At 71.7% G+C, this 57,671-nt stretch carries 42 protein-coding genes, 1 tRNA gene and 1 pseudogene (1 of these 44 running past the window's edge); 29 read left to right on the plus strand and 15 right to left on the minus strand.

The annotated features are described in order from the left end of the window. Positions 1–136: 136 nt before the first annotated feature. A complete protein-coding gene (locus ACFXG1_RS10575) occupies positions 137–2,500 on the minus strand; it encodes a transglycosylase domain-containing protein (protein WP_384742054.1) in 2,364 nt (787 codons plus the stop codon). 493 nt (positions 2,501–2,993) lie between these two features. Here ACFXG1_RS10575 and ACFXG1_RS10580 point away from each other — a divergent pair, with 493 nt between their 5' ends. Next, entirely contained in the window at positions 2,994–3,338 is a 345-nt protein-coding gene (locus ACFXG1_RS10580) for a WhiB family transcriptional regulator (RefSeq protein ID WP_384708284.1), read from the plus strand. Between the two features lie 302 nt (positions 3,339–3,640). Here the strand turns inward: ACFXG1_RS10580 and ACFXG1_RS10585 are convergent, their stop codons facing one another. Beyond that, positions 3,641–5,083, minus strand: a complete 1,443-nt coding sequence (locus ACFXG1_RS10585; protein WP_384708287.1) for an ArsA family ATPase — start codon at positions 5,081–5,083, stop codon at positions 3,641–3,643. Continuing rightward, positions 5,080–6,087, minus strand: a complete 1,008-nt coding sequence (locus tag ACFXG1_RS10590; RefSeq protein WP_384708290.1) for an ArsA family ATPase — start codon at positions 6,085–6,087, stop codon at positions 5,080–5,082. Before ACFXG1_RS10590 ends, ACFXG1_RS10585 begins: the two co-directional genes overlap by 4 nt. Positions 6,088–6,249: 162 nt before the next feature. On the opposite strand from ACFXG1_RS10590, the gene ACFXG1_RS10595 reads away from it, so the two are divergent. The 4 genes from ACFXG1_RS10595 to ACFXG1_RS10610 all read left to right on the plus strand — a co-directional run bounded on the left by ACFXG1_RS10595 (position 6,250) and on the right by ACFXG1_RS10610 (position 8,879). Next, a complete protein-coding gene (locus ACFXG1_RS10595) occupies positions 6,250–6,411 on the plus strand; it encodes a DUF4177 domain-containing protein (RefSeq protein WP_384708293.1) in 162 nt (53 codons plus the stop codon). Next, positions 6,408–6,890, plus strand: a complete 483-nt coding sequence (locus tag ACFXG1_RS10600) for a RidA family protein (protein WP_384708296.1) — start codon at positions 6,408–6,410, stop codon at positions 6,888–6,890. Before ACFXG1_RS10595 ends, ACFXG1_RS10600 begins: the two co-directional genes overlap by 4 nt. A gap of 214 nt (positions 6,891–7,104) precedes the next feature. After that, the gene (locus ACFXG1_RS10605; RefSeq protein ID WP_384708299.1) at positions 7,105–8,052 is read left to right on the plus strand and encodes an NUDIX hydrolase; all 948 of its coding nucleotides are present in this window, start codon (positions 7,105–7,107) and stop codon (positions 8,050–8,052) included. Further along, positions 8,049–8,879 (plus strand): MBL fold metallo-hydrolase, encoded by an 831-nt coding sequence (locus ACFXG1_RS10610; protein ID WP_384708302.1) that lies wholly within the window; start codon positions 8,049–8,051, stop codon positions 8,877–8,879. The genes ACFXG1_RS10605 and ACFXG1_RS10610 overlap by 4 nt, the downstream gene beginning before the upstream one ends. Positions 8,880–9,000: 121 nt before the next feature. Here the strand turns inward: ACFXG1_RS10610 and ACFXG1_RS10615 are convergent, their stop codons facing one another. Further along, on the minus strand, positions 9,001–9,675 hold the full coding sequence (locus ACFXG1_RS10615; protein WP_006347667.1) for a Crp/Fnr family transcriptional regulator: 675 nt from the start codon (positions 9,673–9,675) through the stop codon (positions 9,001–9,003). Positions 9,676–9,998: 323 nt separating this feature from the next. Here ACFXG1_RS10615 and nth point away from each other — a divergent pair, with 323 nt between their 5' ends. The 3 genes from nth to ACFXG1_RS10630 all read left to right on the plus strand — a co-directional run bounded on the left by nth (position 9,999) and on the right by ACFXG1_RS10630 (position 13,421). Next, positions 9,999–10,907: an endonuclease III gene (gene nth, locus ACFXG1_RS10620; protein ID WP_384708306.1), complete on the plus strand. Its 909-nt coding sequence runs from the start codon at positions 9,999–10,001 to the stop codon at positions 10,905–10,907. A gap of 159 nt (positions 10,908–11,066) precedes the next feature. After that, positions 11,067–11,936, plus strand: coding sequence for an NUDIX hydrolase (locus ACFXG1_RS10625; RefSeq protein WP_384708309.1), 870 nt, complete (start codon positions 11,067–11,069; stop codon positions 11,934–11,936). 285 nt (positions 11,937–12,221) lie between these two features. After that, a complete protein-coding gene (locus ACFXG1_RS10630) occupies positions 12,222–13,421 on the plus strand; it encodes a MarP family serine protease (protein WP_384708343.1) in 1,200 nt (399 codons plus the stop codon). A 122-nt stretch (positions 13,422–13,543) separates the two neighbouring features. Here the strand turns inward: ACFXG1_RS10630 and ACFXG1_RS10635 are convergent, their stop codons facing one another. The 5 genes from ACFXG1_RS10635 to acs form a co-directional block, all read right to left on the minus strand. Continuing rightward, positions 13,544–13,735 carry a hypothetical protein gene (locus ACFXG1_RS10635; protein WP_384708312.1) on the minus strand — a complete coding sequence of 64 codons (192 nt, stop codon included), beginning with the start codon at positions 13,733–13,735 and terminating at the stop codon, positions 13,544–13,546. 134 nt (positions 13,736–13,869) lie between these two features. Further along, positions 13,870–14,799, minus strand: coding sequence for an alpha/beta fold hydrolase (locus ACFXG1_RS10640; protein WP_384708315.1), 930 nt, complete (start codon positions 14,797–14,799; stop codon positions 13,870–13,872). A gap of 182 nt (positions 14,800–14,981) precedes the next feature. Continuing rightward, positions 14,982–15,449, minus strand: a complete 468-nt coding sequence (locus ACFXG1_RS10645) for a phage holin family protein (protein ID WP_384742060.1) — start codon at positions 15,447–15,449, stop codon at positions 14,982–14,984. A gap of 228 nt (positions 15,450–15,677) precedes the next feature. Then, positions 15,678–17,159, minus strand: coding sequence for a Na+/H+ antiporter NhaA (nhaA, locus tag ACFXG1_RS10650; protein WP_384708321.1), 1,482 nt, complete (start codon positions 17,157–17,159; stop codon positions 15,678–15,680). Between the two features lie 425 nt (positions 17,160–17,584). Beyond that, the gene (acs, locus tag ACFXG1_RS10655) at positions 17,585–19,540 is read right to left on the minus strand and encodes an acetate--CoA ligase (RefSeq protein ID WP_384720013.1); all 1,956 of its coding nucleotides are present in this window, start codon (positions 19,538–19,540) and stop codon (positions 17,585–17,587) included. Between the two features lie 734 nt (positions 19,541–20,274). Here acs and ACFXG1_RS10660 point away from each other — a divergent pair. Continuing rightward, entirely contained in the window at positions 20,275–21,714 is a 1,440-nt protein-coding gene (locus ACFXG1_RS10660) for a hypothetical protein (protein WP_384742062.1), read from the plus strand. Here ACFXG1_RS10660 and ACFXG1_RS10665 read toward each other — a convergent pair whose 3' ends face one another. Beyond that, positions 21,715–22,710, minus strand: coding sequence for an ATP-binding protein (locus tag ACFXG1_RS10665; RefSeq protein ID WP_384742064.1), 996 nt, complete (start codon positions 22,708–22,710; stop codon positions 21,715–21,717). 101 nt (positions 22,711–22,811) lie between these two features. Between ACFXG1_RS10665 and ACFXG1_RS10670 the strand changes: the two genes are divergently transcribed. Next, entirely contained in the window at positions 22,812–23,651 is an 840-nt protein-coding gene (locus tag ACFXG1_RS10670; RefSeq protein ID WP_384710408.1) for an oxidoreductase, read from the plus strand. 377 nt (positions 23,652–24,028) lie between these two features. On the opposite strand, the gene ACFXG1_RS10675 is transcribed toward ACFXG1_RS10670, so the two are convergent. Beyond that, positions 24,029–25,003, minus strand: a complete 975-nt coding sequence (locus tag ACFXG1_RS10675; RefSeq protein WP_384742066.1) for an HAD family hydrolase — start codon at positions 25,001–25,003, stop codon at positions 24,029–24,031. 467 nt (positions 25,004–25,470) lie between these two features. Between ACFXG1_RS10675 and ssd the strand changes: the two genes are divergently transcribed. The 7 genes and pseudogenes from ssd (at position 25,471) to ACFXG1_RS10710 (ending at position 30,427) form a co-directional block, all read left to right on the plus strand. After that, a complete protein-coding gene (gene ssd / locus ACFXG1_RS10680) occupies positions 25,471–26,589 on the plus strand; it encodes a septum site-determining protein Ssd (protein ID WP_384710401.1) in 1,119 nt (372 codons plus the stop codon). Continuing rightward, a pseudogene (locus tag ACFXG1_RS10685) lies at positions 26,586–27,734 on the plus strand (TadA family conjugal transfer-associated ATPase); the annotation flags it as partial. The gene ssd and the pseudogene ACFXG1_RS10685, both read left to right, overlap by 4 nt. A gap of 47 nt (positions 27,735–27,781) precedes the next feature. Continuing rightward, positions 27,782–28,585, plus strand: coding sequence for a type II secretion system F family protein (locus tag ACFXG1_RS10690; protein WP_384742110.1), 804 nt, complete (start codon positions 27,782–27,784; stop codon positions 28,583–28,585). Further along, positions 28,582–29,352: a type II secretion system F family protein gene (locus ACFXG1_RS10695; protein WP_384710391.1), complete on the plus strand. Its 771-nt coding sequence runs from the start codon at positions 28,582–28,584 to the stop codon at positions 29,350–29,352. Before ACFXG1_RS10690 ends, ACFXG1_RS10695 begins: the two co-directional genes overlap by 4 nt. 190 nt (positions 29,353–29,542) lie before the next feature. After that, entirely contained in the window at positions 29,543–29,698 is a 156-nt protein-coding gene (locus ACFXG1_RS10700) for a DUF4244 domain-containing protein (protein ID WP_384710388.1), read from the plus strand. Next, entirely contained in the window at positions 29,685–30,077 is a 393-nt protein-coding gene (locus ACFXG1_RS10705) for a TadE family type IV pilus minor pilin (protein WP_384742069.1), read from the plus strand. The genes ACFXG1_RS10700 and ACFXG1_RS10705 overlap by 14 nt, the downstream gene beginning before the upstream one ends. Next, positions 30,074–30,427 (plus strand): Rv3654c family TadE-like protein, encoded by a 354-nt coding sequence (locus tag ACFXG1_RS10710; RefSeq protein WP_384710382.1) that lies wholly within the window; start codon positions 30,074–30,076, stop codon positions 30,425–30,427. The genes ACFXG1_RS10705 and ACFXG1_RS10710 overlap by 4 nt, the downstream gene beginning before the upstream one ends. Before the next feature lie 57 nt (positions 30,428–30,484). Here ACFXG1_RS10710 and ACFXG1_RS10715 read toward each other — a convergent pair whose 3' ends face one another. Then, entirely contained in the window at positions 30,485–32,935 is a 2,451-nt protein-coding gene (locus ACFXG1_RS10715; RefSeq protein ID WP_384710379.1) for a DEAD/DEAH box helicase, read from the minus strand. A gap of 82 nt (positions 32,936–33,017) precedes the next feature. On the opposite strand from ACFXG1_RS10715, the gene ACFXG1_RS10720 reads away from it, so the two are divergent. The 11 genes from ACFXG1_RS10720 (at position 33,018) to ACFXG1_RS10770 (ending at position 51,353) form a co-directional block, all read left to right on the plus strand. Continuing rightward, the gene (locus ACFXG1_RS10720) at positions 33,018–33,371 is read left to right on the plus strand and encodes an STAS domain-containing protein (RefSeq protein ID WP_006347640.1); all 354 of its coding nucleotides are present in this window, start codon (positions 33,018–33,020) and stop codon (positions 33,369–33,371) included. Positions 33,372–33,705: 334 nt separating this feature from the next. Continuing rightward, positions 33,706–34,152 carry an ATP-binding protein gene (locus tag ACFXG1_RS10725; protein WP_384710374.1) on the plus strand — a complete coding sequence of 149 codons (447 nt, stop codon included), beginning with the start codon at positions 33,706–33,708 and terminating at the stop codon, positions 34,150–34,152. Between the two features lie 861 nt (positions 34,153–35,013). After that, positions 35,014–37,437, plus strand: a complete 2,424-nt coding sequence (locus ACFXG1_RS10730; protein ID WP_384742072.1) for a sodium-translocating pyrophosphatase — start codon at positions 35,014–35,016, stop codon at positions 37,435–37,437. Positions 37,438–37,603: 166 nt separating this feature from the next. Further along, entirely contained in the window at positions 37,604–38,194 is a 591-nt protein-coding gene (locus tag ACFXG1_RS10735; protein ID WP_384742074.1) for a small secreted protein, read from the plus strand. Positions 38,195–38,395: 201 nt separating this feature from the next. Beyond that, positions 38,396–40,000: a methyltransferase gene (locus ACFXG1_RS10740; RefSeq protein ID WP_384742076.1), complete on the plus strand. Its 1,605-nt coding sequence runs from the start codon at positions 38,396–38,398 to the stop codon at positions 39,998–40,000. 447 nt (positions 40,001–40,447) lie between these two features. Then, the gene (locus tag ACFXG1_RS10745) at positions 40,448–40,645 is read left to right on the plus strand and encodes a hypothetical protein (protein ID WP_384722347.1); all 198 of its coding nucleotides are present in this window, start codon (positions 40,448–40,450) and stop codon (positions 40,643–40,645) included. Positions 40,646–41,437: 792 nt separating this feature from the next. After that, entirely contained in the window at positions 41,438–44,326 is a 2,889-nt protein-coding gene (gene topA, locus ACFXG1_RS10750; protein ID WP_384742078.1) for a type I DNA topoisomerase, read from the plus strand. A gap of 344 nt (positions 44,327–44,670) precedes the next feature. Beyond that, on the plus strand, positions 44,671–48,027 hold the full coding sequence (gene tmk, locus ACFXG1_RS10755) for a dTMP kinase (protein ID WP_384742079.1): 3,357 nt from the start codon (positions 44,671–44,673) through the stop codon (positions 48,025–48,027). Positions 48,028–48,204: 177 nt separating this feature from the next. Next, on the plus strand, positions 48,205–49,410 hold the full coding sequence (locus ACFXG1_RS10760) for a DNA polymerase III subunit delta' (RefSeq protein ID WP_384712601.1): 1,206 nt from the start codon (positions 48,205–48,207) through the stop codon (positions 49,408–49,410). Between the two features lie 176 nt (positions 49,411–49,586). Then, positions 49,587–51,149 (plus strand): alpha/beta hydrolase, encoded by a 1,563-nt coding sequence (locus ACFXG1_RS10765; RefSeq protein WP_384712598.1) that lies wholly within the window; start codon positions 49,587–49,589, stop codon positions 51,147–51,149. Positions 51,150–51,279: 130 nt separating this feature from the next. After that, positions 51,280–51,353, plus strand: a tRNA-Thr gene (locus ACFXG1_RS10770). Positions 51,354–51,577: 224 nt separating this feature from the next. On the opposite strand, the gene ACFXG1_RS10775 is transcribed toward ACFXG1_RS10770, so the two are convergent. After that, complete coding sequence (locus ACFXG1_RS10775) at positions 51,578–52,150, minus strand: dihydrofolate reductase family protein (protein WP_384712595.1); 573 nt, start codon at positions 52,148–52,150, stop codon at positions 51,578–51,580. Positions 52,151–52,428: 278 nt separating this feature from the next. Between ACFXG1_RS10775 and ACFXG1_RS10780 the strand changes: the two genes are divergently transcribed. After that, positions 52,429–55,749 (plus strand): S8 family serine peptidase, encoded by a 3,321-nt coding sequence (locus ACFXG1_RS10780; RefSeq protein WP_384742082.1) that lies wholly within the window; start codon positions 52,429–52,431, stop codon positions 55,747–55,749. A gap of 108 nt (positions 55,750–55,857) precedes the next feature. On the opposite strand, the gene ACFXG1_RS10785 is transcribed toward ACFXG1_RS10780, so the two are convergent. Together ACFXG1_RS10785 and ACFXG1_RS10790 are read right to left on the minus strand one after the other, a co-directional pair. Further along, complete coding sequence (locus ACFXG1_RS10785) at positions 55,858–56,460, minus strand: TetR/AcrR family transcriptional regulator (RefSeq protein WP_384708565.1); 603 nt, start codon at positions 56,458–56,460, stop codon at positions 55,858–55,860. Positions 56,461–56,534: 74 nt separating this feature from the next. Then, on the minus strand, positions 56,535–57,671 hold the 3' portion of the coding sequence (locus ACFXG1_RS10790; RefSeq protein ID WP_384708567.1) for a SpoIIE family protein phosphatase. 1,644 nt of this gene lie beyond the right edge of the window; the window shows 1,137 of its 2,781 coding nt (coding positions 1,645–2,781); the start codon falls outside the window, past its right edge; it ends in the stop codon at positions 56,535–56,537.

The following is a 57,671-nucleotide window of genomic DNA, read 5'->3' on the forward strand; positions in this document are numbered from 1 at the left end:
GGGGGGGGGGGGGGGGCGGGGGGGGGCCGGCGCTCTGCCGGGCGTGGCGCGGGGTAACCGGGCTGCACCAAAAACCAATTGGGGGGTGCGCCCGGGTACACCCCTGCCCCGCCCCCCCCACCCCGTACCCCTTCTTCTACCGCTGGAAGCCGCCGCTCACCTGGCCGCGGCTCTGTCCTCCGCCGACCACACCGGGCGCGATCGAGACACCGGGGATCGGGCCGCCGCCGGCATCGCCCTCCCCGTCTCCTTCGCCGCCTTCCGAGCCGCCGTCCATTCCACTGCTGGTGCCGCCGTCCCAGCCGCCGATGTCGCCCCAGTTGCCGCCGTTGGCTCCGTTGTCTCCGTTGTTGCCGTCGGAGTCACCGCCGCCGTCGCCCTCTTCCTCGCGGTCACGATCGCCGTCTCCGGGGCGGTCGCCGGGCTCCTTCTTCCCGTCCGGGATGGGGACCCGGTTGAAGGCGGGCGCCTCCTTGCCCGTCAGCGCTCCCGTCATCGCCATTCGCCAGATGGAGCCGGGCACCTCGCCGCCGAAGACCTTCGGCTTGTACCGGCCGCCGACGGTGATGTTGAACATCTTGACCTGCTGGGTGGGGCTGCCGACCCAGACCGCTCCGGCCAGGTTCGGGGTGTAGCCGACGAACCAGGCGTTGCGCCGGCCGTCCGTCGTACCCGTCTTGCCCGCGTTGTCCCGGCCCGAAAGGCCCGCCTTCGAACCCGTACCCGAGTCGGAGACCACCCCGCTGAGCAGGGAACTGATCGTGTCGGCCGTCTTCACGCCCATCGCCCGGCGGCAAGTGCTCTCCGGGACGTCGAGCTTCCGTCCGTCGGCCGTCCGGATCGACTCGATCGCGATCGGGGTGCAGTACGTACCGCGGTTGGCGAAGCCCGCGTACGCGGACGCCATGGTCAGCGGCGACATCCCCTCCGAGCCCAGCGTCATGCCCGACGGGGTGAAGGCGAGGTTCTTGCCGTTGCCGACCATCAGACCCAGCTTGTCGGTCATCTCCTTCACCGGGCAGAGCCCGATGTCCGCCACCATCTGGACAAAGTAGGTGTTGACCGACTTCTCCATCGCCTCCTTGAGGCTGTACGGGCCGACCTCGGACTCCATCTCGTTCTCGACCGTGGCGTTCTCGTTGTTCACCCACGGTTTGCTGTCGCAGGTCTGGATCGGGCTCGGGTACGGCATCTCGTACGGCGCCGGATACGACTGCGACAGCGACGTCCCCTGCTCTATGGCCGCCGCCGCGACGAACGGCTTGAAGGTCGAACCGACCGGGAAGCCGTAGTTCGACCCCTCCATCCGCTTGTCGACGGAGTAGTTGATCTGGGTCTCGTTCTTGCCGAAGCCGTACGGCCTGGACTGGCCCATCGCGAGGATCTTGCCGGTACCGGGCTCGACCATGGTCACCGCGGTGGCGACCTTGTCCCCCTGGTAGACGTACTCCTTGATCGAGTCCTGGGCCGACTCCTGCGACTGCGGGTCGAGGGTCGTCCGGACCGTGAGCCCGCCGCGGTTCCACAGCTTGGCCCGGTCCTCGCGGGTCTTGCCGAAGACGGGGTCGCCCAGGAAGACGTTCCGTACGTAGTCGCAGAAGAAGCCCGCGCCCCGGACCGCGGTGATGCAGCCGTTCTTCGGCGTGCTCACCTTGAGCGTCACCGGGGTCGCCTTCGCCCGGTCCGCGTCGGCCTGGGTGACGTCCCGGACGTCCGCCATCCGCTGGAGGACGATGTTCCGGCGCTTCTTCGCCTCCTCCGTGTCATTGACGGGGTCGTAGCGGCTGGGGGACTGGACGAGTCCGGCGAGCAGGGCCGACTCCTCCAGATTGAGGTCCTCGGCCGACTTGGAGAAGTAGCGCTTCGACGCGGCCTCGACGCCGTACGCCTGCTGCCCGAAGAACGTGATGTTGAGGTAGTTCTCCAGGATCTTCTTCTTGCCCAGCTCCTCCTCGACCTGGATCGCGTACTTCAGCTCCTGGATCTTGCGGCCGAGCGTCTGCTGGGTGGCCTGGGCGACCTTGTCGGGGTCGTCGCCCGCCTCCTCCACGAACACGTTCTTGACGTACTGCTGGGTCAGCGTCGACGCGCCCTCGGCGACGCCGCCGGACTGCGCGTTGCGGTTGAGTGCCCGCAGGACGCCCTTGAGGTCGACGGCGCCGTGCTCGTAGAAGCGCGAGTCCTCGATGGCGATGATCGCCTTCTGCATATACGGGGAGATATCCGCCAGCGGGACCACCGTACGGTCGCGCGAGTAGACCGTGGCGATCGTGCCGCCCCCGGAGTCGAGGATCGAGGTCCGCTGGCTCAGCGGGGGAGTCTTCAGATTCGCCGGGATCTCGTCGAATCCCTTGACCGTGCCTTTCGCGGCCAGTCCCAGTGCTCCCGCGGCCGGCAGGGCGATACCCGCCAGCACGGCTCCGGCGAGCACGCTGACCCCGAGGAACTTGGCGGCTTGCTGGGTCCCTGACAGACCGCCGCCGGAGCGCGTCTTTGGCATGAAGTCAGCCTACGTTCTCATTCGCCGGACAAGGGTGCAGCCATTGGCCTAAGCTGCTCCCAACTGTCACAGCAGTGCGGTTTTGCATCAAGGCAATCACGGATCATTCCCGGAATTCACCGGAAGTCCGGATGTCGCCTCCTGGCGTGTCCCGTAGTCATCGTGGGTCGGTGGAAGGGAAAGTGGAGTCCGCCGTTCCATCCCTGACGGCTCGGCCTGATGCCGGAAATCGCCATGAATCTGGCTTGTGTGCCGCGGATCGGCCTGGTCGAGCTGGCTGATCTGTCCCGATTTGATGGGTTGGTTTGCTATGTCCTCGACTCACTCCCCTGGGTGACCTGCCGCATACGCATAGTCCGTTCGGGCCATTCGAGATTGGGCCCGCAGGGGGTGTTGCGTCGCGCCAGCCTTCCGTAACGTCCTCAACTGGCAGCGGTGAATATGCCGCTGCCGCCGTGGGGGAGCCTCGATTCGGGAGAGGACGGCAGCCGGGATGGGCTGGGTAACCGACTGGAGTGCGCAGGCAGCCTGCCGCACTACCGATCCGGATGAACTGTTCGTACAAGGGGCAGCGCAGAACAGGGCCAAGGCGGTGTGCACCGGATGTCCGGTGCGGACCGAATGTCTGGCCGATGCCCTCGACAATCGCGTGGAGTTCGGCGTCTGGGGAGGAATGACCGAAAGGGAGCGGCGCGCACTGTTGCGCAGGCGCCCCACGGTCACCTCGTGGCGCAGACTCCTGGAGACGGCGCGTACGGAGTACGAGCGCGATACCGGCTTGCTGCCGGTCGGGCTCGACGACGACGAGACCTATGCCGCGTATGCGGCGGTGGGCTAGGCCGTAGCAGCGCCGACACGGCCCCGGGGCCGGATCCGATCGAGCCGATCAGGGCCGATCGAATCGATTCCCGTGGTGTGTGGGCCGGGTGGGAAGCCCGGTACGAAGGCGTGTGACAGTACGGCGCGAAGGCTGTCGCCATGAGGCGGCGGTTGAATATGGCGCCGAAGGTCGGAGGGGCGTACTCGCGTGCGCCAAAATCGGCCTTTGGGGGCACCCTGGGCGCCGTTTTGATCTTTTATCAGTATTGATTTATCAGTTGTGACGACTTTTCCCGCTGATCCCCATACTTCGCTTGCCCGCTACGACTTGCCGCGCCGCGTTTCGCCGCCACCCGCGCCGCCGCCGGTCGCCAACTGCTCGCCGATGGCCCGCAGGCCCGACAGATCGTGTACGTCACCGGGCAGTGCGGCCACCTGCGCCACCGCCACCTCGGGATGGAGGGTGGTGAATCGGTCCCGCATGCGCTGTTCACGCGCAAGCACCTGCATCCGTTCGGCATGCAGGCGCAGCAGACCAGCCGTCAGTGCTTCCGTGGTGTGTTCGTGGTGGGCCTCACGAGGGGGGGAGTGCTCGGGGGAGTGGTCCACGGGCGGGGGTTCGGGAGAGGCGCCCGTGGCCTCACGAACACCAGTCTTCCCTGCCTCATGATCCACAATGCCGGTCGCGGCAAGATTTTCTGAGGATTCCACCAAAGGCTCTTCCGACTCATCCGACCCGTCCGGATCACCGGAGTCGGGGAAGGACGGGAAGTCGGGGATGTCGGGGATGTCGTCGAAGGCATCGAGCGCGTCGGGTTCCAGCACCTCGGCCGCCGCCAGCGCGCGCTGGGCCGACAGCCGGGCCGCGCCGCTGCCGTGCACCCGGTTGAGCACCAGTCCGGCCAGCGGCATCTTCTCCGCCGCCAGCCGCTCCACGAAGTACGCGGCCTCCCGCAGGGCGTCCTGCTCCGGCGCCGCCACCACCAGGAACGCCGTACCCGGGGCCTGCAGCAGCCGGTAGGTGGCGTCGGCCCGGGTGCGGAAGCCGCCGAACATGGTGTCCATCGCCGTGACGAACGTCTGTACGTCCCGCAGCAGCTGACCGCCCAACAGTTTGCCGAGGGTGCCCGTCATCATCGACATCCCGACGTTCAGGAACTTCATCCCCGCCCGGCCGCCGACCTTCGCCGGAGTCACCAGCAGCTTGATCAGTTTTCCGTCCAGGAACGACCCCAGCCGCTTCGGCGCGTCCAGGAAGTCCAGGGCGCTGCGCGACGGCGGGGTGTCGACGACGATCAGGTCCCACTCCTCCCGCGCCCGCAGCTGCCCCAGCTTCTCCATCGCCATGTACTCCTGCGTGCCCGCGAAGCCGGCCGACAGGGACTGGTAGAAGGGGTTGTCCAGGATGGCGCGAGCCCGCTCGGGGTCCGCATGGGCCTCGACGATCTCGTCGAAGGTCCGCTTCATATCGAGCATCATGGCGTGCAGTTCGCCCGCCTGACCGGTGCCGTCCGGTTCTATCCCCTTCACCCGCCGCGGGGTGTTGTCGAGCGAGTCGATGCCCAGGGACTGGGCCAGCCGCTTGGCCGGGTCGATGGTGAGGACCACCACCCGGCGGCCCCGTTCGGCCGCGCGGACACCGAGGGCGGCCGCGGTGGTCGTCTTGCCGACCCCGCCCGCGCCGCAGCAGACGATGATCCGGGTGGCCGGATCGTCGATCAGCGAGTCGACATGGAGGGCGGTGGCCGCTGCGTCCAGGGTCATGAACCGGTCCCTTGCTCGGCGCTGTGCCGGTCGTCGTTCCCCCCGTGCGCGCCGTTCTGGGCACGCAGCTCCTTCGACAGCCGGTAGAGCCCGGCGAGATCGATGCCTTCGCTCAGCAGGGGCAGTTCGTACGAGGGCAGCCCGAGCCGCCCCAGCGCCGCCCGCTGCTCCCGCTCCAGGGCGACCCGGCGGGCATGGTCGGACGCCTGGTCCAGCAGCGGGCCGACGAGGGTGCGCGCGCCGCTGATCCCGGCAGCCGTCAGCGCCGCGGCGATCTCCGTACGGCGGCCGCGTCCCGCGCTTCGTACCGCCGACTCGTCCAGGACGTGCGGCCTGACCATGTTCACGATCACCCGGCCCACCGGAAGGTCGGCGGCGCGCAGTTCGGCCACTCCGTCTGCGGTCTCCTGGACCGGCATCTCCTCCAGCAGCGTCACCAGATGGACCGCGGTCCCGGGTGACTTCAGTACCCGCATCACGGCCTGCGCCTGGTTGTATATCGGGCCGAACTTGGCCAGCCCCGCCACCTCGTCGTTGACGTTCAGGAAGCGGGTGATCCGGCCGGTGGGCGGGGCATCCATGATCACGTAGTCGTAGACGTACGCGCCCTGCTTCGTCCGGCGCCGTACGGCCTCGCACGCCTTGCCCGTGAGCAGGACGTCGCGTACCCCGGGGGCGATCGTGGTCGCGAAGTCGATCGCGCCGATCTTCTTCAGGGCGCGCCCCGCGCTGCCGAGTTTGTAGAACATCTGGAGGTAGTCGAGCAGGGCGCGCTCGGCGTCGATCGCCAGGGCGTAGACCTCGCCGCCGCCGGACGCGACGGCGATCTTCCGCTCCTCGTAGGGCAGCGCCTCGGTCTCGAAGAGCTGGGCGATGCCTTGCCTCCCCTCGACCTCCACGAGGAGTGTCCGCTTGCCCTCGGTCGCGAGGGCGAGCGCGAGGGCGGCGGCGACCGTCGTCTTACCGGTACCGCCTTTGCCACTGACGACCTGGAGCCTGCTCACATATTCGAGCCTAACCAGTCGGACCGCGCCCTACGCACGAGGCCGTGTGCGGGCTGCGTCACGTGTCCCGTGGACAGGTGCCCCCGTGGACGTCTGTACGGGTCCGGGCTCCGGGGACGGGCGGATCCGGGACGGGGTCCGGGGGCGGATACAGTCGGGCCCATGACCAAGAAGTGGGAATACTCCACCGTGCCGCTCCTCGTGCACGCGACCAAGCAGATCCTCGACACCTGGGGCGAGGACGGGTGGGAACTCGTCCAGGTCGTGCCCGGCCCGAACCCGGAGCAGCTCGTGGCCTATCTGAAGCGGGAGAAGACGGCGTGACCACCACCGGTGGCGGGGTCGTCGAGGCTCGGCTCGCCGAGCTGGGGCTGACCCTGCCGGAGGTCGTACCGCCGATCGCCGCGTACCAGCCCGCCGTCGTCTCGGGCGACTACGTCTACACCGCGGGCCAGCTGCCCATGGTGGAGGGCAAGCTGCCGGTCACCGGCAAGGTGGGGGCCGAGGTCACCGCCGACGAGGCCAAGGAGCTGGCGCGGACCTGCGCGCTCAACGGTCTGGCCGCCGTGAAGTCGGTCGTCGGTGATCTGGACCGGATCGCCCGGGTGGTGAAGGTCGTCGGCTTCGTCGCGTCGGCGAGCGACTTCACCGGACAGCCCGCCGTCATCAACGGCGCGAGCGAGTTGCTGGGCGAGGTCCTCGGCGAAAAGGGCGTCCACGCCCGGAGCGCGGTGGGCGTCGCGGTGCTGCCGCTGGACGCGCCGGTCGAGGTCGAGTTCCAGATCGAGCTGGTACGGGAGTAACCGGCCGGTGGGGAGGGAGCCGTACGGGACGGTACGCGTACGGCTCGGACCCCGCCCCCTCATGCCCCGCGTAGTGTTTCGGAGCCCTCGGAGCCCTTATGGGCCGCGGGGCGGGCCCGGCCCGGTGTAGGGGCCATCTTCGTTCCACGTGAAACGGGACCGGCCCGTACGGGCACCTCTCGAACATCTCGGTGGATCCGCATAGCATCCGGCCATGCCCGATGGTCAGTGGTACCCCCCGGAGTGGCCCGACCGGATTCGCGCACTCGCGGCCGGTGAGATCGTCCCCGTCGAGCCGAAGCGCGCGGCGACGGTGATGCTGCTGCGCGACACCCCGGACGGCCCGGCCGTCCATATGCTGCGCCGCCGTACCTCCATGGCCTTCGCCGGTGGTGCCTATGCCTACCCCGGTGGCGGAGTCGACGCCCGGGACTCCCGGCCCGTCGGCTGGGCGGGGCCCTCGGTCGAGGAATGGGCTGTACGACTGGGTACGGACGCCGCGACCGCCCAGGCCGTGGTCTGTGCCGCGGTCCGGGAGACCTTCGAGGAATCGGGGGTGCTGCTCGCGGGCCGTACCGCCGATACGGTCCTGGGTGCCGTGGGTGCCGTGGGCGTCGAATTGCCGGAAGCGGGCGAAGGTTCGGCCGGTGCGGTGGAAGCGGGCGAGGGTACGGCCGGCGGGGCGGACGACGGCGGCTGGGAGGCCGACCGGCAGGCCCTGGTCGACCGTGAACTCGCCTTCGCCGACTTCCTCGACCGACGCGGGCTGGTCCTGCGGTCGGACCTGCTGGGCGCCTGGGCCCGCTGGATCACCCCGGAGTTCGAGGCCCGCCGCTACGACACCTGGTTCTTCGTCGCAGCCCTGCCGCCGGGGCAGCAGACCCGGAACGCCTCCACCGAGGCGGACCGTACGGTGTGGATCACACCGGCCGACGCCGCCGCCGGATACGACCGGGGCGAGCTGACGATGATGCCGCCGACCATCTCCACCCTGCGCGACCTCGTGCCCTACGCCACCTCCGCCGACGCCGTCGCCGGCGCGGCCGGGCGGGATCTCGCCCCCGTCCTCGCGAAGGCCGGTCTGGAGAACGGTGTGCTGGTCCTGAGCTGGCCGGGACACGAGGAGTTCACCCGGCGCGTTCCCGCAGGAGGTCCGCGATGACCGACGCGGCGGCGCTGCCAGGACAGCCCCGGGGCGGTGTGCTCTCCGGAGCCGCCACAGCCCGGGCCGTGAACGTCCTCGCGCCCAACCCGTCCGCGATGACGCTCGACGGGACCAATACCTGGATCGTCTCCGAGCCCGGCTCGGGGCTCGCCGTCGTGATCGACCCCGGTCCGCTCGACGAGAGCCATCTGCGGCGGGTGATCGACACCGCCGAGCGGGCGGGGCAGCGGATCGCCCTCACCCTGCTCACCCACGGCCATCCCGACCACGCCGAAGGCGCCGCGCGTTTCGCGGAGCTGACGCGGACGAACGTCCGGGCACTGGACCCGGCGCTGCGCCTGGGCGACGAGGGTCTCGGCGCGGGCGATGTGATCGACGTCGGGGGCCTGGAGCTGCGGGTCGTCCCCACGCCCGGCCATACCTCCGACTCGCTCTGCTTCCATCTGCCCGCGGACGCCGCGGTGCTGACCGGCGATACCGTCCTGGGCCGCGGCACCACGATGGTGGCCCATCCGGACGGCCGCCTGGGCGACTATCTGGACTCCCTGCGACGGTTGCGGTCCCTCACCGTCGACGACGGCGTACGGACCGTTCTGCCCGGTCATGGGCCCGTGCTGGACGACGCCCAGGGCGCGGTCGAGTTCTATCTGGCCCATCGCGCCCACCGGCTCGCCCAGGTCGAGACGGCCGTCGAGAACGGTCACCGGACGGCGCCGGAGGTGGTGGCGGCGGTCTACGCGGACGTGGACCGGTCCCTGTGGCCCGCCGCGGAGCTCTCCGTACGGGCGCAGCTGGAGTATCTGCGCGACCACGGTCTGATCTGACCGTCCGGGCACGGGCACAGGCACAGGCACGGACGCCGTATGCGTGAAGGGGCGCCCCCGGAACCGGGGGCGCCCCTTCACGGCGTACGTACGGCCGTGACGTTCGGTACGGCCGGTGGGCTCAGCGGGAGCGCTTCGCCAGCCGCTCGACGTCGAGCAGGATGACCGCCCGCGCCTCCAGGCGCAGCCAGCCGCGCTGCGCGAAGTCCGCCAGCGCCTTGTTCACGGTCTCGCGGGAGGCGCCGACCAGCTGGGCCAGCTCCTCCTGCGTCAGGTCGTGGACGACGTGGATGCCCTCGTCGGACTGGACGCCGAAGCGGCGCGACAGGTCGAGGAGCGCTCGGGCCACCCGGCCCGGTACATCGGAGAAGACCAGGTCGGACATCTGGTCATTGGTCTTGCGCAGCCGGCGGGCGACGGCCCGCAGCAGCGCGGACGCCACCTCGGGCCGGGCGTTCAGCCAGGGCTGGAGGTCGCCGTGGCCCAGGCCGAGCAGCTTCACCTCGGTCAGGGCGGTCGCCGTGGCGGTCCGCGGGCCCGGGTCGAACAGGGACAGCTCGCCGATCAGCTCGCCGGGGCCGAGGACGGCGAGCATGTTCTCGCGTCCGTCGGGCGAGGTGCGGTGGAGTTTGACCTTGCCCTCGGTGACCACATAGAGGCGGTCACCCGGGTCGCCCTCGTGGAAGAGCGCGTCGCCGCGGGCCAGCGTCACCTCACTCATCGAGCCGCGCAGCTCCGCCGCCTGCTCGTCATCGAGCGCCGCGAAGAGCGGGGCGCGCCGCAGAACGTCGTCCACGAGTTCTCTCCTTGTCGACCTGCTCAGGGACCGTGGCCCCCATGATGCCGGACCGCACCGTGCCCGTCCGGGGGACACCTCGGACGGGACGCTGGGGACAGCTTCCCCGTGGCGGACCTGGCAAGTAAATATTCGTGCGATCAATCACAACAAGTTTGACTCACTGGAGCACGTGTTCGTGCTCCAGGGGCCCGATTGGGTCCGGATCGGCGGTGGCCGGGGCGGAGACGAGCGGTGGCCCGTAGGCTGGCCGGGTGTCCAATTCGCCGGTGAGAGCGCAGGCCAAGGGGGCCGGAAGAGTGTCCGGAAAGCAAAATTCCGCTATGGGCGAACAAGCTCACATCGGTACCCGAAATGCCGCAAAGTCGGGCGGATCGCAGGGCTCGCGGAAGGCGCCGCGGGGTGCGGCGAAGCCCGAGTCGCGGCTCGCCATGGTCCGCCGGGCCCGCCGCATCAATCGCGAGCTGGCCGAGGTGTACCCGTACGCCCATCCGGAACTGGACTTCCGTAATCCGTTCGAGCTGCTGGTCGCCACGGTGCTGTCGGCCCAGACCACCGACCTCCGGGTCAACCAGACCACCCCCGCCCTCTTCGCGGCCTATCCGACACCGGACGAGATGGCCGCGGCCGAGCCCGAGAAGCTGGAGGCGATCATCCGCCCCACCGGCTTCTTCCGGGCCAAGGCCCGCTCCCTCCTCGGGCTCTCCACCGCCCTCCGCGACGACTTCGGCGGTGAGGTCCCGGGACGCCTCGACGACCTGGTGAAACTGCCGGGCGTCGGCAGGAAGACCGCCTTCGTCGTCCTCGGCAACGCCTTCGGCGTCCCCGGGATCACCGTCGACACCCACTTCGGACGGCTCGTTCGCCGCTGGAAGTGGACCGAGCAGCAGGATCCGGAGAAGGTCGAGGCGGAGATCGCCGAGATCTTCCCGAAGTCCGAGTGGACCATGCTCTCCCACCGGGTGATCTTCCACGGCCGACGGATCTGCCACGCCCGCAAGCCCGCGTGCGGCGCCTGCCCGATCGCCCATCTCTGCCCCTCGTACGGTGAGGGCGAGACCGATCCGGAGAAGGCGCGGAAGCTGCTGAAGTACGAGATGGGCGGCCAGCCGGGGCAGCGCCTCAACCCGCCCGCGGACTATCCCGGCGTGCCCGCCCCGCCCTCGGCGCCCGCCGGACGTCCCGGAGACGGAGAGGGCGACCCGGCGGGGGAGACCCGGGCGGCCGGGTGAGCCGACGCGGAGGGGGCGGGGGCGGGGGTGACGGCGCGGGCAGGTGCGTGTGCCGTCGCGACGCCGACGGGGACAGGCGCGTGTGCCGTCGCGACGCCGACGCGGGTGCGGGCGGAACGATCGGTACGCCCGGGCGCGTTGTGACACGAGGGGGTGCCCATGCGCGCACGAGACACGACGACCAGCGGTGGCGGTGAGGCCGAGGTGCACGAAGAGACCGGGGGTGCGTACGGCCCCGGGCGCGCCGGACATGGGCACGGGCACGGGCACGCGGGAAACGGATCCGCCGGCGGGCATCCCCAGGGTGCCCTGGCGGGTGGCGGTGGCGCCGGGAACGCACGGCGCGCCTTCGAAGGCAGTGGCGGGGTCACCGTCTCCACCACGGGGCTGCCCGACTGGCTCGCCCCCGTCGCCCGGCTGCTCGACACCGTCCAGGGACGGCAGCTCAGCACCTTCCTGCCCCCCGCGGGCGGCCACGGCCGCCCCGCCTCCGTCCTCGTCCTCTTCGGCGAGGGCGCCGAGGGACCCGAGCTGCTGCTGATGGAGCGCGCGGGCGGACTGCGCACCCATGCGGGACAGCCCTCCTTCCCCGGCGGTTCCCTCGATCCCGAGGACGGTGATCCGGAGACCACGGGACCGCTGCGCGCCGCGCTGCGCGAGGCCGAGGAGGAGACCGGACTCGACCCCTCCGGCGTCCAGCTCTTCGGTGCGCTGCCCAAGCTCTACATCCCGGTGAGCGGCTTCGTCGTCACCCCCGTCCTCGGCTGGTGGCGGGAGCCGAGCCCCGTCGACGCGGTCGATCTCGCCGAGACGGCCCGGGTCTTCACCGTCCCGGTGGCGGATCTCACGGACCCGGCCAACCGGGCCACCGCGGTCCACCCCAGCGGTCACCAGGGCCCGGCGTTCCTCGTCGAATCCGCCCTGGTCTGGGGCTTCACCGCCGGTGTGATCGACCGGATCCTGCACTTCGCGGGGTGGGAACGGCCGTGGGACCGGACCCGCCGGGTCCCCCTGGACCGGCGGGCATGACAGGCTGATCCTTCGCGTTCCGGCGCGCCACCCCACCGAACCGCCGACGACCCGTTCCCCGTACACCCATTCCATCGATCCCCCGGGACCGCGCGGCGCTCCGCCGGACGGCCGTCCGAGGCCACCCGGCGAGTCGAAGCCGAAGAAGCCCGAAGCTCGAAGCCGAGACCAATACCAAGACGACGACCAAACGACCAAGACGAAGACCAAGACGACGACCAAACGACCAAGACGAAGACCAAGACGACGACCGAGACCGCGACCGCGACTGCGAGGCAAATGACGGTGAACGTGCTGGACATCCTGCTGCTGATCGCTGCTGTTTGGTTCGCGATCGTCGGCTATCGGCAAGGTTTCGTCGTCGGCATCCTCTCCGTGATCGGCTTCCTGGGCGGCGGTCTGGCCGCCGTCTACGCCCTGCCCGTGCTCTGGAACTGGCTGACCGACGATTCCGAGGTGTCCACCCCCGCCGTCGTCGTCTTCGTCATCGTCGTGATCGTCTGCGCCTCCGTGGGCCAGGCCTTCACCACCCATCTCGGCGGCAAACTGCGCCGCCACATCACCTGGACACCCGTGCGCGCCCTGGACGCCACCGGCGGCGCGCTGGTCAACGTGGTCGCCATGCTGCTGGTCGCCTGGCTGATCGGCTCGGCGCTCGCGGGCACCACCCTGCCGACCCTCGGCAAGCAGGTCCGTACATCGAAGGTGCTGCACGGGGTCTCCACGGTGATGCCGGAGGAGGCGTCCGGCCTCTTCGACGACTTCTCCGGGGCCCTCGCCCAGAACGGTTTCCCCCAGGTCTTCAGCCCGTTCTCGAACGAGCCCATCAAGGAAGTCCGCCCGCCCGACCCGGCGCTCGCCGGCAGCCCTGTCGTCGCCCGCGCGAAGAAGTCCATCGTCAAGGTCGTCGGCACGGCGAACAGCTGCAGCAAGGTCCTCGAAGGCACCGGCTTCGTCTTCGGCGAACGGCGCGTCATGACGAACGCCCACGTCGTCGGAGGGGTCGACGAGCCGACCGTGCAGATAGGCGGCGAGGGCAAGCTGTACGACGCCAAGGTCGTCCTCTACGACTGGCGCCGCGACATCGCCGTTCTGGACGTGCCGGGACTCCGCGCCGAGCCGCTGCGGTTCGCCGACGCCGACGCCCGCAGCGGGGACAGCGCGATCGTCGCGGGCTTCCCGGAGAACGGCGCGTACGACGTCCGCTCGGCGCGGGTCCGGGGCCGTATCGACGCGGATGGACCCGACATCTACCGCCGGGGCACCGTCCACCGCGATGTGTACTCGCTCTTCGCGACCGTCCGCCAGGGGAACTCGGGCGGACCGCTGCTCACCCCCGAAGGCGAGGTGTACGGCGTCATCTTCGCCCGCTCCCTCGACGACAAGAACACCGGATACGCGCTGACCGTGGACGAGATCGCCGAGGACATCAAGGTCGGTCTGGCGGCCCACAGCCAAGTCGACACGGACGGCTGCGCGCTCTAGCTACGGGCTCCAGAGGTGCTCCCGCGCGGGCCGGCGCGGAAGCACCGGGATCCGGCCGGACGCCCGACAGGTGACCCGACAGGTGCCCGGACGGGTGTGCAGGACGGGTGTCCGACGGGGTGTCAGCCGCGGGTGTGCCGCAGCCGGGCCGACACCCAGCGCGCCCGCCGCCGCAGGATCCGCGGGATGCCGATGCCCTGTGGGGAGCGGCCATGATGACCCCGGCCCCGTGGACCATCGGTGTCAGGGGAGCCCGGCCCACCGGCCGGGCGACGGTCGCGCGTCACGTCGCCATAGTCGTACGTCCAGCCCATACCGGGACGTCTGCCCGGGGCCCAAGGTCGGTAACCGTGCCCGAGGCCGCCAATTGGCCTATGCGTGGGGCACATGGTTCTCCGTACGCCCCCCAACCGGCGCGACACCCCCCGTCGGGGCGGCCGGGACCGTCCTAACGGTCCGGTTCCGGGTCCTTCAACCAGCCGATCAGCTCGGTGGAGAAGGCCACCGGGTCCTCCTCGTGGGGAAAGTGACCGAGCCCCTCGAAGAGCCGCCAGCGGTACGGAGCCTCCACATACTGGCCGGAACCCGCCGCGCTGCGGGTCCGCATCGCCGGATCCAGCGACCCGTGCAGATGGAGCGTCGGCACCCGGACGGGCCGCTTCATCCGCCGGTTGAACTGGATGCCGTCCGGCCGCGCCATCGACCGCACCATCCAGCGGTACGGCTCGATCGAGCAGTGCGCGGTCGACGGGATCGCCATCGCCCTGCGGTAGGTGTCCAGCACGATCTCGTCCGGCGGCTTCGGCCCCGACCAGTCGGTGATCAGCTCGCCCACCAGCGCCGCGTCGTCCGCGACCAGCCTGCGCTCCGGGATCCAGGGGCGCTGGAAGCCCCAGACGTACGAACCGGCGCGGGTCTGCGCGAAGTCGGAGAGCATCGCCGAACGCCACCGCCGGGGATGCGGCATCGAACAGACCGCGAGCCTGCGCACCAGCTTCGGCCGCATCACCGCGGCCGTCCACGCCAGATAGCCACCCAGGTCATGGCCGACCAGGGCCGCGTCAGGCTCGCCCAGCGACCGCACCACACCCGTGATGTCGAGCGCGAGGTTGGCGGGGTCGTATCCGCGGGGCGTACGGTCGCTGCCGCCGACGCCCCGCAGATCCATCGCCACCGCCCGGAAACCGGCGTCGGCGAGCGCCGGGAGCTGATGCCGCCAGGACCACCAGAACTGCGGGAACCCGTGCAGCAGCAGTACCAGCGGCCCGTCACCCATCTCGGCGATGTGGAAGCGGGCACCGTTGGCCGCCACATCGCGATGGGTCCAGGGACCGTCGATGCGTACGGGGCTGCCGGAACCGGAGTCAGGGGCCGTCATGCTCATGAGCGTGCCACACCGGCGGGCGCGATGCCGCCCGCGCCCTTCACCCGAACGGCGGACAAGGGAGTGAGGGCAGGGGCTACAGGGGCACAGGGCGACAGGAGTGGGCGCGGCGGGGCAGTGCTCGGGCGGGGTGGTGTCGCCCGGGTCGCGCCGGCGCTCGGGGGCGGTGCGCCAGGTCAGCGCTCGGCCAGCGCCCGCTCGACCCCGGCCGGAAGCTCCGGCACCCGCTCCTTCTCCAGCCGCGGATGCGGCTTGACGTTCTGCAGGACGGCGGCCGTCTGCTTCGCCGACGCGATGGACTTCTCCGGCGGCTTGACCTTCTTGAACTTGGCGATCGCCAGCAGCGACAGCAGGGCGGCGAGGACGACGTACGCCCCGCCCACGATCAGGAACGACCAGGCCAGGCCGAGCCCCAGATTGTGGATGCCGTACGCCGCCGCGAAGCTGAACACGGGCAGTGAGAACAGCAGGAACACACCGGCGACGACGAAGGCGATCGCCCCCGTGGCGCCGCGCTTCACGTCCTGCCGGAGTTCCGCCTTCGCCAGCGCGATCTCATCGTGCACCAGCGCCGACATCTCCGCGGTCGCCGATGCGACCAGCTGACCGATACTGCGCTCGGCACCGCTGCCGGGGTCGCTCATCGCTGCTCCCTCTTGTGCTTCCCGTGTCTTCCGGAGCCCGGTGGGTCCGGAGTCCGCCATCAGATCATGCCGGACCACCGCCGTCGGCGCGCGACGCCCCCGGCCCCGGAGCCGTGCCGTCGCCCGCCGCGCCCGCCTCCGGGGCCGTACCGGTATCGGTACGGATGCCGGTACGGGTACCCGCGGCGGGGCCGGCGACACCCGGGCGCGTAACGGACCCGATCGGGTTCAGGACCCGTGCTCGGGCCCGGACGTGGACGATGACCCGGGCTCGGACGCGGACGTCGCCCCGGACTCGGGCCGGGGCGAGGACCCGTGCTCGGGCGCGTGTTCGTCCGCGGATCCGGCCGCGACCCGGGCCAGCCGCCGGTGCTCGGCTGCCTTCCGTTCGTGGATCTCCGCCATCCGCAGGTGGTACGCGGGGTTCTCCAGTTCATAGACGTCCGGAATGCCGTCCTCGTCCTCGTCGCGCTCCTCGGCCTCGTACAGCTCCCGGTACTTGCGGACCCGCAGCTTCAGCAGGACGGCCGCGAATACGGCCGCGATCAGCGACCCGACCAGCACCGCCGCCTTGACCGAGTCGGTGAGGGCCGGGTCGCCGGCGAAGGCGAGTTCGCCGATGAGGAGGGAGACCGTGAACCCTATGCCCGCGAGGGTGGCGACCGCGAAGACGTCCGGCCAGGCCAGGTCCTCGTTCAGCTCGGCCCGGGTGAAGCGGGCCGCGAGCCAGGTGCCGCCGAAGACGCCGAGGGCCTTGCCGAGTACCAGACCGAGGACCACGCCCAGGGCCTCCGGTTCGGTGAAGACCTTTCCGATCGCACCACCGGAGAGCAGGACACCGGCCGAGAACAGGGCGAAGAGGGGTACGGCGAAACCCGCGGAAACCGGGCGTACCAGATGTTCGATGTGCTCGCCGGGGGAGTGCTTCTCGCCCTCGCGGCGGCTGCAGCGGAGCATCAGGCCCATCGCGACGCCGGCGATGGTGGCGTGGACGCCGCTGTTGTACATCAGACCCCAGATCACCAGGGCCAGCGGTACGTAGACGTACCAGCCGCGGACGCCCTTGCGGAGCAGTAGCCAGAAGACGGCGAGGCCGATCGCCGAACCGCCGAGGGCGGCGAAGTTCAGATCGCTGGTGAAGAAGATCGCGATAATCATGATCGCGAAGAGGTCGTCGACGACGGCGAGCGTGAGCAGGAAGGCGCGCAGGGCCGACGGCAACGAGGTGCCGATGACGGCGAGTACGGCGAGGGCGAAGGCGATGTCCGTGGCGGTGGGGACCGCCCAGCCCTTGGTGGAGCCGCCGCCCGCGGTGACGGTGACGAAGTAGACGAGGGCCGGGACGGCCATACCGCAGATCGCGGCGATGACGGGGAGCGCGGCGGCCTTGGGGTCGCTCAGCTCACCGGCGACGAGTTCGCGTTTCAGCTCGATCCCGGCGACGAAGAAGAAGATCGCGAGGAGTCCGTCGGCGGCCCAGTGCTGGAGCGACAGGTCGAGGCCGAGGGACCCCGGGCCTATGTGGAAGTCGCGTACGGCCTCATAGCTGTCGCCCAGGGGGGAATTCGCCCAGATCAACGCGGCGACGGCGGCCACCAGGAGCAGAACGCCGCCGACGGTCTCGGTCCGCAGGGCGTCCACCACGAAGGTGCGCTCGGGCAGGGAGAGACGTCCGAGGAACTTACGGGGGCTGGGCGTCGGCGCGGGCATGTCGGAGAACCTCCGGTGGTCGGTCGGGCAGGGCGAAGCACATGCCGACCAGACTTCCCGGCGCACCTAGGTTTTCTTGTCGCGTCGTTGACGCGGCCCCTACCTTACCCAAGCGCGCAATGGGAGGATCCGGCGTCCTCCCACTCTAGGACTTTATGGACTTTCCGCACGTCGGAGGCGGTGGAGCGGGACGTGCGGAGCTGTCTGCGGAGCGCTGTGTGCCGGGCCGTATGCGGAGTTTTGCGGACGAGCTGTCCGGGCGAGTTATCCGTACGAGTTGTGCGTGCGAGTTGTGCGGACGGAGTCATGAGTACGGCGCTGTTGAAGGCGCAACAACCGTATGGGCGGTGGCCCGCACCCCGTGAGAGTGCGGGCCACCGCCCATGACGCGGTGACGACCCCGGCGGTACGACGCCGGGGCCTGCTCAGTCCTCGGAGGCCGCGCTCGGCAGCTTCGTCTGGATCAGATCCATCACCGAGGAGTCGGTGAGCGTCGTGACATCGCCGAGCTGACGGTTCTCGGCGACATCGCGGAGCAGCCGGCGCATGATCTTGCCGGAGCGGGTCTTCGGCAGCTCGGCGACCGGCAGGACCCGCTTGGGCTTGGCGATCGGGCCGAGGGTCGTACCGACGTGGTTGCGCAGTTCGGCGACGAGGTTCTCGTCCTCGGACGCCGAACCCCGCAGGATCACGAAGGCGACGATGGCCTGGCCGGTCGTCTCGTCCGCCGCGCCCACGACCGCCGCCTCGGCGACCTTGGGGTGGGAGACGAGGGCGGACTCGACCTCGGTGGTGGAGATGTTGTGGCCGGAGACGAGCATGACGTCGTCGACCCGGCCGAGCAGCCAGATATCGCCGTCGTCGTCCTTCTTCGCGCCGTCACCCGCGAAGTACTTGCCCTCGAAACGGGACCAGTAGGTGTCGATGAAGCGCTGGTCGTCGCCCCAGATGGTGCGGAGCATCGACGGCCACGGCTCGGTGAGCACCAGATAGCCGCCACCGCCGTTCGGTACCTCGTTCGCCTCGTCGTCGACGACGGTCGCGGAGATACCGGGCAGCGCGCGCTGCGCGGAACCGGGCTTGGTCTCGGTGACCCCCGGCAGCGGGGAGATCATCATCGCGCCGGTCTCGGTCTGCCACCAGGTGTCCACGATGGGCGCCCGGCCGCCGCCGATGTGCTCCCGGTACCAGACCCATGCCTCGGGGTTGATCGGCTCACCGACCGAGCCGAGGACGCGCAGGCTGGACAGGTCGAACTTGGCGGGGATGTCGTCGCCCCACTTCATGAACGTCCGGATCGCGGTCGGCGCGGTGTAGAGGATGGTGACGCCGTACTTCTGGACGATCTCCCAGAAGCGCCCCTGGTGGGGGGTGTCGGGGGTGCCCTCGTAGATCACCTGCGTCGCGCCGTTGGCCAGCGGCCCGTACACGATGTACGAGTGGCCGGTGACCCAGCCGATGTCGGCCGTACACCAGTAGACGTCGGTCTCCGGCTTGAGGTCGAAGACGGCGTGATGGGTGTAGGCCGTCTGGGTGAGATAGCCGCCGGAGGTGTGCAGGATGCCCTTCGGCTTCCCGGTGGTGCCGGAGGTGTAGAGGATGAACAGGGGGTTCTCGGCCTCGAACGCCTCGGGGGTGTGCTCGGCGGACTGGCGGTCCACGATGTCGTGCCACCACACGTCGCGGCCCTCGGTGACGGCGGTGTCCTCGCCGGTCCGCCGGACCACCAGGACGTGCTCGACCTGCGGGCACTTGGTCAGCGCCTCGTCGATGGCGGGCTTGAGCGCGCTCGGCTTGCCGCGACGGTAGCCGCCGTCGGCGGTGATCACGAGCTTCGCGTCGGCGTCCTGGATCCGGGAGGCGACCGCGTCGGCCGAGAAGCCGCCGAAGACCACGGAGTGCGCGGCGCCGATCCGGGCACAGGCCAGCATCGCGACCACGGCCTCGGGGATCATCGGCAGATAGACGGCGACCCGGTCGCCCTTGCCGACGCCCAGTTCGGTCAGGGCGTTGGCCGCCCGGGAGACCTCGTCCTTGAGCTGGGCGTAGGTGACCGTACGGCCGTCGCCGGGCTCGCCCTCGAAGTGGATCGCGACCCGGTCGCCGTGACCGGCCTCGACATGGCGGTCGACGCAGTTGTAGGCGACATTCAGCTTGCCGTCCGCGAACCACTTGGCGAAGGGCGGATTGCTCCAGTCCAGTGTCTCCGTCGGCTCGGTGGCCCAGGTGAGCCTGCGAGCCTGCTCGGCCCAGAAGCCGAGCCGGTCGGCGTCGGCCTGCGCATAGGCCTCGGCCGTGACATTGGCGTCCTTGCTCAGCGCGGCGGGCGGCGCGAACCGCCGCTCCTCACGCAGCAGGTTGGCCAGGCTCTCGTTGCTCACGACATCTCCCTTTCCCAGGGCGTCCTCAATACCTGTGTGTCCCGGGCCATAGCTCATCAGCCACGGGCCCGGGTGACAAGAGCCTTCGGGTAAATGGTTTAGACCTGTTGGGGTGCGGGGCCGGATTTCGCCCGGCTCTGCGGGGGTGTTGTCCATCGCGGCGGGAAAACGCCAGGTGAGGATGGGCGTGTCGGTGTGAATCGGACGAACCCTCCTCCCCGGGCGGCGGGAAGGAGGGGCCGTTACACCTCTGCACGGCCCCGGGACGGCTCCGGTTCAACGCCTTGGCGCTGTTCCGGTGGGGGCGGGAATCGGCGCAGGTGAGAAAGGGCTGGGAGGCCCGCTGTCCTTCCGGGCGAGCCGGGCCGGTGCCCTTCTCGGGCGAGCCGGGCCGGTTCGTCCCGTGCCACCCGTACCGGCGGGCATGGGTTCCCGTCTCCTCCGGGGCGGCGCGGTCGCGGATGGGGGGCGCGGCCGTGAGCCACGGCGTGCGGTGGCGGGATGCGGCAAGGAGGATCCGGAAGGGCCCTCAACTCTCAGTGGATTGATCGTAATGGAGAGTGAAGATCAAGGTCGGGCAATCCTGGCATATGGATCAAGCTTTCACTCGTTCCAGTGATTAATGCGCTTAATGCGGCCCGTCATTGAAGGCCATCCGTCATCGCGGTGCGACTTTGTCGAATCGGTAGAAACCGATAGTAAAAACACAAAGTCATATGAAAGTGGGTGGGCGGATGAAGGCCGCCACACAGAGGGTCGCCGTCGGTGCGGTGGCCACGGCGCTGATCGCGGGGCTGGCGGGCTGCTCCCTCTCCGGCGACCCGTCCGCGAAGGAGGGCGCGCCCGGCGCGAAGAAGGCGCCCGCGCCCAAGGCCGCGCCCCAGCTGATCGGCGACGGTTCGACCGCGTACACCGGAGCCCAGCCGAAGCAGCTCAAGGCCAAGCGGCTGAAGCCCGGTCAGAAGCCGCCCCAGTTCGTGGTCTTCTCCTGGGACGGGGCGGGCGAGGACAGCCAGAAGCTCTTCTCCCACTTCCGGTCCGTCGGCCGGAAATACGGCATGACGATGACGTACTTCCTCAGCGGGGTCTATCTGCTGCCCGAGGAGAAAGCTTCCCTCTATCTGCCGCCGAAGCATGCCGCGGGCCGCTCGGACATCGGCTTCAACGACCTCCAGGGCATCAAGGACACCGTGCGCGAGCTGCGGGGCGCCTGGCAGGAGGGCAACGAGGTCGGTACCCACTTCAACGGTCACTTCTGCGGGCCGGAGGGCGGCGACAGCTGGTCGGTCGAGGACTGGAAGAGCGAGATCAACCAGGCCAAGTCCTTTGTGAAGAACTGGCGTACGAACTCCGGTCTGAAGGACCAGGCATCGCTCCCCTTCGACTACGACAAGGAGCTGGTCGGCGCCCGTACGCCCTGTCTCGAAGGCCGCAAGAACTTTGTGAAGGCGGCCAGTGAGCTGGGCTTCCGCTACGACACCAGCGGGATCAACGACCAGATCTGGCCCGAGAAGGAGCTGGGCGTGTGGGATCTGGGGCTTCAGATGGTCCCGTTCCCGGGCCGCGGCTTCGAGACGCTCTCCATGGACTACAACTTCATGGTCAATCAGTCCGGCACGGTCAAGGGCGACCCCGCGCAGCACGAGTACTGGGGCAACCAGATGCGCGACGGGCTCGTGCAGGCGTTCGACCGGGCCTACAACGGCAACCGGGCGCCGCTGATCATCGGCAACCACTTCGAGTCGTGGAACGGTGGCACGTACATGCGAGCCATCGAGGACACCATCGCGACCGTCTGTGTGAAGAAGGACGTCGAGTGCGTGTCCTTCAAGCAGCTCGCGGACTGGCTGGACGCCCAGGACCCGAAGGTGATCGCCAAGCTGCGGTCGCTTCCGGTCGGTGAGGCGCCCAAGGCGGGGTGGCCCGCCTTCCTTACGGCGCGGAAGGCGGGTCCGGCGGGCAGGCCCGCCGGACCCGGTACCGAGGAGGATTCCGGTGTCGAGCCCGGCACCGAGGCCGGTGCCTCCGGTGCGGGCTCGGGAACCGGGCAGGACGCCGAGTCGGAGTCCGAGTCGGAGTCGAAGTCGGAGTCGGCGTCGGGTGGCCGGGCCGGGGCCGGAACGCGGGAGTCCGAGTCCTCCGGCGCACTCGCGGCAGCGGCCCGGCAGCGGTGATCAGGCCGGCAGCGGCGCGCTGACGTCCGCGGGGTTCTCCCCCAGTACGAAGGCGGGGTCGACCTGGGCCGCCAGGTCGGCGCCCGTCTTCGCGTTGCCCCAGCTCTCCGCGTTCCTCAGATGGAAGTGGACCATCTGGCGGGTGTACCGCTCCCAGTCGCGTCGCTCGTAGGTCTCCGCCACGGCCGTCGACAGCGTCTCCAGCGCGGCACGGTTCTCCGCCTCCAGCTGGTCGAACGGCCGGGGGCGGCCCTTCTCCATCGCCCGGACCCAGTCCGAGTGGCCGATGGTGACCAGCAGGTCGTCGCCCACCTCGGCGCGGAGGAAGTCGAGGTCGTCCTCGCCCTGCACCTTGTTGCCGACGACCTTGAGCGCGACGCCGAAGTCGCGCGCGTACTCCTTGTACTGGCGGTAGACCGATACGCCCTTCCGGGTCGGCTCGGCGACCAGGAAGGTCATATCGAACCGGGTGAACATGCCCGAGGCGAACGAGTCCGAACCCGCGGTCATATCGACCACGACGTACTCGTCACGGCCGTCGACGAGATGGTTGAGGCACAACTCGACCGCGCCGACTTTGGAGTGGTAGCAGGCCACGCCCAGGTCGGATTCGGTGAAGGGGCCGGTCACCATCAGCCGGATCCCGGCGTCGTCGAGCCGCACCGGGCGGGCGCAGGCGTCGTAGACGGGGTTCTCCTCACGGACGCGCAGCAGCCGCGAGCCCTCGCCGGGAGGAGTGGTCTTGATCATGGTGGCGGCGGAGGCGATCCGGGGGTTCGAACCCCGGAGGTAGTCCTTGATCAACGGCAGTCGGGCGCCCATGGCGGGCAGTGCCGCGGCCTCCTCCTCGTCGAGCCCGAGGGCCGTCCCCAGGTGCTGGTTGATATCGGCGTCCACCGCGACGACGGGTGCCCCGCCCGCGGCCAGTTGCCGGATGAAGAGGGAGGACAGCGTGGTCTTGCCGCTGCCGCCCTTCCCTACGAAAGCGATCTTCATGTTCACCTAGGGTAGTGCTGAGGTCGCCCCCTGTTGTCAAGCCAGGTGAAGAAGACCACTCCAAGGAGGGACGTACGCCGGGGGCGCGTAGCCTCCCCTCTATGAGGACGAACGCCACGCCCGCCCCCTCGACCGATCCGCTCGCGGCCCTCGGCGCACTGCCGGGCGTTCCGGAGGCCGTGGCCTCCATGCGCAAGGCGGTCGACCGGGGGTACGGACACCGGATCATGCGGCGGCGCAGTGCCGAGGTGACGTCGGAGGCCGCGCTGCGCGGGGCCCGGGGCTCGGCGGCGCTCTCCGGCGCCGACTGGGCGCTTGAGGAGGTCCGCAGGCGGACGGACTTCGGCGCGGACCCCGAGGCCAGGACGGTCGGCGCGGCGCTGCGGCTGACTGCGGAGGCGGGCCAACTGCTGTCGGTCTGGCGGCAGTCGCCGCTGCGGGTGCTGGCCCGGCTGCACCTGGTCGCGGCCGGTGGTGTGACGGACGACGGCACCGTGGGCAGGCCGCGACTGGCGGGGGAGCGGGCGGACGAGCCGCTGGTGACGGCGGTGCTGCCGGACGCCGCCGAGGTGAACGGCCGTCTGGAAGGGCTGGCCGGGCTGATCGTGGCGGGTGGATCCGCCCCGGCGCTGGTGAACGCGGCCGTGGTGCACGGCGAGCTGCTGGCGCTGCGTCCCTTCGGTTCGCACAACGGTCTGGTGGCCCGGACGGCGGAGCGGATCGTCCTGATCGGCAGCGGTCTCGACCCGAAGGCGATCTGCCCGGCGGAGGTCGGACACGCCGAGCTGGGCCGCGAGGCCTACGCGCGGGCGCTGGAGGGCTATCTGTCCGGGACCCCGGAGGGGATGGCCGCCTGGATCGTCCACTGCGGACGGGCGGTGGAGCTGGGAGTGCGCGAGTCCACGGCGGTCTGCGAGGCGCTCCAGCGCGGAGCGGCCTGACGGCGAGAGGGCCGGGCGGCCTTAGGGTCGGCCGGACGACTGTAGGGCTCGCGGGGCCCGCAGGAATCGCGGGGCCGGAAAAGGGTTGCGGCGGTACCGGTTCCGGTACCGCCGCTGGCATGTCCGCCGGGTTACCAAGCGTCCTCGATGATGCGCCCATCAGGCCGGGAACTTCTGCCCTCACCTGGTGCGGCTGGCCCGTATTCGACGGGTCGACGTCGCGTGGGTGCCCGGTTTTCATACGCGGTCCGTGGGGCCTTTTCTGCGTTCTCTTAGGTGATCCTTTCGGATGTCCTTGGTCTCGCGGGCCGTTGAATCCTTTGTACTCCAGGGTGATGGGAAGCGGAACCCCTGGCTGCACTTCTTTACTTTTACCTTCAAATAGGGAGAAAGCGGTCGGTGCTGCTGGTGTCGCCGATGCCACCGGTACTGCCGATGCCACCGGTACTGCCGGTGGTCTGGGCGATGACACGGGCGGCGGCCGTAAGGGTGCCGGCGGACAGGGCCGTGCGAGTGGCGCTCCGGCGGCGGCTGGCGTACCAGACGAGCCCGGCGGTCGCCGCGGCCGCGCCCACGGCCGCCGCCGCCACCAGCGCGGGGCGCGGTGGCATCGACAGGGCGGGCAGTCGCTGCTTCAGCCGGACCGGCCGGTTGAAGACCAGAACCGGCCAGTCCCGGGCGGTGGCCTCGCGGCGGAGCGACCGGCCGGGATTGACCGCGTACGGATGGCCGACGGACTCCAGCATCGGAAGGTCGGTGACGGAATCGCTGTAGGCGTAACACCGGGAGAGGTCGTATCCCTCGGACTCCGCCAGTTCCCGGATGGCTTCCGCCTTTGTCGGGCCGTAGGCGTAGTACTCGACTTCGCCGGTGAAGCAGCCGTCGTCGCCGACCGCCATCCGGGTGGCGACCACCCGGTCGGCGCCGAGCAGCTCTCCGATGGGCTCGACGACCTCGGCGCCGGAGGTCGAGACGATGACCACGTCGCGGCCCGCGTTGTGGTGCTCTTCGATGAGGGAGGCGGCTTCGTCGTAGATGATCGGGTCGATCAGCTCATGAAGGGTCTCGGCGACGAGCTCCTTCACCTGCTGGACGTTCCAGCCCTTGCAGAGGGCGGAGAGATACTCGCGCATCCGCTCCATCTGGTCGTGGTCGGCGCCGCCCGCGAGAAAGACGAACTGGGCATACGCGGTCCGCAGTACGGCCCGGCGGTTGATCAGACCGCCGTGGTAGAAGGACTTGCTGAAGGTCAGCGTCGAAGACTTCGCAATGACCGTCTTGTCCAGGTCAAAGAACGCGGCTGTGCGGGGCAAGGAGTGGTTTTCCACGCCCCGAGCATAGGTGGCCTCCATTCGGCGTACGCCCCGGCGTGTGGGTTTGCCTGAGAAGGCTCTCGGGTACACCATGGAAGTCACGGATCGTTCGCGACCGTGCTAACCCGGTCCGGCTCCTCCCCCCCCCCGAGTCGGCCGGAGAGGCGACCCCCGCTCTCCCCCCCGGCGGGGGTCGTCGCATGTCCGGACGGGTTTTCTCGCTACGGCAAGATCCATCGCGCCGATCCTCCCCTCTCGCCCGCCTCGGCGGTGCGCGTCTCCGACCACTCTGCATCGTCACTGTGCGTGATGGAAGAGGTGCGGAGGGGGAGTCACCGGTATGGGCGACCGAGTTATTCACAAGTGGTGAGTTGTCCACAGTTTTTGAGCAAGATCCACACGTTTTTCCGGTGTGCCGGACCGTGATTCCACCCGCGTAGTTCGCGGGTTCAGGAATCGCCGATCCCGTATCGCTGCGGGGTCGCGGCAATCAAGGGGTGAAGAGCGTGGCCGGATCTCATACACCGCATCGGCGGCCGGGCGCCGAAGGGCGCGGGGCGGGCCCTCTGATCGTCACCGAGGACGTGGAACTGCTCGACGATCTGCTGCGGCTGTGCGCCGCGGCCGGGGCCGAGCCGGAAGTCCACCACCGGGTGCCCGAGCGCGGAGGGGGCTGGGAGGACGCCCCGCTGGTGCTAGTCGGGGACGACGCGGCGGCGCGCTGCCGGGGCGCCACGCGCCGCGGCGGGGTGCTGCTCGTGCTCAGGGGCCGCGGGGACCACGCCGAATTCGTCGGTTCCGAGGTCTGGCGGCACGCGGTGGAGATCGGCGCCGACTCCGTCCTGCGGCTGCCGGAGGCGGAGGGCTGGCTGGTCGGACGGATCGCCGATGTCGTGGAGGGTGTCGGGCGGCAGGCGCTGACGGTCGGCGTCGTCGGCGGCCGGGGCGGCGCCGGGGCCTCCACCCTCGCCTGCGCGCTGGCGGTCCGCGCGGCACGGACCGGGGTGCGCGCCGTGCTGGTCGACGGCGATCCGCTCGGCGGCGGGATCGACATCCTCCTCGGCGGCGAGCGGGCCGAGGGCCTGCGATGGCCGGATTTCGTCGGCTCCAAGGGCCGGGTCGCGGGCGGCGCGCTGGAGGAGTCCCTGCCCGAACTGCACCGGCTGCGGGTCCTCAGCTGGGACCGGGGCGAGTCCGTCGCCGTACCGCCGGAGGCGATGAGGACGGTGCTCGCCGCGGCCCGGCGGCGCGGCGGTGCCGTCGTCGTCGATCTCCCGCGCCGTTTCGACGAGGGCACGGCCGAGGCACTCGCCCAGCTGGACATCGGCCTGCTGGTCGTCCCCGGTGAGCTGAGGGCCGTCGCCGCCGCCGGACGGGTGGCGGCGGCCGTCGGCCCGGCCCTGAAGGACCTGCGGATCGTCACCCGCGGGCCGTACGCCACCGGACTCGACGAGGAGTGGATCACCGCCGCGCTCGGGCTGCCCCTCGCCGGTGAGCTGCCGTGGCGGCCCGACCCGTACCCGGACCGGGACGCGTCCGTGCCACCCGGCGCCGCGGACGGGCCCCTGGCCCGGTTCTGTACGGCCTTCTGGGACCGGGCCTTCGCCGGGGACGTGGTCGTATGAGCCCGGGACTGCTGGACGCGGTGCGGCAGCGCCTCGCCGAGAGCGGAGCCGAACCCACCCCGGCGCGGGTGGCCGCCGCCCTGCGGGCCCAGGGCGCCCTGCTCGGCGACGCGGAGATCCTCGGCGGGACGGAGTCCCTGCGGTGCGAGCTGGTGGGCACCGGGCCGCTGGAGCCGCTGCTGGCCGACCCGGCCGTGACCGATGTACTGGTGTCGGCGCCCGACCGGGTCTGGATCGACCGGGGCCGCGGACTGGAACGGACGGGCGTCACCTTCTCGGACGCGGCATCCGTCCGGCGGCTGGCCCAGCGCCTCGCCGCCGTCGCGGGCCGCCGGCTGGACGACGCCCGGCCCTGGGTGGACGCCCGGCTGCCCGACGGGACGCGGATGCACGCCGTGATCCCGCCGGTCGCCGTCGGCTCGACCTGTCTGTCGCTGCGGGTGGCGCGGCCCCGGGCCTTCTCGGTGGCCGAGCTGACGGCCGCGGGCACGGTGCCGCCCGGCGGCGACCGGATCCTGGCGGCGCTGATCACGGCCCGGCTCTCGTTCCTGATCAGCGGCGGGACGGGTACGGGCAAGACCACCTTGCTGTCGACCCTGCTCGGGCTGGTCGGGGAGCGCGAACGCATCGTCCTCGCCGAGGACTCGTCGGAGCTGCGGCCCGACCACCCCCATGTGGTGCGCCTCGAATCCCGCCCCGCCAACCAGGAGGGCGCCGGTCGCGTCACCCTGCGGGACCTGGTCCGGCAGGCGCTGCGGATGCGGCCCGACCGGCTCGTCGTGGGGGAGGTACGTGGCGCCGAGGTCACCGAATTGCTCGCCGCCCTGAACACCGGTCACGAAGGGGGCTGCGGAACGGTCCACGCGAACGCCGCGGCCGATGTGCCCGCGCGTCTCGAAGCGCTCGGTACTGCGGCGGGGCTCGACCGGGCCGCTCTCCACAGCCAGTTGGCGGCCGCCTTGGATGTGGTGATCCATCTGGAACGCGGCCCCGCCGGGCACCGGCGGATCGCCGAGATCCACGTCCTGGCGCGCGACGAGGCCGGTCTGGTGACCACGGTTCCGGCCCTGCGCCGGGGCGAGGACGCCTTCGCCCGAGGACGGGGCTGGCCGCGGCTGCGGGCGCTGGTCGGGGGTGCGCTGTGAGCCTGTTCGAACCGGTGCACGCGGCGGTGCTGTGCGCGGTGGCCGCGATGCTGCTGCCGGCCGGCGGGCGGGCCCGCGGGGCACGGCGGGCCCGGCTGATGCTCGCGGGCGGCGGCGCGCTGCCGGGGCCGCCCGCGCCGTGGGATTGGCGGCCGTGGCTCTCCCGGGCGCGCGGGCGTCCCGAGTGGCTGTGCCTGCCGGTGGGGCTCGCGCTCGCCGCCCTGGGGGATTCGGCGCTGCCGCTGATCGCGGGGGCGCTGGCGGTCCCCCTGGTCCGGCGGGGCGTGCGGGCCCGGGCGCGGCGTCGGGCGAAGGCCCGGCGGGCGGAGGAGGTCATCGCCCTGTGCGGCTCCGTCGCGGCCGAGCTGAGGGCGGGGCTCCAGCCCGGTCCCGCGCTGCTCGCCGCCGGGGCCGGGCGGGCGCTGGGAGCCGCGGAACCCGCGGTGGTCGCCGCGGCCAGGTTCGGCGGGGACATGCCCCGCGCCCTGCGGGAGGCGGCCGGGGAGCCCGGGGCCCAGGGGCTGTCGGGGATGGCGGCCTGCTGGAGCGTGGCCGTCGGCAGCGGCGCGGGCCTCGCGGCCGGTCTCGACCGGCTGGAGGCCGCTCTGCGGGCCGAACACGATCAGCGCGAGGACCTGGACGCCCAACTGGCGGGCGCGCGCTCCACGGTCGCCCTGCTGGCCTTGCTGCCCGTCGTGGTCCTCGTCCTGGGGACCGCCTTGGGCGCCGAGCCGCTGCGAGTGCTGCTGCACACCCCCGCGGGACTGTTGTGCCTGCTGGTCGGCGGGGCGCTGGAAGCGGCCGGGCTGTGGTGGGCCGCGCGGATCGTGCGCCGGGGGCGGTCCCGGTGAGCGCGGCGGCGTCCCCGGCGCCACTGGTCGCCCTGCTGCTGGTCGCGGCAGGGGCCGTCGCCCCGGTCGTGCTCGCCGCCCGCCGGGAACGCCGGGGGCGGTTGCGCGCCGAGCGTCTGCTCGGCCGGGAGCGGCCCCGCACCGGCAGGCGGCTCGCGGGCCGGATCCCGCCCGGCTGCCGGGGCCCGGCACTCGGCGCCCTCGGCGCGATTGCCGGGGGATACGTCCTCGTCGGAGGGGTGGCAGGACTGCTTGCCGGAGCGGTCGCCGCCGGTGCCCTCTATTTGTGGCGGCGCCACCGGGGGCCCGGCGGTCGGGACCTCGCGGCGGTACGGCAGCTACCGCTGGCGGCGGATCTCCTCGCGGCCTGTGTCGCCGCTGGGGCCGGGCCGCGGGAGGCGGCGGAGGCCGTCGGGGAGTCCCTGGGCGGCCCGGTCGGCGGGCAACTGACCCGTACCGCGGCCGAACTGCGGCTCGGCGGCGAACCGGCCGGGGCATGGGGCGGGCTCGCCCGGATACCGGGAGCCCGGGAGCTGGCCCGCTGTCTGGAGCGGGCCGACGCCACCGGGGCGCCGGCGGCGGAGCCCGTCGCCCGGCAGGCCCACCGGCTGCGCGCCGCACGGGGCCGGGCGGCCGCGGCCCGCGCCCGCCGGGCCCAGGTCCTGGTGACGGCGCCCGTGGGCCTGTGCTTTCTGCCCGCGTTCCTCGCGATCGGGGTGGCGCCGATCGTCATCGGCCTCGCCGCCGGCCTCCTCGACCGCCCGTGATCCATGAACACCCTAGAATCCCAGGAGTTTTCCGATGGCCTGCGCAGCACTTCTCACCCGCGCCCTGTCCCGTCTCCCGTTCCGTCCCCGGTTCCGCGTTCCGGCCCGTCCTGCGGTTCTTCTCCCGACCCGTCCGGCCGCCCCGGCCCGTCCGGCCTTCTTTCAGCTCAGGGTTCCGCGGTTCGCGGCCGTGAGCGGGGACCGGGGGATGACCACGGCGGAGTACGCCGTGGGGACCGTCGCGGCCTGCGCGCTCGCGGCGGTGCTCCACCGGATCGTCACCGGCGGCAGCGTCACCCGCGGTCTGGAGTCACTGATCGCCGAGGCACTCCGTGCGCCGTTCTGAACCGGCCCCCGGCGGGCGCGACCGGGGCGCCGTGACGGCGGAGACGGCGGTCGTGATCCCGGCGCTGGTCGCCCTGGTGGCGGCCCTGCTGTGGGCCCTGATGACCGCGGTGGCCCAGATCCGGTGCGTGGACGCGGCGTACGCGGGCGCGCGGGCCGCCGCCCGCTCCGAATCCCGGGCGGAGGTCCTCGCCACGGCCCGGCGGTCGGCCCCCGAAGGCGCGCGGATCCGGGTGTACCGCTCGGGCGACTTCTGGCGCGTCCGCGTGGAGTCGCCGTCGCCGGGCCCCGGGAGGCTGACTTTCACCGTGCGCGCGGAGGCGGTGGCCCGGTCCGAGGACCCGGGGCTCGGCGGGCCGGGGGAGGTGGCCGGGCCGTGAGACGGCGGATACGACGGATATGGCGCGACGACGGCTCGGCGACGGTCTGGGCGGCGCTCACGGCGACCACGCTCTGTGCCCTGTTCGCCGTGGTGCTGACCCTGGGGCAGGTGGTGATCGCCCGTCATCGGGCCGCCGCCGCGGCCGATCTCGCGGCGCTCGCCGCGGCGGACCACGCCCTCCTGGGGGAGGCGGTGGCGTGCGACCGGGCCGCGGAGACCGCCCGGGCCCAGGGCGCGAGGCTGCTGCGGTGCGCGCTGCGGGGCGAGATCGCCGACGTCCGCACCTCGGCCCGCGCGGGCCCCCTCACCGCGACGGCCCTCGCCCGCGCGGGCCCGGCGACACCGTGACCGGGGCCGGGCAGGGGGCAGCCGAGGTCGGCAGGGGACAGTCGGGGACGGCCGGGGTCAGTCGGGGGCGGAGGAGAGGAGTTGGGTCAGGAGGCGGATAGCGGCGCGTTTGTCGAGGGGGTCGTTGCCGTTGCCGCACTTGGGGGACTGGATGCAGGACGGGCAGCCGGAATCGCACTCGCAGGACGCGATCGCCTCGCGGGTCGCCGTCAGCCAGGCGCGGGCCGTGTGGAAGGCGCGTTCCGCGAAGCCGGCCCCGCCGGGGTGGCCGTCGTAGACGAAGACCGTCGGAAGGAGGGTGTCGGGGTGGAGTGGTACGGAGACCCCGCCGATGTCCCAGCGGTCGCAGGTGGCGAAGAGCGGCAGCATGCCGATGGAGGCGTGCTCCGCCGCGTGGAGGGCGCCGCCGAGCTGCTCCGGGATGATCCGGGCGGCGTCCAGCTGGTCGTCGGTGACGGTCCACCAGACCGCCCGGGTCCGCAGGGTGCGCGGCGGCAGGTCGAGTTTGGTCTCGCCGAGCACCTCGCCCGTGATCAGTTTGCGGCGCAGGAAGGAGACGACCTGGTTGGTGACCTCGACGGAGCCGAAGCACAGCCGGCCGTCGCCCCAGGGGACCTCGGTCTCGGTGGACAGGACGGAGACGGAGGTGGTGTCGCGCGCGGTGGTGGAGTACGGCGGTAGGGCTTCCTCGACGAGGGCGACCGAGTCCTCCAGGTCGAGCCGCCGGACGAGATACGTACGGCCCTGGTGGAGGTGGACGGCGCCCTCGTGGACGGAGGTGTGCGCGGCGGACTCGTCGACGGTGCCCAGGAGACGGCCCGTGCCCTCCTCGACGATCTGCACCGGGCTGCCGCCCCCGCCCCGGATGTCGGTCAGGTCGGCGGCCCGCTCGCGCCGGGTCCAGTGCCAGCCCGACGCCCGGCGGCGCAGCAGCTTCGCCGCCTCGAGACGGGGCATCAGACCGGCCGCCGCCGGGCCGAAGAGCGGGAGATCGGCCTCGGTGAGGGGAAGCTCGGCGGCGGCGGCGCACAGATGGGGCGTGAGGACGTACGGATTGTCGGGGTCGAGGACGGTGGACTCCACGGGCTGCTCGAACAGTGCCTCGGGGTGGTGGACGAGGAAGGTGTCCAGCGGGTCGTCGCGGGCGATCAGGACCGCCAGCGCGCCCTGTCCGCCGCGCCCGGCCCGGCCCGCCTGCTGCCACAGGGACGCCCGGGTGCCGGGATACCCGGCGATGAGGACCGCGTCGAGTCCGGAGACGTCGACACCGAGTTCCAGGGCGGTGGTGGCGGCGAGGCCGAGGAGTTCGCCGGAGTGCAGGGCGCGTTCGAGCGCCCGGCGCTCCTCGGGGAGATAGCCGCCCCGGTAGGCGGCGACGCGCCGGGGCAGCGCGGGGTCGACCTCGGCCAGCCGCTCCTTGGCGATCACCGAGATCAGCTCGGCGCCCCGCCGGGAGCGGACGAAGGCGACCGTGCGGACGCCCTGCACGGTCAGATCGGTGAGCAGGTCCGCGGTCTCCGCCGTCGCGGTACGCCGTACGGGCGCGCCCTTCTCGCCGTGCAGTTCGGTCAGCGGCGGCTCCCAGAGGGCGAAGACCAGCTCGCCGCGGGGAGATCCGTCGTCGGCGACCTCGCGGACGGGCAGCCCGGTGAGCCGTCCGGCCGCGACCGCCGGGTCCGCGGCGGTCGCCGAGGCGAGGAGGAAGACCGGATCGGCGCCGTACCGGGCGCATATCCGCCGCAGCCGCCGCAGTACCTGGGCGACATGCGACCCGAAGACGCCCCGGTAGGTGTGGCACTCGTCGATCACGACATAGCGCAGGGCGCGCAGGAAGGAGGCCCAGCGGGGGTGGGACGGCAGCACGCTCCGGTGCAGCATGTCGGGGTTGGTGAGGACGTAGGTGGCGTACTGGCGCACCCACTCGCGTTCCTCGACGGGGGTGTCGCCGTCGTACACGGCGGGCCTCACCCGGTTGCCCAGCGGAGAGGTGATCTCTTTCACGGCCCGGCACTGGTCGGCGGCGAGCGCCTTCGTCGGCGCCAGGTAGAGCGCCGTCGCGCCCCGCCCGTTGGGGGCCTCGGAGCCGTCGAGGAGCGTACTGAGTACGGGGGCGAGATAGGCCAGCGACTTGCCGGACGCGGTACCGGTCGCGATCACCACCGACTCGCCGTCCAGCGCGTACTCGGCCGCCTCGGCCTGGTGGGTCCACGGATGTTCGATCCCGGCCCGCCGGATCGCGTCGATCACTTCCGGCCGGATGCGATCGGGCCAGACGGCATGGCGGCCGGGTCGCGGGGGCAAGTGCTCCGTATGAGTGATGCGTGCGACCCGGTTCGCCCCCGACGCGAGCCGGTCGAGGACCGCTCGGGGGGAGGGGCGGGTGTCCCCGCTCTCGGGTGGTCGTCTGGGACGGAGATTCTTGGCCATCGGCACCGAGTGTGTCACCGGCGTGACGGACAATGGTCCCAAGGCGTCGTGCATGGTTGCAGGTAAGTGATTGAATGCCATCGCGGCTGGCGACCGTCCCCCGGCTCCGCCGGGGAGACCTGAAATGGGGGCGGACGCTCGATAGCAAGGTGCTGGAGGATCAGTGGACCTGTCCCTGTCGACTCGCGTTGTGCCCGGTCCTAACGGCGACCGTACGGTCGTCGAGGTCGGTGGCGAGATTGATGTTTATACCGCGCCCAAGCTGCGCGAGCAGTTGGTCGAGTTGGTGAACGACGGCAGTTACCACCTGGTCGTCGACATGGAGGGCGTGGACTTCCTCGACTCCACCGGGCTGGGGGTGCTGGTGGGTGGCCTGAAGCGTGTGCGCGCACACGAGGGTTCGCTGCGCCTGGTCTGCAACCAGGAGCGCATTCTCAAGATCTTCCGGATCACCGGGCTCACCAAGGTGTTCCCCATCCACACCACGGTCGACGAGGCCGTCGCCGCTCCGGACTAGGCCGCTCCGTTCGGCCCCCGCCGTTGCGACGGTCCGGGTTCGGACCGTCCGGGAGCCCCGTGCCGCTTCGCGGCGCCGCGGGGCGCTCCGGGGCGCCCGATTGCGGGTTCGCCGCGGGGCGGGGCCCGGGTTCCGTCGTTCCGTGTCCCGGTGTGCCGGGCCGGGGCGGCTCCGGGGCGGCGCGGCGTCGTGTCCGCCGCCGGAGGTGGCGTCCTGCCACCGGGGGGCCGGAAGAGGACCGGAAAGAGAATCAGCAGAAGCAGCAGGGCCAGGAGGAACCGGGCCGTCGGCCCGGTGCCCCCGAACGCACGCCCGTACGTCCGAGGGGGAGCGCATGACCACCGTCGAACTTCGATTCAGTGCCCAGCCCGAGCATGTCAGGACCGCCCGGTTGGTGGCCGCTGCCGTGGCGCGCCGGGCGGGGGTCGACGAGGCGGTGCTCGACGAGGTCAGACTCGCCGTCGGTGAGGCGTGCAGCCGGGCCGTCGGGCGGCACCGCTCCCATGGCATCGACTCGCCCGTCAAGGTCGTTCTGACCGAGGAGGACAAGACGTTCTCCATCGAGGTCGGGGACGAGGTGCCCGCGCCGGGCGGCGACGGCGCCTCCGGTACGGCCCCGGACCGGTCCGCGGCCGCGGGTGACGAGCCCGTGGACGGCGACGACGACATGGGCCTCGCCGTGATCAGCGGGCTGGTGGACGACATGGAGGTGTCCACCACCGAGACGGGCGGGGTGATCCGGATGAGCTGGCCGACGACCCCCGTGCCGGTCATTCCGTAACCCAGGAGTCCCGCAGCCCGGGAATCCCGTCGGCCGGGAATCCCGTCTTCCAGGAGCAGCCGTGCCGGGCGTTCGTCCGGCGGCTGCGGTCTGACGGCCGCGGTCCGGCGGCTGCGGCCGCAGCTCGGGGCCGCTGTTCGGGCAGTTGCCGTTCCGCGGTCACCGTTCGGTGGTTGCCGGGCCGTGACGGCGCCCTGAGCGCCCCCGCGCCGTTCGCCGGGACGGCGCCCGCGTGGCGTGCGGCCGGGGCCGTAGAACGGGCGCTTGAGCCTGCTCCGCCCGGAGGCTCCCGCGCCGAACGGGCCTGGCCCCGTACAGCTGTCCCGTACGTCTGCTTCCATACGTCCCGCCCCATACGCCCCATCTGTACGTACCGCTCCGTTCCGAGCAACATTCCCGCCGGAACCGGGAGGCTCGACGGTTACGTTTCCCGGGGCCGCCGCGGGCCCGCGGCGGGGGAGCCGGTGCCGGGGTGCCGCGCCCGATCGCCGGTTCTGGGCGCGCCGGGCCCGATCGGCCGCCGGGTGGTGCCCGAGCGGGCGGGCCGCTCCGCCCGACCCTGTTGAGCAGGGCCTCTTTCCCTTTTCCGGGCGGTCTTCGACAGCCTGTGGGCCACCGGTCGATCATCATTCGAACACCCGGCGATCATTTCCCGGACCATTTTTCCGGTCCCGCGCCCGCCCCGGTGATCAAGCCTCAATGGCTTCGCCCCATTACTTCTTTCGGGTGTATTTCCGGAACTCGATCATTTGCCGGGGGGCTCAAAGGTCACTTTGCATTTGTCGCACTCTGTTTTGATCAGGTTCCGCTCCCTACAATCCGTCCACATCTTGAGCTCTGAACGAACGTCAAGGAGGACGAATGGCGGGGCTCTTCCCACAGAACCACCGGGAAATGATCGATCACTCCACCTCTCTCTCGGCCGCGGTGCTCACCGATGACAACCGGGTGATCGTGGTCGTTATCGCCGTGGTCGCCCTGGCCGCGCTCGTCGTGGCCCAACTGCTGGTCCGCCAGGTGCTGGCGGCGGGCGAGGGCACCGACTCGATGAAGAAGATCGCGGCCGCGGTGCAGGAAGGCGCCAACGCCTATCTCGCCCGGCAGCTCCGCACCCTCGGCATCTTCGCCGTGGTGGTGTTCTTCCTGCTGTTGCTCCTTCCGGCGGACGACTGGTCGCAACGCGCCGGGCGTTCCGTGTTCTTCCTGGTGGGTGCGCTTTTCTCGGCGGCCACCGGTTACATCGGCATGCGGCTCGCGGTACGGGCGAATGTCCGGGTCGCCGCCGCCGCGCGAGAGGCGACCCCCGGACCGGGGGAGCCGGAAAAAGATCTCACGGCCGTCTCGCACAAGGCTATGAAGATCGCCTTCCGTACGGGTGGCGTGGTCGGAATGTTCACCGTGGGCCTCGGATTGCTCGGCGCCTCCTGTGTCGTTCTCGTCTATGCCGCCGACGCCCCCAAGGTCCTGGAGGGCTTCGGTCTCGGCGCCGCGCTGATCGCGATGTTCATGCGGGTCGGCGGCGGTATCTTCACCAAGGCCGCGGACGTCGGCGCCGACCTCGTCGGCAAGGTCGAACAGGGCATCCCCGAGGACGACCCGCGCAACGCCGCCACCATCGCCGACAACGTGGGCGACAACGTCGGCGACTGCGCGGGCATGGCCGCCGACCTCTTCGAGTCGTACGCCGTGACCCTGGTCGCGGCCCTCATCCTCGGTAAGGCGGCGTTCGGTGACGCCGGGCTCGCCTTTCCGCTGATCGTTCCGGCGATCGGCGTGGTCACCGCGATGATCGGCATCTTCGCGGTCGCCCCGCGGCGCGCCGACCGCAGCGGTATGACCGCGATCAACCGGGGATTCTTCGTCTCGGCGGCGATCTCCCTCGTCCTGGTCGCCGTGGCCGTCGTGCTCTATCTGCCCTCCTCCTACGCCGATCTGGACGGTGTCACCGAGGCAGCCATCAAGGCGCACGGCGGGGACCCCAGGGTGCTGGCCCTGGTCGCCGTCACCATCGGTATCGTCCTGGCGGCCCTGATCCAGCAGCTCACCGGCTATTTCACCGAGACCACCCGCCGGCCGGTCAAGGACATCGGCAAATCGTCGCTGACCGGTCCCGCGACCGTGATCCTGGCCGGGATCTCCATCGGTCTGGAGTCCGCCGTCTACACCGCCCTGCTGATCGGCCTCGGGGTCTACGGGGCCTTCCTGCTCGGCGGCGCCTCGATCACCCTCGCGCTCTTCGCGGTGGCGCTCGCGGGCACCGGGCTGCTCACCACCGTCGGCGTGATCGTCGCCATGGACACCTTCGGCCCGGTCTCCGACAACGCGCAGGGCATCGCCGAGATGTCCGGTGACGTCCAGGGCGCGGGCGCGCAGGTGCTGACCGACCTCGACGCGGTGGGCAACACCACCAAGGCCATCACCAAGGGGATCGCCATCGCCACGGCGGTGCTGGCGGCGGCGGCGCTGTTCGGCTCGTATCGGGACGCCATCGCGACCGCGGCGCGGGACGTCGGGGAGAAACTCGGCGACGGGGCCCCGACCAACCTCGTGATGGACATCTCGCAGCCCAACAACCTGGTCGGTCTGGTGCTCGGCGCCGCGGTGGTCTTCCTCTTCTCCGGGCTCGCCATCAACGCCGTGGCGCGGTCGGCGGGCGCGGTGGTCTACGAGGTGCGGCGGCAGTTCCGCGAGCACCCCGGGATCATGGACTACACCGAGAAACCGGAGTACGGGCGGGTCGTCGACATCTGTACCAAGGACGCCCTGCGCGAGCTCGCCACGCCCGGCCTGCTCGCCGTGCTGACCCCGATCGCGGTCGGCTTCTCCCTCGGAGTCGGGGCGCTCGGCGCGTTCCTGGCGGGCGCGATCGGCACGGGCACGCTGATGGCGGTCTTCCTCGCCAACTCCGGCGGCGCGTGGGACAACGCGAAGAAACTCGTCGAGGACGGCCACCACGGCGGAAAGGGGAGTGAGGCGCACGCGGCGACCGTCATCGGCGACACCGTCGGCGACCCGTTCAAGGACACGGCGGGTCCCGCGATCAACCCGCTGCTGAAGGTGATGAACCTGGTGGCGCTGCTGATCGCGCCCGCCGTGGTCCAGTTCAGCTACGGCGACGACGCCAGTGCCGGGGTACGGGCCGTGATCGCCGTCCTGGCGATCCTGGTCATCGTCGGCGCGGTCTACATCTCCAAACGGCGGGGTATCGCCGTGGGCGACGAGGACCCCGGCCCGGCAGGGGCGGAACGGCAGGCGTCGGCGCCGGATCCCGCGGCGGTCTCCTGACCGACGCTCGGAATCGGGAAGGGACGGGGGCGGGTGAGCCTTCTCTCCACCTCACCCTTGGTGCAAATGGCTTCAATGGCTATGGAATCGGGCACGGGGCTGATGGTGGGGGCCGACGCGGCGTGTATGTTCCGGGGCGCAAGAAGCCTCGGAAGGGACCGATCCGGTGAACAAGAAGCTTGCGGCCGTACTGTCCGGCGGCGCGGTACTGGTACTGGCGCTGTCCGGGTGCAGCAGCGACGAGAAGAAGGACAACGCGGTCAACGACTGGGCGGAGAAGTACTGCGACCAGATCAAGACCCAGTTCAAGACCAAGGCGGAGGCCGACCAGCTGATCGCCGTGACCGCCGTCGACGGCAAGCCCGCCGAGCTCCAGAAGGCCGACTCCAAGGCCTTCCAGGACCTCTCGAACGTGAACAAGGCCCTGGCGGCGGCGTTCCGCACCGTGGGGCCCACGCCGGTCGAGGAGGACGTGGAGCTGGTCACCGCGGCCGCCGCCGAACGGGATGCCAGCGCCGCCTTCTTCCTCGATCTGAAGAAGCAGGTCGACGCCCTCGACGCCTCGGACCAACAGGACTTCGCGGACGGCCTCCAGGTCGTCTCGGAGGGGCTGCTGAAGGCCGAGGCCAACGAGAAGGCGTGGAACAAGCTTCGGGCGAGCGAGACCGGCCGGGCGATGGGCACGTTCCAGGGCTGCCAGCCGGTGAAGGCGGACCCGCCCGCCGCGGCGGGACCGTCGGCGTCGCCGTCGTCCTGACGGACCGCCGTCGGCTTGGTTCGGCTCGGTTCGGTTTGGTCCTGACGGGCCGCCGGGCCGCCGGTCCGGTGGGTTGACCGGTCCGGCGGGTCGGCGGGTCGGTGGGTCGTGACCGTTCCGGTGGGCTTGCGGAATCCCCGCGGCGCACCGCGCCCACCGGCGGTGGCCGCCGTTGTCGGTGCCGGCGGCGACAATGGTCGGGTGAGTACGACCGGTGCCATCCCGACCACCATCCCCTCGCCCGTCCGCGCCGCCCGGCTGCGCGCGGCACTCGTCGCCGCGGACTTCACCGCCGACGGCCTGCTCGAACGGCTCGGGGCCACCGCCTACGCCGCCCTCGCCCGCAGTGAGACCGTCCCCGCCCTGCGCGCCACCCGCGGTGACACCCCGCTCGACGCCCTCGTCCGGCTCTTCCTGCTCCAGCGGTCCGTCGCCGCCGACGCGGTCCGGGCCGTCCTCCCCCTCGACGAGTGCCTGGCGGACGGCTGGCTCGTCCGCAACGCCGACGCCGACGCCGACGCCGACGCCGACGCCGTCCGCGACGCCGACTCCGCCCGCGAGGGTGACGCCGACCTTGACGGCGACTCCGTCCGTGCCGCGGTGGACGTCCGGCCCTACGGCGGCCCCGGCGGCGAGGACTGGTTCATCGTCTCCGACCTCGGCTGCGCGGTCGGCGGCGCGGCGGGTGCGAGCGGGCACGGCGAGGGCGTCGTTCTCGGGGTCGGCGGCGCCTCCACGACCCTCGCCGGGATCACCGTACGGACCCCCGTCGCCTCCGCCCTCGATCTGGGCACCGGCTCCGGTATCCAGGCGCTGCACGCCGCCCGCCACGCCACCCGGGTCACCGCCACCGACCTCAATCCGCGGGCCCTCGCCTTCACCCGGCTCACCCTCGCCCTGTCGGACATGCCGGAGGCCGGGCTGCTGGAGGGCTCCCTCTTCGAGCCCGTTGCGGCCGGGACGTCGTACGACCTGATCGTCTCCAACCCGCCGTTCGTGATCTCGCCCGGCGCCCGGCTGACCTACCGGGACGGCGGAATGAGCGGCGACGATCTGTGCCGCACCCTCGTCCAGCAGTCGGGGGAGCGGCTGAACGACGGGGGGTACGCCCAGTTCCTGGCCAACTGGCAGCACGTCGAGGGCGAGGACTGGCAGGACCGGGTGCGCTCCTGGGTTCCGGCCGGCTGCGACGCGTGGATCGTCCAGCGCGAGGTGCAGGACGTGACGCAGTACACCGAGTTGTGGCTGCGCGACAGCGGCGACCACCGGGGGGACCCCGAGCGGTATGCCGCGCGGTACGAGGAGTGGCTGGACGAGTTCGAGGCGCGGCGCACCAAGGCCGTCGGCTTCGGCTGGATCACCCTGCGCAGGTCCGGTGCCGACCGGCCGTCGGTCGTGGTGGAGGAGTGGCCGCACCCGGTGGAGCAGCCGCTCGGCGACACCGTCGTCGCGCACTTCGCCCGCCAGGACTATCTGCGGGCGCGCGACGACGCGGCCCTGCTCGCCGAGCACTTCACCCTCGCGCCGGACGTCGTGCAGGAGCAGGTCGGGCAGCCGGGGGCGGAGGACCCCGAGCATGTGGTGCTGCGGCAGAACCGCGGTATGCGGCGGGCGACCAAGGTCGACACGGTGGGCGCGGGGTTCGCGGGCGCGTGCGACGGCACACTCGCCGCCGGGCGGATCCTGGACGCCATCGCCCAGCTCCTGGGCGAGGACCCGGTGCTGTTGCGGGACCGTACCCCGGCGGCGTTGCGGCTGCTGGTGGGGGAGGGGTTCCTGGAGCCGATGGAGGTACGGAGTCTCTAGCCCGGGTCCTTGTGTCCCGAGTCCCCGGGTCCCCGGGAGCGGGGGAGGTAGGGGCGGGCGAATCGGCCAAAATTCGATGGCCCGCACAAGTGGGTGATCCGTGGGACATCGGGTCGAACACCGTGCAGGACGGTGTGGCGGCCTTGCTCTCCGCAATCCTTCCTGCGTAGGGCCCGGCCCGGCCCAGTCGGCCTGCCGTCCTCCGGTCCGGCTCGCGTGTCGGGGCCACGCGGGTGAACCCCCGAGCCGTTCACCCGGAATTCGCGACTCCGCCGCCCGGAGCTGCCAGCCTCGGGAGTCCGATACAGGGCCCCCGATACCGGAGGCCCGATGCCGGACATGCCCGGCCGCGGGATCCCGCGGCCGGAATCCGGCAGGGGGAACCGGCGCCGGACATCCGGTGCCGGGGATGGCCCCCGGAGGGTCACGAAAGGGCGGGAAGCGGGCATGGAAAGCGGTCCGGCGATCTTCGCGGCGTTGGCATTCGGGCTGTTCGGAGCGGCATTGCTGGTGTGGACGGGGGTACGGACGGCCCACCGGTCGCCCGTCGCCGCCGGAGTGAGTCCCGCCACGGCGGCCGCGGTCACCGCCTTCGCCGGTGTGGTCTGCCTCGCCCTCGGACTGTGGTGTCTCACCCGGATCTGACCTGGGACGGACCCGGATCTGACCTGGGACCGACCCTGATCTGACCGGGTCCGACCCCGATCCCCACCCGATCCGACCGGGTCTGATCCGTATCCGGAATCCGGATCGGACATGGATCCGGCCGCGAATCCCGTTGCCCGGTCTGTTTTCGGGCCGTCCCCGGTCCGTCCCCGCGCCGACCTCGGATCCGGCCCTTGAGCCGACTCTTGAGCCGACCCGGATTCCGGATAGGGATTTCCGGATACGGATCACGCCCCCGGTTCCGCCCCCGGACCCCGGCCCGAACCGCCCGCCCCCGCTCCGGCCCCTCCCGTACCGCCCACCGCCCACCGCCCCCACCGCCCACCGCCCGACCGCCCCCCCGGCCGATCGGGGCGGGGGCCGGATCCGGCCCGTGTCCGTGCCGCCAGGGAATCTCCGTGTGAACATGTCCCCATCAGGGTTCGTGCCGGGTCCCGCCCGGGGCCCGCCGTAAGGATCCAGCCCACCGGCGTACCGGTCCGGGCGGCAGGAACCGCCGGTCTCGGGTTACCGTTCGAGTGGCCGTTGCGGGCTTTCGCCGTTTGACACGGGGGCGGGTTGTACCGTCACACTCCGCAGCGACGGCAGCAGCGCGCCGCGTCAGACCACGCCCGCGCCGCCGGCCCGGTTCCATCCCGGGGCCGCCGAACCGCACACCGTTCCACCGCTCCACCACCAGAGACGAAGACCGAACACGCCGGGGACGCGGCGGGCCCAGCACACGGTGGGCCCGGCCCGCCCGCCGAGCGCCGACCGGAGAGAAGAGCCACGTTGTCCCCGACCAGCGAGACCGCACAGGGCGGTCGCCGACTCGTGATCGTCGAGTCGCCTGCCAAGGCGAAGACGATCAAGGGCTACCTCGGCCCCGGCTATGTCGTCGAGGCGAGCGTCGGGCACATCCGCGACCTCCCCAACGGTGCGGCGGAGGTGCCCGAGAAGTACACGGGCGAGGTCCGTCGCCTCGGTGTCGACGTCGAGCACGACTTCCAGCCCGTCTACGTCGTCAACGCCGATAAGAAGGCCCAGGTCAGGAAGCTCAAGGAGCAGCTCGCCCAGAGCGACGAACTCTTCCTCGCCACCGATGAGGACCGCGAGGGCGAGGCCATCGCCTGGCACCTCCTCGAAGTGCTCAAGCCCAAGGTCCCGGTCCACCGGATGGTCTTCCACGAGATCACCAAGGACGCGATCCGCGAGGCCGTGGCCAATCCGCGCGAGCTGAACCAGCGGATGGTCGACGCCCAGGAGACCCGCCGGATCCTCGACCGGCTCTACGGCTACGAGGTCTCCCCCGTGCTGTGGAAGAAGGTCATGCCGAAGCTGTCGGCGGGCCGGGTGCAGTCCGTGGCGACCCGGCTGGTCGTCGAGCGCGAGCGGGAGCGCATCGCCTTCCGCTCCGCCGAGTACTGGGATCTGACCGGCACCTTCTCCACCGGCCGTGCCGGTGACGCGTCCGACCCCTCGTCCCTCACCGCCCGGCTCGCGGCGGTCGACGGCCGCCGGGTCGCCCAGGGCCGTGACTTCGGCTCCGACGGGCAGCTCAAGAACGCCTCCACCGGCCAGGTGCTCCACCTCGACGAGGCGAACGCGCGGGCGCTGGCCGCCGCGCTGGAGAACGCCGCGTTCGCGGTGCGCTCGGTCGAGTCGAAGCCGTACCGCCGCTCCCCGTACGCCCCCTTCCGGACCACGACCCTCCAGCAGGAGGCGTCCCGGAAGCTCGGTTTCGGTGCCAAGGCGACGATGCAGGTCGCCCAGAAGCTGTACGAGAACGGCTTCATCACCTATATGCGTACGGACTCCACGACGCTCTCCGACACCGCGGTCGCCGCGGCCCGGGCGCAGGTCACCCAGTTGTACGGGGCCGACTACCTGCCCGACCGGCCGCGGACGTACGCGGGCAAGGTGAAGAACGCGCAGGAGGCGCACGAGGCGATCCGTCCTTCGGGTGATCGTTTCCGCACTCCGGCCGAGACCGGGCTCAGCGGCGACCAGTTCCGCCTCTACGAGCTGATCTGGAAGCGGACCGTCGCCTCCCAGATGAAGGACGCGGTCGGCAACTCGGTCACCGTCCGGATCGCGGGCACGGCTTCCGACGGCCGGGACGCCGAGTTCACCGCGTCCGGCAAGACGATCACCTTCCACGGCTTCATGAAGGCGTACGTCGAGGGCGCCGACGACCCGAACGCCGAGCTGGACGACCGCGAGCGGCGGCTGCCGCAGGTCGGCGAGGGCGACGCGCTGCGCTCCGAAGAGCTGACCGTCGACGGCCACGCCACCAAGCCGCCCGCCCGCTACACCGAGGCGTCGCTGGTCAAGGAGCTGGAAGAGCGCGAGATCGGGCGGCCGTCGACGTACGCCTCGATCATCGGCACCATCCTCGACCGCGGATACGTCTTCAAGAAGGGCACGGCGCTCGTCCCGTCCTTCCTCTCCTTCGCCGTGGTCAACCTGCTGGAGAAGCACTTCGGCCGGCTCGTCGACTACGACTTCACCGCGAAGATGGAGGACGACCTCGACTGCATCGCCCGGGGCGAGGCGCAGGCGGTGCCGTGGCTGCGGCGCTTCTACTTCGGTGCGGGCGCCGACGCCAAGGGCGCCAAGGGTGCCGCGGGCGCCGTGGCCGAGGGCACGGCGGCCGACGCGGGCAATGGCGACGGCGATCACCTCGGCGGACTGAAGGCCCTGGTCACCGACCTCGGCGCGATCGACGCCCGGGAGATCTCCAGCTTCCCGGTCGGTTCGGGCATCGTGCTCCGCGTCGGCCGGTTCGGCCCGTACGTCGAACGCGGCGAGAAGGGCGAGGAGGGCCACCAGCGCGCCGATGTGCCCGAGGACATGGCGCCCGACGAGCTGACCGTGGAGTACGCGGAGGAGCTGCTGGCCAAGCCGAGCGGCGACTTCGCCCTGGGCAAGGACCCCGTCTCCGGCCACGAGATCGTCGCCAAGCAAGGCCGTTACGGCCCCTATGTCACCGAGGTCCTCCCCGAGGGCACCCCGAAGACCGGCAAGAACGCGGTGAAGCCGCGGACCGCGTCGCTCTTCAAGACCATGTCGCCCGACACGGTCACCCTGGAGGACGCCCTGCGGCTGATGTCGCTGCCGCGGGTCGTCGGTACGGACGCCGAGGGCGTGGAGATCACCGCGCAGAACGGCCGGTACGGCCCGTATCTGAAGAAGGGCACCGACTCCCGGTCGCTGGAGACCGAGGACCAGCTCTTCACGATCACGCTGGAGCAGGCGCTGGCGATCTACGCCCAGCCCAAGCAGCGGGGCCGGGCCGCGGCCAAGCCGCCGCTGAAGGAGCTGGGGACGGACCCGGTGAGCGAGCGTCCCGTCGTGGTGAAGGACGGGCGGTTCGGTCCGTACGTCACCGACGGCGAGACCAACGCGACCCTGCGGACGGACGACAGCGTCGAGACGATCACGCCGGAGCGGGGCTACGAGCTGCTGGCGGAGAAGCGGGCGAAGGGGCCCGCGAAGAAGACGGCGAAGAAGGCCGTCAAGAAGGCCCCGGCGAAGAAGACCGCCGCGAAGAAGACGGCGGTCAAGAAAACCGCGGCGAAGAAGACGACGACGGCCTCGAAGACGACGGCCGCGAAGGCGACCGCGAAGACCGCCGCGGCCAAGAAGACGGCGGCTTCGAAGGCGTCGGCGGACGAGTAGCCGCCGCCGCTGGCGGTAGCCCGCGTTGCCAGGGGGCGTGTCCTGAGGGGCGCGCCCCTTCGCGCTTCTTCGCGCCGGGGCGCTCGGGTGGACTCGGGGCACGGGGGCGCCGCCGATGCCCCGCCGGCGATCGCGGTCGTACGCCTCATTCCGCCGCCCCACCCGCCGCCCCACCCGTCACCGCGCCGGGCTCCGGCGCACGCACCCCTCGCCCCGCGCGCTTCGGCGCTCCGTGAGCGAGTCGGTACGCCCCGTATCAGCGGATTCGGTGGGCCGGTCGCACCCGGCGGTCGTATGTTCGGACGGGACTCCGGGGGCGGGTGCGGTCCGGCTAGGCTGGGCGGATGACGCGAGCCGAGCAGCCAGCCGAGCCGAGGGCGGTCGTGAGCGCCGACTCAGAGACTGCCGAGGGCTCCACCGCAGCACACCCCGCCACCGCGACCGACGAAGCACTCGCCGCGGACTCCCGGGAGCGCGCCCTGCGCGCCCTGCTGAGAGTCCCGTCGCTGCGACGGCTGTGGCACGCACAGGTCGCGGGAGGCGTCGCGGACGCCGTGGCACTCCTCGTCCTCGTCCTGTTGACCCTTCAGGCGGCCGTCTCCGACGCCACCTTCGGCGACGGATACCGGGGCGCGGCCTTCGCCGTCGCCGCCGTACTCGGTGCACGGGCCCTCAGTACGGTCCTGTTCGGGGCCGTTCTGCTCGGCCCGCTGACGAAGCTGACCACGCCCCCGGGCCCCCTCGACCGGCGCTGGACCATGATCGGCGCGGACGGGCTGCGGCTCGCGCTGCTGATCGTCGCGCCGCTGTGGATCGACTGGACGCCCGCCAACGCGACCCTGCTGCTCCTGGTGACCGTCTTCGTCACCGGCGCCGCCGAGCGCTGCTGGACCATCGCGCGGGACGGCGCGGCACCCGCCGTGCTGCCCGAACCGCCCCTCGAAGGCGCGGCCGTCCGCCCGCTGCCGGACCACCTCGACGCGCTGCGGCGCCTGTGGCTCCGTACCTCCTTCGTGGTGATCCCGGTGGCCGCCGCGGTCCTGCTGGTCGCTGTGCTCGTCGGTGAGCTGATCGGTACGGGCGTCGAGTGGTTCGAACTGCACCCGGCCGCCCTGGGCTCGTACGTCGCCGCCGGACTCTTCGCCGCTTCCGTATCGGTGCTCTGGGCCGTCACCCTGCCGGGCGGTCGCACGCCCCGGCCGCGCTCCCCGCTGGAGGGCCTGCGCAGGCCCCTCGCGGCCGGCGGCACGGACGGCGGGCGCGTCGTCGACAAGGGCAGGACCGGCGCCGTACCGCTGTTCCTCCTCGCCTGCGCGGCCGTCGCCGCCGCGATCGCGGCCGCCGTCGCGGTCTCCGTACTCCACGCCTTCGACCTCGGGGGCGGGCCCGCCGCGTACGCGCTGCTCGTCCTCGCGCTGACCGGCGGTACGGGCCTCGGCATCCGGACGGCCCACGGTGTGCTGCCCGCGCTCTCCCGCCGCCGTCTCCTCGCCATCGCCGTCGCCGTCACCGGTGTCGCGCTGCTGACGATGGGTCTGGTCCCGGACACGGCGACCGTGCTGTTCCTCGCGGTCACGGCCGGCTACGCGGCCGGAGTCGCCGCCGCCACCGGCCACACCCTGGTCGACCAGGAGACCGAGGAGCCCCGGCGGGGCCGGATGACCGACCATCTGCAGGCCGTCGCCCGGGTCGCGATCGCGCTGGGCGCGCTGGTCGCGCCGCTGGTGGCCGCGGCCATCGGGCCGCACCGGCTCGCGGGCGGCGATGTCGTCTTCGCCCACGGCGGTGCCGCGTTCACGCTGATGCTGGCGGGCGCGCTGCTGCTGCCGGTCGCCGCGGTCGTCCTCGCCAAGGGCGACGACCGGTCCGGCGTACCGCTGCGCCGTGACCTCGAAGACGCGCTGCGGCGCGGCGCCGACCCGAAGCAGGCCGTCTCGGCGACCGGCTTCTTCATCGCGGTCGAAGGCGGCGACGGGGCCGGGAAATCCACCCAGGTCGAGGCGCTCGCCGGCTGGATCCGGGCCAAGGGCCACGAGGTCGTCGTCACCCGCGAGCCGGGCGCCACACCGGTCGGCAAGCGGCTCCGCTCCATCCTGCTCGACGTCTCGTCGGCCGGGCTGACCAGCCGTGCCGAGGCGCTGCTGTACGCCGCCGACCGCGCCGAGCACATCGGTTCCGTCGTCCGGCCCGCCCTGGAACGGGGCGCGGTCGTGATCACCGACCGGTATATCGACTCCTCTGTGGCCTACCAGGGCGCCGGGCGCGATCTGGCGCCGACGGAGATCGCACGGATCTCCCGCTGGGCGACGGACGGGCTCGTTCCGCATCTGACGGTGCTGCTGGACGTGGCGCCGGAGACCGCGCGGGAGCGGTTCACCGAGGCACCGGACCGGCTGGAGTCCGAGCCGGTCGAGTTCCACCAGCGGGTCAGGGCCGGGTTCCTGACGCTGGCCGCCGCCGACCCGGGGCGGTACGTGGTCGTGGACGCCGGCCAGGAACCGGAGGCGGTGACCACCGTCGTACGACACCGGCTCGACCGGATGCTGCCCCTGTCCGAGGCCGAGATCAAGGCGCGCGAGGAGGCCCGCAGGGCCGCCGAGGAGGAAGCCCGCCGCAAGGCCGAGGAAGAGGCCGCCCGCAAGGCCGAGGAAGAGCGGCTGGAGCGCGAGCGGCAGGAACAGCTCGCCCGGCTGCGCGCCGAGGAGGAGGCGCGGCGCAAGGCCGAGGAGGAGGCCGAGCGGCAGCGCGAGGTCGAACGGCAGGCCGAGGAGGCACGGCAGCGCGCCGAGGAGGCCCGCCGGCTCGCCGAGGAGGAGCGCCGCAGGCGGGAGGCCGAGGAGAAGGCCCGCCAGGAGGAGCAGGAACGGCTCCGCAAGCTCGCCGAGGACCAGGCCCGGCTGCGCGCCGAGGCCGAGGAGCGGCGGCTGGAGAAGCAGCGCAAGGCGGAGGAGGCGCTGCTCAAGGCCGAGGCGGTCCGCCGGCAGGCGGAAGAGGCCCGGCAGGCGGTCGAGGCGGAGGCCGCGCGACTGGAGGCGGAGGCCGAGGCGGTACGCGTCGCGGCCGAGAGGGCTGAGGAGGAGGCGCGGCGACGGGCCGACGAGCGGGCTGCGGAGGAGGCCGCGGAGAAGGCGGCGGAGGAGGCCGCGCGGCGGGCCGAGACCCGGACGACGGAGCTTCCGGTTCCGCCGGTTCCGGCTGTTCCGCCCGCTGGGTCCGTGGGTTCCGCGGGTTCCGCGGGTTCCGTGGAGTCGGCGAACGAGGTGACCGTACCGACGCCGATCGTCCGGCCGAACGACGAGACGCATGAGATTCCGCAGGTCGCGCCGCCGGTGCGGGACGCGGATGAGACGGCGGTGCTTCCGCCCGTACGGGACGAGTCGCCCGCCGACCGCGTACCGCAGAGCATCTTCCGGAACGACACCGGCAACTCCTCGGATGTCGACCATGCCGATGCCGATACCGGTGCCGGGCCGAACGACCGTACGCGGGAGCTTCCGCAGTTCAACCCGGACGGGAGTCCTCGCGTCACGGACACGGACGGCGGGCGACGCCGTCCGGACTGGGCCGAGGAGACGCCGATGGACGATCTGCCGACGCTCGCCGACGAGCTCTTCGGACCGCACGGCGACGAGGGCGGCGGCGACACACGGGGCGGTGGCAAGGAAGGCGGCGGCAAGGGGGACCCGCGCCGCGGCCGATGAAAACGGCGGGTCACGGCCGATGAGGACGGCGGGTCGTGGAGCGCGGTCCCGCGTTGTCACACCCACCGGCCACAATGGGAACCACGCGGCACGGTCCCGGACCACCCCCCGGGACCGGCGCCGTCGCGTATACGGCCAGGTGTGTTCCGACGGGTCCGGAAAGGAGGGGGTGACGGCATGACGGTATGGGACGACCTCGTCGGCCAGGAACGGGTGACGGAGCAGCTCACGACTGCCGCGCGGGACGCCGACGCCCTGGTGACCGCCGTGGCGGAGGGGACGGCTCCGCCGGAGGCGTCCAAGATGACGCACGCCTGGCTGTTCACCGGCCCCCCCGGCTCTGGACTGGCTACCGCGGCCCGGTCCTTCGCCGCGGCCCTGCACTGCGTCAGCCCCGACCGCGCGCTCGGCGGCGTGCCCGGCTGCGGATTCTGCGACGGCTGCCATACGACCCTGATCGGTACGCACGCCGATGTGGAGGTCGTCCGTACGGATCTGCTCTCCATCGGGGTCAAGGGCACCCGGGAGCTGGTCCGCCGCGCCCAGCTCTCCCCGGCCGGCGGCCGCTGGCAGGTGATCATCCTGGAGGACGCCGACCGGCTCACCGAGGGCGCGGGCAATGTGCTGCTGAAGGCGGTCGAAGAGCCCGCGCCGCGTACGGTCTGGCTGCTGTGCGCGCCCTCGCAGGAGGACGTGCTGCCGACGATCCGGTCCCGCTGCCGCCATCTGACGCTGCGGACACCGCCGGTCGACGCGGTCGCCGACATCCTCGTCCGACGGGACGGCATCGAGCCCGAGAACGCGGCGGCGGCGGCCCGCGCCACCCAGGGCCATATCGACCGGGCCCGCCGCCTGGCCACCGACCAGGGCGCGCGGGCGCGCCGGGCCACCGTGCTGAAGCTCCCGCTGCGCGTCGGCGACGTCGGGGGAGCCCTGAAGGCCGCCCAGGAGCTGATCGACGCGGCCGCCGAGGACGCCAAGCAGGTCGCGGACGAGGTCGAAACCAAGGAGACGGAAGAGCTGAGGGCCGCCCTCGGCGGGGGACAGGGCAGCCGGATGCCGCGCGGTACGGCCTCGGCGATGAAGGAGCTGGAGGACCGGCAGAAGAAGCGGAGGACGCGTACGCAGCGGGACAGCCTCGATCTCGCGCTGAGCGATCTGACGGGCTTCTACCGCGATGTCCTGGCGATCCAGCTGGGCAGCGGCCTCGCCCTCGCGAACACGGACGTCGGGGACGCCCTCGACCGGATCGCCCGGGAATCCACCCCCGAGGCCACCCTGCGCCGGATCGAGTCGGTCCTGGCGTGCCGGGAGGCGCTCGGGGCGAATGTGGCGCCGCTGCTGGCGGTGGAGGCGATGACGATGTCCCTGAGAGCGGGCTGACGGGCGCCCCGCCCCGCGCCCGTGCGGCACCGGCCTCCCGACAACACCGACCTTTCCTGCCGCACGGACATCCACGTCACCTCCGCACCTCCGCACCTCCCCCGATTCACCCGTACGTGCCGTGCTCGGGCGCCGCGGAGGCCTGTTATGGGGGGTTCGTCGCCTAGGCTCCGGGAATGGACCCTCGCCGTTTGCTCCGCAGTTCCGCTCTCGCGCTGGCAGCCACGGGCCTCCTGCTCTCGGGCTGCACCGGAGGGGGTTCCGGCCCCAGCGCATCGGCCACCCCGGCGCCGGCCGGAGGATCGGAGCAGGGCGCGAGGTCGTCGCCGTCGGCGGAGCTCAAGCCGTTCTACGGCCAGAAGCTGTCCTGGCGGAAGTGCGGCACCTCGGGCTTCGAGTGCGCCACGCTCAAGGCACCCCTCGACTACGACGCCCCCGGCGGCGAGACGATCAAGCTGGCGGTGGCCCGCAAGAAGGCCACGGGCCCCGGGTCCAATCTCGGATCCCTGCACGTCAACCCGGGCGGCCCGGGCGGCTCGGGGGTCGGTTTCCTCCAGTCGTACGCGGGCGTCGGCTACCCCGCACCCGTACGCGCCCGCTACGACATGGTCGCGATGGACCCGCGGGGCGTCGCCAGGAGCGAGCCCGTGGAATGCCTCGACGGCAAGGGGATGGACGCGCACACCCAGGTCGACCAGACCCCGGACACCCCGGTGGACACGGCGGCGTTCCACAGATCGCTGAAGAACTTCGCCGCGGGCTGCGAGAAGAAGTCGGGCAAGGTCCTGCCACATGTCTCCACCGCCGACGCGGCCCGGGACATGGACGTCTTCCGCGCGGCGCTCGGCGATCCGAAGCTGACGTACGTCGGCGCCTCGTACGGCACCTTCCTGGGCGCGACCTACGCCGAACTCTTCCCCACCCGGACGGGCCGGCTGGTGCTGGACGGGGCGATGGACCCGTCGCTGTCGGCCCGGCAGCTCAACCTGGACCAGACGGAGGGCTTCGAGACCGCGTTCCAGTCCTTCGCCGCGGACTGCGTGAAGCGGAAGGACTGCCCCCTGGGCCGCTCGTCGACGGCGGACGCCGGTAAGCGCCTGAAGCAGTTCTTCACCGACCTCGACCAGCGCCCCGTCCCCACCGGCGACGACCGTGAGCTGGGCGAATCCCTCGCGACGACGGGCGTCCTGGCCGCCATGTACGACGAGGCGGCCTGGCCCCAGCTCCGGACGGCGCTCACCGACGCGATGGACGGCCGGGGCACGGGCCTGCTGACCCTCGCCGACGCCTACTACGAGCGCGAGCCGGACGGCACGTACTCGAACCTGATGTTCGCCAACGCGGCCGTGAACTGCCTCGACTCCCCGCCCGCCTTCCCCCGCGAGGCGGATATGCACGCGGCGCTCCCCGACTTCGAACGGGTCTCCCCGGTCTTCGGCCGGAACTTCGCCTGGGCGGCCCTGAACTGCTCGTACTGGCCCACCCCCGCCACCGGCACCCCCCACCGCATCACGGCCGAAGGCGCACCCCCCATCCTGGTCGTCGGCACCACCCGCGACCCCGCCACCCCGTACAAGTGGTCGCGCTCCCTCGCGTCCCAGCTCTCCTCCGGCCGCCTCCTCACCTACGACGGCGACGGCCACACCGCCTACAACCGGGGCAGCGACTGCGTGGACACCGCGATCAACACCTACCTCCTGGAGGGCACCCCCCCTCAGAACGCCAAACGCTGCCGCTGACCCCGATCCCCACCCCGTCCCCCCAGGTGGGTGCCCCGGCCTGGTCCGGGGCACCCACCGGAACCCTGTAGACTTTGGACCGCTGCTGATGCGAATGTTCTCTCGCGGAACGGTTTCGTCGTCGCGGCTTGCCGCCTTAGCTCAGTTGGCCAGAGCAACGCACTCGTAATGCGTAGGTCTCGGGTTCGAATCCCGAAGGCGGCTCTGAAGGACCCCAGGACTCACTCGCCGTGACCTGGGGTTTTTCGCTGTTTCGGGGCCGTTTTCCGGTCGATGGAGTCGGCAGTCTTCGGCACGACCGGTGCCGACCGTCATGGTGTGCGTTGTCCGCTGACGGAAGCGTTCGGCGGGTGTGCGGACCGGTTCCGTGGAGAGCCCGGGGCGGGTGAAATCTGATCCGGGCTTTCTCCGTTCGGGCCGGGTGGGTGTCAGTGGATGACCTCGAAGACGTTCTTCTGGAGGCCGTTGGCGTAGGTCTCGTGGGAGGTGAGGCGGAGCTTTTGGGTGTCCTTGTCCGTGGTGCTGAAGAGGCGCTTGCCGGCGCCGAGGAGGAGGGGGAAGATCAGGAGGTGGTAGCGGTCGATCAGGTCGGCGTCGGCGAGGGCGCGGGTGAGGGTGGCGCTGCCGTGGATGATGATCGGGCCGCCTTCCGTCTGCTTGAGGGCGGCGACCTCGTCGAGTGAGCGGAGGATCGAGGTCTCGCCCCAGTTGGGGACCAGGGCGTCCTCGGTGAGGGTGGTGGAGACGACGTACTTCGGCATCGGCTTGTAGTCGGCGAACTCCGCCATGTCCGGCCAGACCGGGCTGAACGCCTCGTAGCTGGTGCGGCCCAGCAGGATGGCGGTGGCCTCCTGCTGTTCCTCGCCTTTGAGGGCGAATGCCTCGGGGAGGAACTCGATGTCCTTGAAGGTCCAGCCGGCGTTCCGGTAGCCGGGCTCGCCGCCGGGGGCCTCCACGACGCCGTCGAGGGAGATGAACGCGGTGCTGATCAGGGTGCGCATGGGGAGGTCCTCGGGGTTCGGGGCGGGTCTGTCGGTGTGTCTTCATGATCTTTGACCGGGGGGTGCGGGGAAAGTCATCGGTCGGGACGCGGGTGGCCGGAATTGGATGGTTGTGGCCGAGGGGTGGCGGTGGGGGCGGGGGTGGGGTGGAGGGGTTTCGGCCATTGGTGGCGGTGGTGATATCGCCGGGTGGCGCCGATCACTCTCCTCAGCCGGGAGCGGGATGCGGGGCCGCTCCCGGTCTTTCACCCCCCGACCCCGCGGAACGAGGAGGCGCTTTGTTCTCCAGGAGATATCGAGGCACCACGGTGCTTGTGGCGGCGGCGCTCGTCGCCGGGGCGAGTGGGGCGGGTGTGGGCGGTACGGCCGCCTTCGCGGCCGGTGGGACCTTCGCGGCGGGTGGTGGTGGCGGGCTTCGGTGGGTCACCTTGATCACCGGGGACCGGGTGGGTCTTGACGGCCGGGACCGGGTCGTCTCCGTCGAGCGGGGGGAGGGGCGCGAGAAGATACCCGTACGGAGTTGGACCGAACGGGGGCGCGCCTACGCCGTGCCCCTCGACGCCGAGCGGCTGATCGGCCGGGGCGTACTCGACCGGCGGCTCTTCGATGTGACACGGCTCGGCAGCCCCGAGAGCCTGCGGGCCTACCGCGACGGGCTGAAGGTCGTCGTCGAGTACGAGGGGGCGTCGGCGGCCGGGGCCCGGCAGGGGGTCCGGGCCGACGCGAAGGTGGCGCGGACGCTGCCGTCGATCAACGCGGACGCCGTGACCGTGCCGAAGAAGGACGCGGGTGGGTTGTGGGCCGCCCTGACGGGGGTGAAATCCGCGACCGCCGCGAAGGGCGCGACGGCCGCGCCCGGGATCGAGCGGGTCTGGCTGGACGCGGTGTACACCCCGACCCTGGACACGAGCGTGGGGCGGATCGGCGCTCCGAAGGTGTGGCAGTCCGGGTACGACGGGACGGGCGTCACCGTCGCGGTCCTGGACAGCGGGGTCGACGACACCCATCCGGATCTGGCGGCGCGGGTGGCCGGGTCGGCGAACTTCACCACGTCCCCGGATACCAAGGACCGGCACGGGCACGGTACGCATATCGCCTCGACCGTGGCCGGGACCGGGGCCAAGTCGGGTGGCAAGTACAAGGGTGTCGCCCCCGGGGCCAAGATCCTCAACGCGAAGATCATGGACGACTACGGGACCATGGAGTCCGGGGCCATCGCCGCCGTCGACTGGGCCGTCGGCCGGGGCGCCGACATCGTCAATATGAGTTTCGGCACCGGTGACGGGCCCGAGATCAACCCGCTGGAAGCCCATATCAACCGGGTGACGAAGGAGAAGGGCGTTCTCTTCACCGTCTCCGCGGGCAACGAGGGACCGGCCCCCGGCTCCGTCGGCTCCCCGGGCAGCGCGGCGGCCGCCCTCACCGTCGGTGCCGTGGACGACGCCGACAGGATCGCCCACTTCTCCAGCGTCGGCCCGCTGCACGACGGGACCGTCAAGCCGGACATCACCGCTCCCGGTGTGGGCATCACCGCGGCGTCGGCCCCCGGCAGCATCATCGCGGGGGCGGTCGGCGAGAACCCGGCCGGCTACTTCACCATCGGCGGTACGTCCATGGCCGCCCCGCACGCGGCGGGCGCCGCCGCGCTGCTCAAGCAGCGGCACCCCGGCTGGACGGGCGAGCGGCTCAAGGCCGCGCTGACCGCCTCCGCCCAGGACGGCGGGCACTCCGTGTTCCAGCAGGGCACCGGCCGGGTCGTGGTGGACCGGGCGATCGAGCAGACCGTGGTCGCCGACGAGACCACGGTCTCCTTCGGCCGGCAGCAGTGGCCGCACACCGACGACCAGCCCGTCGCCCGGCAGATCACCTACCGCAACCTCGGCACCCAGGACGTCGTCCTGGACCTGGCCGTCAAGGGGCTCGCCCCCCGGGGCGGGCCCGCCCCCGCGGGCTTCTTCGTCCTCGGTACGAACAAGGTCACCGTTCCCGCGGGCGGTACCGCCGTCGCCCCGCTGACCGTGGACACCCGGATCGGCGGCGACGACAACGGCGTCTACAGCGCCGTCGTCACCGCGACCGGCGGCGGGCGGACCGTGCGGTCCACGGCCGCCGTGGACCGTGAGGTCGAGTCGTACGATCTGACGCTCGACTTCGTGGGCCGGGACGGCCTGCCCGGCAAGGAGTTCTACACCCATCTGCTGCGGCTCTCCGGCGCGGGCGAGACCTCCGAGACCCTCAACGGGAGCGCCACCGGCACCGAGAAGCTCCGGCTGCCGAAGGGCGACTACGCCCTCTTCTCCAATCTGTGGAACGAGTCGGGCGGTTCGGACCGGCTGGTCCATCCCAAGCTGGCGCTGACGAAGAACACGGCCCTCACCATCGACGCCCGTACCACCAAGCCCGTCGAGATGACCGTCACGGACCCGGGGGCCCGGATGACCGGCGCCGCCGCGGCCGTCTCCATCGGTATCGGTGAACGGTCCATGGAGTTCACGGACCACGCCTCCACCAGCTTCGACGGCTTCCGTACCGCGCAGCTGGGTCCTGAGCAGCCCACCGGTGTCGAGCTGAGGGACACCCTCTACGCCCAGTTCGAGCGCGACGCCTCGACCCAGTACAGCGTCGCCGCCGGAGGCGAGGTGAAGCGCCTCTTCACCGGCTACTCCAAGAAGTTCGGGGCCGCCGACTACGCCGAGGTCACCGCGGCCGTCGCCGCCTCCGTCCCGGGCAGGACGGGACTCACGACGGCGTTGGGCGGTAAGGAACGCGTCGATCTGGGATCGGAGTACCCCTTCGCCCTGCCCGGTTCCCGGACCCACTATCTGGCCACCGACGGGAAGGCCAACCTCTGGTCCCTGCGCGGGACACAGCTCAACGCCCAGGGCCGGGAGGAGCTCGGGTACACCGCGCCGGAGCAGGACTTCCGCCCCGGTACGAGCCACCGGGTCAAGCTCGGCACCGCCGTGCACTCCCCGCTGATGGCAGGGCGGAACGGTGTCTTCCGGCAGGGGAACCGGCTGGAGGCCGTCGTACCGCTGTTCTCCGACGGACGGGGCAATATCGGCCGGTCCGACTTCAGCTCGGTGAAGACCACGCTCCACCAGGGCACCGTCAAGATCGGGGAGAAGGCGGACCCGCTGATGGGCTACGAGTTCTACGGAGTCGGCCCGGACGACGCCGAGTACACCCTGGCCACATCGATCACCCGGGACCCGGCGATCTCCGCCGTGGGTACCCGTATCGACGCCTCGTGGACCTTCCGCAGCGCCAGGCCGGCCACGGACGCCGAGGCGCGCACCGCGCTGTCCACCGTACGGTTCGGTGCGCGGGTGGGCCCGGACGGCACCCTTCCGGCGGGCCGTACGGCGACCTTCCCGGTGACCGTGCAGGGGCCCGCGGCGGGTACGGGGCTGAAGTCCCTCCAGATCTCGGTCTCCTACGACGGCGGCACGACCTGGCAGCCGGCGCCCGTCGCCAAGGGCAAGGTCACCGTCGGGAACCCTGCCGCTGGGAAGTCGGTCGCACTGCGCGGTGAGGTCGCCGACACGCGGGGCGGCACGGCGAGCGTGACCGTGTACGACGCCTACTTCGGTAAGTAGCCGAAGGGCGGGGGCCGCGTCGTTCCGTGCCGTTCCGTGCCGTTCCGTTTCATCGGGTACGGGGCGGGACGGCGCGGTTCCTCCGCAGCCGTCGCGTACGGGACGGGGTCAGGCGTCGCGTACGTCGAGGAAGCGGGTCAGCAGCAGCCGGAGCAGCGGCGCCTGGGCCCGCGGGGTGAACTCGGGGTCCGTGGCGACCCGGGTGAAGAGGCCGTCGAACTGGGCGGCGACCCAGGTCGCGGCGGCCTCGGGGTCGAGGTCCTGGTCGATCCGGCCGGCCGCGGCGGACCGGGCGACGAGTCCGGCGATCGCGGTACGCAGCTCGCGGTCGTTGCGGGAGAGACGGGCGGCGACGGCCTCGTCGCGCTGGGCCTCGGACGCGGTGCTCAGGGTCAGGCTCGCGTACGCGGGGTCGGCGGCCAGGTCCACGACGGTGTCGATCAGGGTGAAGAGCGCCGCCAGCGGGTCGTCGGCGGCCGAAAGATCGGCGAGGAAGGCCGCGGTATCGGCGCCCTCCCGCTCGATGAGGGCCAGCACGATGGCGTGCTTGCTGGGGAAGTAGTGGAAGAGGTTGCCGGGGCTCATGCCCGCGCGGGCCGAGATGTCCGCCGTCCGGGTGGCGTGGAAGCCCTTCTCCGCGAAACAGGCGGCGGCGGCCTCCAGGATCCGGAGGCGCCGGGCGGCGTGCTTGACGGGGTCGACGGTGCGCATGGTCCGGTCAGCCTATCGGGCGGGGGAGGGACGGCCGGGGGTGGTGCGCTCGCGGGCCGTGTCGAGGGGCGGCTTCACAGGCTCCACTGGTCGAGCAGCGCGTCGGTGAGATCCGGGCCGCCGGGCACTCCGTCGCCGGGGCCGTGCAGGTTCTGCTCGGTCCAGATCGCCTTGCCGCGCACGGTGTAGCGGGTCCCCCAGCGGTCCGCGAGCTGTGCCACCAGGAAGAGTCCCCGGCCGCCCTCGTCGGTGATCGCGGCCCGCCGCAGATGCGGTGCCGTACTGCTGCCGTCGAAGACCTCGCAGATCAACGAGGTGCTGTGGATCATCCGTACCGCGATGGGCTGGGCGGCGTACCGGATGGCGTTGGTGATCAGCTCACTGATGATCAGCTCCGTGGTGAAGGAGATGCTCTCCAGGCCCCACGCGCGGAGCCGGGCCGCGCACTCGGCCCGTACCGGGGCGACGGCCGCGGTGTCGGACGGTACGTCCCACTCCGCGATCCGCTCGGCGTCCAGCCGGCGGGTCCTGGCCACGAGCAGCGCGATGTCGTCCCGGGGCTGGGCCCCGGGCAGCGCGTCCAGGACGGCCCGGCAGGTCTCCTCCGGGTCGAGCCCCGGCCGCCCCGACGCGGCGTCGCGGAGCAGTTCGAGCCCGGTGTCGATGTCCCGGTCGGGCCGTTCGATCAGACCGTCCGTGTACAGCACGAGCCGCGCGCCCTCCGGGAGCCGGAAGCGGGTCGTCTCGACGGGCAGCCCGCCGCCGCTGCCCAGGGGCGGCGATACGGGTACGTCGAGGACGCGGGCGGTGCCGTCGGGGTCGACCACGACGGGCGGCGGATGTCCGGCGCGGGCCATCACGCAGTCGCCGGTGACCGGGTCGTAGACGGCGTAGAGGCAGGTCGCGCCGGTCACGTCGGGGCCGTTGTCGACGGGGGTGCGTTCCTGGTCCATCCGGTCGACCAGCTCGTCGAGGTGGCCGAGGATGTCGTCCGGCGGCAGGTCGAGGGCGGAGAAGTTGTGTACGGCGGTACGCAGCCGGCCCATGGTGGCCGCCGCGTGCAGCCCGTGGCCGACGACGTCGCCGACGACGAGCGCGACCCGCGCCCCCGGCAGCGGGATGACGTCGAACCAGTCGCCGCCGACACCGGCCTGCGCGGGCAGATAGCGGTACGCGACCTCCACCGCCTCCTGGACCGGGAGGTAGCGCGG

It is taken from the genome of Streptomyces sp. NPDC059248, assembly GCF_042753905.1.
Lineage (GTDB): Bacteria > Actinomycetota > Actinomycetes > Streptomycetales > Streptomycetaceae > Streptomyces.

Coding starts and splice junctions, on each gene's coding strand:
- ACFXG1_RS10575 (WP_384742054.1), bottom strand. CDS start 2,500: ATGCCAAAGACGCGCTCCGGCGGCGGTCTGTCAGGGACCCAGCAAGCC.
- ACFXG1_RS10580 (WP_384708284.1), top strand. CDS start 2,994: ATGGGCTGGGTAACCGACTGGAGTGCGCAGGCAGCCTGCCGCACTACC.
- ACFXG1_RS10585 (WP_384708287.1), bottom strand. CDS start 5,083: ATGACCCTGGACGCAGCGGCCACCGCCCTCCATGTCGACTCGCTGATC.
- ACFXG1_RS10595 (WP_384708293.1), top strand. CDS start 6,250: ATGACCAAGAAGTGGGAATACTCCACCGTGCCGCTCCTCGTGCACGCG.
- ACFXG1_RS10605 (WP_384708299.1), top strand. CDS start 7,105: ATGCCCGATGGTCAGTGGTACCCCCCGGAGTGGCCCGACCGGATTCGC.
- ACFXG1_RS10610 (WP_384708302.1), top strand. CDS start 8,049: ATGACCGACGCGGCGGCGCTGCCAGGACAGCCCCGGGGCGGTGTGCTC.
- nth (WP_384708306.1), top strand. CDS start 9,999: ATGGGCGAACAAGCTCACATCGGTACCCGAAATGCCGCAAAGTCGGGC.
- ACFXG1_RS10625 (WP_384708309.1), top strand. CDS start 11,067: ATGCGCGCACGAGACACGACGACCAGCGGTGGCGGTGAGGCCGAGGTG.
- ACFXG1_RS10635 (WP_384708312.1), bottom strand. CDS start 13,735: ATGGGCTGGACGTACGACTATGGCGACGTGACGCGCGACCGTCGCCCG.
- ACFXG1_RS10640 (WP_384708315.1), bottom strand. CDS start 14,799: ATGACGGCCCCTGACTCCGGTTCCGGCAGCCCCGTACGCATCGACGGT.
- ACFXG1_RS10645 (WP_384742060.1), bottom strand. CDS start 15,449: ATGAGCGACCCCGGCAGCGGTGCCGAGCGCAGTATCGGTCAGCTGGTC.
- nhaA (WP_384708321.1), bottom strand. CDS start 17,159: ATGCCCGCGCCGACGCCCAGCCCCCGTAAGTTCCTCGGACGTCTCTCC.
- ACFXG1_RS10660 (WP_384742062.1), top strand. CDS start 20,275: ATGAAGGCCGCCACACAGAGGGTCGCCGTCGGTGCGGTGGCCACGGCG.
- ACFXG1_RS10665 (WP_384742064.1), bottom strand. CDS start 22,710: ATGAAGATCGCTTTCGTAGGGAAGGGCGGCAGCGGCAAGACCACGCTG.
- ACFXG1_RS10670 (WP_384710408.1), top strand. CDS start 22,812: ATGAGGACGAACGCCACGCCCGCCCCCTCGACCGATCCGCTCGCGGCC.
- ACFXG1_RS10675 (WP_384742066.1), bottom strand. CDS start 25,003: ATGGAGGCCACCTATGCTCGGGGCGTGGAAAACCACTCCTTGCCCCGC.
- ACFXG1_RS10690 (WP_384742110.1), top strand. CDS start 27,782: ATGCTGCTGCCGGCCGGCGGGCGGGCCCGCGGGGCACGGCGGGCCCGG.
- ACFXG1_RS10715 (WP_384710379.1), bottom strand. CDS start 32,935: ATGGCATTCAATCACTTACCTGCAACCATGCACGACGCCTTGGGACCA.
- ACFXG1_RS10725 (WP_384710374.1), top strand. CDS start 33,706: ATGACCACCGTCGAACTTCGATTCAGTGCCCAGCCCGAGCATGTCAGG.
- ACFXG1_RS10730 (WP_384742072.1), top strand. CDS start 35,014: ATGGCGGGGCTCTTCCCACAGAACCACCGGGAAATGATCGATCACTCC.
- ACFXG1_RS10745 (WP_384722347.1), top strand. CDS start 40,448: ATGGAAAGCGGTCCGGCGATCTTCGCGGCGTTGGCATTCGGGCTGTTC.
- tmk (WP_384742079.1), top strand. CDS start 44,671: ATGACGCGAGCCGAGCAGCCAGCCGAGCCGAGGGCGGTCGTGAGCGCC.
- ACFXG1_RS10760 (WP_384712601.1), top strand. CDS start 48,205: ATGACGGTATGGGACGACCTCGTCGGCCAGGAACGGGTGACGGAGCAG.
- ACFXG1_RS10765 (WP_384712598.1), top strand. CDS start 49,587: ATGGACCCTCGCCGTTTGCTCCGCAGTTCCGCTCTCGCGCTGGCAGCC.
- ACFXG1_RS10775 (WP_384712595.1), bottom strand. CDS start 52,150: ATGCGCACCCTGATCAGCACCGCGTTCATCTCCCTCGACGGCGTCGTG.
- ACFXG1_RS10785 (WP_384708565.1), bottom strand. CDS start 56,460: ATGCGCACCGTCGACCCCGTCAAGCACGCCGCCCGGCGCCTCCGGATC.